Origin of the sequence: Streptomyces sp. NPDC044571 (assembly GCF_040647115.1) — a bacterium.
Lineage (GTDB): Bacteria > Actinomycetota > Actinomycetes > Streptomycetales > Streptomycetaceae > Streptomyces.
The window spans coordinates 55,866-111,483 of sequence record NZ_JBEZBN010000018.1; the positions used below are offsets into that span (position 1 = coordinate 55,866).

The 55,618-nt window shown below is 68.6% G+C and carries 52 protein-coding genes and 1 pseudogene (1 of these 53 running past the window's edge); 30 read left to right on the forward strand and 23 right to left on the reverse strand.

Features of this window, described 5'->3' with window-relative positions; translation table 11 throughout:
• The 6 genes from AB0B01_RS12365 to AB0B01_RS12390 form a co-directional block, all read right to left on the reverse strand.
• Nucleotides 1–901, reverse strand: partial view of a DUF2637 domain-containing protein gene (locus AB0B01_RS12365; RefSeq protein ID WP_361716404.1) — the 5' portion only. The gene continues 497 nt to the left of window position 1, outside the view; 901 of the gene's 1,398 nt are visible here — the first part of the coding sequence; the start codon lies at nt 899–901; its stop codon lies off the left edge, out of view.
• 180 nt (nt 902–1,081) lie between these two features.
• A complete protein-coding gene (locus AB0B01_RS12370) occupies nt 1,082–3,208 on the reverse strand; it encodes a hypothetical protein (protein ID WP_361716407.1) in 2,127 nt (708 codons plus the stop codon).
• Nucleotides 3,208–3,660: a hypothetical protein gene (locus tag AB0B01_RS12375; protein WP_361716410.1), complete on the reverse strand. Its 453-nt coding sequence runs from the start codon at nt 3,658–3,660 to the stop codon at nt 3,208–3,210. Before AB0B01_RS12375 ends, AB0B01_RS12370 begins: the two co-directional genes overlap by 1 nt.
• 105 nt (nt 3,661–3,765) lie before the next feature.
• A complete protein-coding gene (locus AB0B01_RS12380) occupies nt 3,766–3,978 on the reverse strand; it encodes a hypothetical protein (RefSeq protein ID WP_361716413.1) in 213 nt (70 codons plus the stop codon).
• A 245-nt stretch (nt 3,979–4,223) separates the two neighbouring features.
• Nucleotides 4,224–4,478, reverse strand: a complete 255-nt coding sequence (locus AB0B01_RS12385) for a WhiB family transcriptional regulator (RefSeq protein WP_361716416.1) — start codon at nt 4,476–4,478, stop codon at nt 4,224–4,226.
• Between the two features lie 748 nt (nt 4,479–5,226).
• Nucleotides 5,227–5,610, reverse strand: a complete 384-nt coding sequence (locus AB0B01_RS12390) for a hypothetical protein (RefSeq protein ID WP_361716419.1) — start codon at nt 5,608–5,610, stop codon at nt 5,227–5,229.
• Between the two features lie 230 nt (nt 5,611–5,840).
• Between AB0B01_RS12390 and AB0B01_RS12395 the strand changes: the two genes are divergently transcribed.
• From AB0B01_RS12395 to AB0B01_RS12410, 4 genes are all read left to right on the forward strand, one after another.
• A complete protein-coding gene (locus AB0B01_RS12395) occupies nt 5,841–6,386 on the forward strand; it encodes a UTRA domain-containing protein (RefSeq protein ID WP_361716422.1) in 546 nt (181 codons plus the stop codon).
• Nucleotides 6,387–6,389: 3 nt separating this feature from the next.
• Complete coding sequence (locus tag AB0B01_RS12400) at nt 6,390–7,154, forward strand: GntR family transcriptional regulator (RefSeq protein WP_361716425.1); 765 nt, start codon at nt 6,390–6,392, stop codon at nt 7,152–7,154.
• Nucleotides 7,155–7,418: 264 nt separating this feature from the next.
• Nucleotides 7,419–8,456 (forward strand): AAA family ATPase, encoded by a 1,038-nt coding sequence (locus tag AB0B01_RS12405; RefSeq protein WP_361716427.1) that lies wholly within the window; start codon nt 7,419–7,421, stop codon nt 8,454–8,456.
• The gene (locus AB0B01_RS12410) at nt 8,453–9,022 is read left to right on the forward strand and encodes a guanylate kinase (RefSeq protein ID WP_361716430.1); all 570 of its coding nucleotides are present in this window, start codon (nt 8,453–8,455) and stop codon (nt 9,020–9,022) included. Before AB0B01_RS12405 ends, AB0B01_RS12410 begins: the two co-directional genes overlap by 4 nt.
• A 7-nt stretch (nt 9,023–9,029) precedes the next feature.
• Here the strand turns inward: AB0B01_RS12410 and AB0B01_RS12415 are convergent, their stop codons facing one another.
• Both AB0B01_RS12415 and AB0B01_RS12420 read right to left on the reverse strand, forming a co-directional pair.
• Nucleotides 9,030–9,869 carry a DUF1932 domain-containing protein gene (locus AB0B01_RS12415; protein ID WP_361716433.1) on the reverse strand — a complete coding sequence of 280 codons (840 nt, stop codon included), beginning with the start codon at nt 9,867–9,869 and terminating at the stop codon, nt 9,030–9,032.
• A gap of 4 nt (nt 9,870–9,873) precedes the next feature.
• Complete coding sequence (locus tag AB0B01_RS12420; RefSeq protein ID WP_361716437.1) at nt 9,874–10,524, reverse strand: HAD family hydrolase; 651 nt, start codon at nt 10,522–10,524, stop codon at nt 9,874–9,876.
• A gap of 114 nt (nt 10,525–10,638) precedes the next feature.
• Here AB0B01_RS12420 and AB0B01_RS12425 point away from each other — a divergent pair, with 114 nt between their 5' ends.
• From AB0B01_RS12425 to AB0B01_RS12450, 6 genes are all read left to right on the forward strand, one after another.
• Nucleotides 10,639–10,944, forward strand: coding sequence for a helix-turn-helix transcriptional regulator (locus AB0B01_RS12425; protein ID WP_361716440.1), 306 nt, complete (start codon nt 10,639–10,641; stop codon nt 10,942–10,944).
• Nucleotides 10,945–11,653: 709 nt separating this feature from the next.
• Nucleotides 11,654–13,135, forward strand: coding sequence for a transcriptional regulator (locus tag AB0B01_RS12430; protein WP_361716443.1), 1,482 nt, complete (start codon nt 11,654–11,656; stop codon nt 13,133–13,135).
• A gap of 9 nt (nt 13,136–13,144) precedes the next feature.
• Nucleotides 13,145–14,041, forward strand: coding sequence for a DciA family protein (locus tag AB0B01_RS12435; protein ID WP_361716446.1), 897 nt, complete (start codon nt 13,145–13,147; stop codon nt 14,039–14,041).
• Nucleotides 14,042–14,132: 91 nt separating this feature from the next.
• Nucleotides 14,133–15,656, forward strand: coding sequence for an RNA-guided endonuclease TnpB family protein (locus AB0B01_RS12440; RefSeq protein ID WP_361716448.1), 1,524 nt, complete (start codon nt 14,133–14,135; stop codon nt 15,654–15,656).
• A 1,065-nt stretch (nt 15,657–16,721) separates the two neighbouring features.
• Nucleotides 16,722–17,411, forward strand: a complete 690-nt coding sequence (locus AB0B01_RS12445; RefSeq protein WP_361716451.1) for a hypothetical protein — start codon at nt 16,722–16,724, stop codon at nt 17,409–17,411.
• Between the two features lie 295 nt (nt 17,412–17,706).
• Complete coding sequence (locus AB0B01_RS12450; protein ID WP_361716454.1) at nt 17,707–20,511, forward strand: double-stranded RNA binding motif domain-containing protein; 2,805 nt, start codon at nt 17,707–17,709, stop codon at nt 20,509–20,511.
• Between the two features lie 310 nt (nt 20,512–20,821).
• Here AB0B01_RS12450 and AB0B01_RS12455 read toward each other — a convergent pair whose 3' ends face one another.
• The 4 genes from AB0B01_RS12455 to AB0B01_RS12470 all read right to left on the reverse strand — a co-directional run bounded on the left by AB0B01_RS12455 (nt 20,822) and on the right by AB0B01_RS12470 (nt 23,483).
• Nucleotides 20,822–21,250 carry a hypothetical protein gene (locus AB0B01_RS12455; RefSeq protein WP_361716457.1) on the reverse strand — a complete coding sequence of 143 codons (429 nt, stop codon included), beginning with the start codon at nt 21,248–21,250 and terminating at the stop codon, nt 20,822–20,824.
• Nucleotides 21,251–21,413: 163 nt separating this feature from the next.
• Nucleotides 21,414–21,824, reverse strand: a complete 411-nt coding sequence (locus AB0B01_RS12460; protein WP_361716460.1) for a hypothetical protein — start codon at nt 21,822–21,824, stop codon at nt 21,414–21,416.
• Nucleotides 21,821–22,570, reverse strand: a complete 750-nt coding sequence (locus AB0B01_RS12465) for a hypothetical protein (protein WP_361716463.1) — start codon at nt 22,568–22,570, stop codon at nt 21,821–21,823. Before AB0B01_RS12465 ends, AB0B01_RS12460 begins: the two co-directional genes overlap by 4 nt.
• Before the next feature lie 193 nt (nt 22,571–22,763).
• Entirely contained in the window at nt 22,764–23,483 is a 720-nt protein-coding gene (locus AB0B01_RS12470) for an HNH endonuclease family protein (protein ID WP_361716466.1), read from the reverse strand.
• 326 nt (nt 23,484–23,809) lie between these two features.
• Here AB0B01_RS12470 and AB0B01_RS12475 point away from each other — a divergent pair, with 326 nt between their 5' ends.
• Genes AB0B01_RS12475 through AB0B01_RS12485 form a run of 3 tightly spaced genes read left to right on the forward strand, consistent with a single transcriptional unit; the run spans nt 23,810 to nt 26,288 of the window.
• Entirely contained in the window at nt 23,810–24,040 is a 231-nt protein-coding gene (locus AB0B01_RS12475; protein ID WP_361716469.1) for a hypothetical protein, read from the forward strand.
• Nucleotides 24,037–24,618 (forward strand): sigma-70 family RNA polymerase sigma factor, encoded by a 582-nt coding sequence (locus tag AB0B01_RS12480; RefSeq protein WP_361716472.1) that lies wholly within the window; start codon nt 24,037–24,039, stop codon nt 24,616–24,618. Before AB0B01_RS12475 ends, AB0B01_RS12480 begins: the two co-directional genes overlap by 4 nt.
• On the forward strand, nt 24,615–26,288 hold the full coding sequence (locus tag AB0B01_RS12485; RefSeq protein WP_361716475.1) for an IclR family transcriptional regulator C-terminal domain-containing protein: 1,674 nt from the start codon (nt 24,615–24,617) through the stop codon (nt 26,286–26,288). The genes AB0B01_RS12480 and AB0B01_RS12485 overlap by 4 nt, the downstream gene beginning before the upstream one ends.
• An 81-nt stretch (nt 26,289–26,369) precedes the next feature.
• Here AB0B01_RS12485 and AB0B01_RS12490 read toward each other — a convergent pair whose 3' ends face one another.
• On the reverse strand, nt 26,370–27,380 hold the full coding sequence (locus AB0B01_RS12490; protein ID WP_361716478.1) for an ATP-dependent DNA ligase: 1,011 nt from the start codon (nt 27,378–27,380) through the stop codon (nt 26,370–26,372).
• 18 nt (nt 27,381–27,398) lie between these two features.
• A complete protein-coding gene (locus AB0B01_RS12495) occupies nt 27,399–28,415 on the reverse strand; it encodes a Ku protein (RefSeq protein WP_361716481.1) in 1,017 nt (338 codons plus the stop codon).
• A gap of 121 nt (nt 28,416–28,536) precedes the next feature.
• Here AB0B01_RS12495 and AB0B01_RS12500 point away from each other — a divergent pair, with 121 nt between their 5' ends.
• The 4 genes from AB0B01_RS12500 (at nt 28,537) to AB0B01_RS12515 (ending at nt 30,754) form a co-directional block, all read left to right on the forward strand.
• The gene (locus AB0B01_RS12500) at nt 28,537–28,896 is read left to right on the forward strand and encodes a hypothetical protein (protein ID WP_361716484.1); all 360 of its coding nucleotides are present in this window, start codon (nt 28,537–28,539) and stop codon (nt 28,894–28,896) included.
• Between the two features lie 39 nt (nt 28,897–28,935).
• On the forward strand, nt 28,936–29,253 hold the full coding sequence (locus AB0B01_RS12505; protein ID WP_361716487.1) for a DUF6233 domain-containing protein: 318 nt from the start codon (nt 28,936–28,938) through the stop codon (nt 29,251–29,253).
• A gap of 186 nt (nt 29,254–29,439) precedes the next feature.
• Nucleotides 29,440–30,372, forward strand: a complete 933-nt coding sequence (locus AB0B01_RS12510) for a hypothetical protein (protein WP_361716490.1) — start codon at nt 29,440–29,442, stop codon at nt 30,370–30,372.
• Between the two features lie 181 nt (nt 30,373–30,553).
• Nucleotides 30,554–30,754 carry a hypothetical protein gene (locus tag AB0B01_RS12515; RefSeq protein ID WP_361716493.1) on the forward strand — a complete coding sequence of 67 codons (201 nt, stop codon included), beginning with the start codon at nt 30,554–30,556 and terminating at the stop codon, nt 30,752–30,754.
• 486 nt (nt 30,755–31,240) lie between these two features.
• Here AB0B01_RS12515 and AB0B01_RS12520 read toward each other — a convergent pair whose 3' ends face one another.
• The 5 genes from AB0B01_RS12520 to AB0B01_RS12540 all read right to left on the reverse strand — a co-directional run bounded on the left by AB0B01_RS12520 (nt 31,241) and on the right by AB0B01_RS12540 (nt 37,010).
• Complete coding sequence (locus tag AB0B01_RS12520) at nt 31,241–31,495, reverse strand: hypothetical protein (protein WP_361716495.1); 255 nt, start codon at nt 31,493–31,495, stop codon at nt 31,241–31,243.
• A gap of 361 nt (nt 31,496–31,856) precedes the next feature.
• The gene (locus tag AB0B01_RS12525; RefSeq protein ID WP_361716497.1) at nt 31,857–32,933 is read right to left on the reverse strand and encodes a response regulator; all 1,077 of its coding nucleotides are present in this window, start codon (nt 32,931–32,933) and stop codon (nt 31,857–31,859) included.
• Nucleotides 32,926–33,186 (reverse strand): hypothetical protein, encoded by a 261-nt coding sequence (locus AB0B01_RS12530; RefSeq protein WP_361716556.1) that lies wholly within the window; start codon nt 33,184–33,186, stop codon nt 32,926–32,928. Before AB0B01_RS12530 ends, AB0B01_RS12525 begins: the two co-directional genes overlap by 8 nt.
• 351 nt (nt 33,187–33,537) lie before the next feature.
• Nucleotides 33,538–34,338, reverse strand: coding sequence for an excalibur calcium-binding domain-containing protein (locus AB0B01_RS12535; protein ID WP_361716498.1), 801 nt, complete (start codon nt 34,336–34,338; stop codon nt 33,538–33,540).
• The gene (locus tag AB0B01_RS12540; protein WP_361716500.1) at nt 34,335–37,010 is read right to left on the reverse strand and encodes an ATP/GTP-binding protein; all 2,676 of its coding nucleotides are present in this window, start codon (nt 37,008–37,010) and stop codon (nt 34,335–34,337) included. Before AB0B01_RS12540 ends, AB0B01_RS12535 begins: the two co-directional genes overlap by 4 nt.
• Nucleotides 37,011–37,587: 577 nt before the next feature.
• Between AB0B01_RS12540 and AB0B01_RS12545 the strand changes: the two genes are divergently transcribed.
• Nucleotides 37,588–37,872, forward strand: coding sequence for a hypothetical protein (locus AB0B01_RS12545; RefSeq protein WP_361716503.1), 285 nt, complete (start codon nt 37,588–37,590; stop codon nt 37,870–37,872).
• Here AB0B01_RS12545 and AB0B01_RS12550 read toward each other — a convergent pair.
• Nucleotides 37,836–39,668, reverse strand: a complete 1,833-nt coding sequence (locus tag AB0B01_RS12550; protein ID WP_361716506.1) for a zeta toxin family protein — start codon at nt 39,666–39,668, stop codon at nt 37,836–37,838. The two genes, AB0B01_RS12545 and AB0B01_RS12550, sit on opposite strands and share 37 nt — an antisense overlap.
• A gap of 103 nt (nt 39,669–39,771) precedes the next feature.
• On the opposite strand from AB0B01_RS12550, the gene AB0B01_RS12555 reads away from it, so the two are divergent.
• The 5 genes from AB0B01_RS12555 to AB0B01_RS12575 all read left to right on the forward strand — a co-directional run bounded on the left by AB0B01_RS12555 (nt 39,772) and on the right by AB0B01_RS12575 (nt 46,660).
• Entirely contained in the window at nt 39,772–41,922 is a 2,151-nt protein-coding gene (locus AB0B01_RS12555; RefSeq protein WP_361716509.1) for a helix-turn-helix domain-containing protein, read from the forward strand.
• 6 nt (nt 41,923–41,928) lie between these two features.
• A complete protein-coding gene (locus AB0B01_RS12560) occupies nt 41,929–42,483 on the forward strand; it encodes an XRE family transcriptional regulator (protein WP_361716512.1) in 555 nt (184 codons plus the stop codon).
• Nucleotides 42,484–42,664: 181 nt separating this feature from the next.
• Complete coding sequence (locus AB0B01_RS12565; protein ID WP_361716515.1) at nt 42,665–43,411, forward strand: phage Gp37/Gp68 family protein; 747 nt, start codon at nt 42,665–42,667, stop codon at nt 43,409–43,411.
• Nucleotides 43,412–43,501: 90 nt separating this feature from the next.
• Complete coding sequence (tcmP, locus tag AB0B01_RS12570) at nt 43,502–44,716, forward strand: three-Cys-motif partner protein TcmP (RefSeq protein ID WP_361716518.1); 1,215 nt, start codon at nt 43,502–43,504, stop codon at nt 44,714–44,716.
• 360 nt (nt 44,717–45,076) lie between these two features.
• Nucleotides 45,077–46,660: a hypothetical protein gene (locus tag AB0B01_RS12575; protein ID WP_361716521.1), complete on the forward strand. Its 1,584-nt coding sequence runs from the start codon at nt 45,077–45,079 to the stop codon at nt 46,658–46,660.
• 274 nt (nt 46,661–46,934) lie between these two features.
• Here AB0B01_RS12575 and AB0B01_RS12580 read toward each other — a convergent pair whose 3' ends face one another.
• Entirely contained in the window at nt 46,935–47,330 is a 396-nt protein-coding gene (locus tag AB0B01_RS12580) for an STAS domain-containing protein (RefSeq protein WP_361716524.1), read from the reverse strand.
• A gap of 176 nt (nt 47,331–47,506) precedes the next feature.
• Here AB0B01_RS12580 and AB0B01_RS12585 point away from each other — a divergent pair, with 176 nt between their 5' ends.
• The 7 genes and pseudogenes from AB0B01_RS12585 to AB0B01_RS12615 all read left to right on the forward strand — a co-directional run bounded on the left by AB0B01_RS12585 (nt 47,507) and on the right by AB0B01_RS12615 (nt 52,449).
• A complete protein-coding gene (locus AB0B01_RS12585) occupies nt 47,507–48,097 on the forward strand; it encodes a helix-turn-helix transcriptional regulator (RefSeq protein ID WP_361716527.1) in 591 nt (196 codons plus the stop codon).
• Nucleotides 48,098–48,198: 101 nt separating this feature from the next.
• Nucleotides 48,199–48,981, forward strand: coding sequence for a hypothetical protein (locus AB0B01_RS12590; RefSeq protein WP_361716530.1), 783 nt, complete (start codon nt 48,199–48,201; stop codon nt 48,979–48,981).
• Nucleotides 48,978–49,301, forward strand: coding sequence for a hypothetical protein (locus tag AB0B01_RS12595; RefSeq protein ID WP_361716533.1), 324 nt, complete (start codon nt 48,978–48,980; stop codon nt 49,299–49,301). The genes AB0B01_RS12590 and AB0B01_RS12595 overlap by 4 nt, the downstream gene beginning before the upstream one ends.
• A gap of 381 nt (nt 49,302–49,682) precedes the next feature.
• Nucleotides 49,683–50,099, forward strand: coding sequence for a hypothetical protein (locus AB0B01_RS12600; RefSeq protein WP_361716536.1), 417 nt, complete (start codon nt 49,683–49,685; stop codon nt 50,097–50,099).
• Nucleotides 50,100–50,342: 243 nt separating this feature from the next.
• Nucleotides 50,343–50,609, forward strand: a complete 267-nt coding sequence (locus tag AB0B01_RS12605) for a hypothetical protein (RefSeq protein WP_266449231.1) — start codon at nt 50,343–50,345, stop codon at nt 50,607–50,609.
• Nucleotides 50,609–51,007, forward strand: coding sequence for a hypothetical protein (locus AB0B01_RS12610; protein WP_361716539.1), 399 nt, complete (start codon nt 50,609–50,611; stop codon nt 51,005–51,007). Before AB0B01_RS12605 ends, AB0B01_RS12610 begins: the two co-directional genes overlap by 1 nt.
• A gap of 453 nt (nt 51,008–51,460) precedes the next feature.
• Nucleotides 51,461–52,449 (forward strand): annotated as a pseudogene (locus AB0B01_RS12615) (ornithine cyclodeaminase family protein).
• 981 nt (nt 52,450–53,430) lie between these two features.
• On the opposite strand, the gene AB0B01_RS12620 reads toward AB0B01_RS12615, so the two are convergent.
• Together AB0B01_RS12620 and AB0B01_RS12625 are read right to left on the reverse strand one after the other, a co-directional pair.
• On the reverse strand, nt 53,431–53,904 hold the full coding sequence (locus AB0B01_RS12620; RefSeq protein ID WP_361716542.1) for a helix-turn-helix domain-containing protein: 474 nt from the start codon (nt 53,902–53,904) through the stop codon (nt 53,431–53,433).
• The gene (locus tag AB0B01_RS12625; RefSeq protein WP_361716545.1) at nt 53,901–54,662 is read right to left on the reverse strand and encodes a hypothetical protein; all 762 of its coding nucleotides are present in this window, start codon (nt 54,660–54,662) and stop codon (nt 53,901–53,903) included. Before AB0B01_RS12625 ends, AB0B01_RS12620 begins: the two co-directional genes overlap by 4 nt.
• Nucleotides 54,663–55,618: the final 956 nt, after the last annotated feature.

Consider the following 55,618-nt stretch of genomic DNA (forward strand, 5'->3'; position numbering starts at 1 on the left):
CCTCGCTGGTGAGGGGGCCGGGCAGTGCTGCGGTCCCCGCCGGGGCGGGGACCGGCTGAGCCGGGGCGGGGGCCAGGGCGGGGACCATGGTCCCCGGCGCGGGGGCCAGTTCGGGGGCCATCGCGCCGGAAGCGGGGACCGCCGGGGTCAGGGCGGGGGCCGGAAGCGCCGGGTGGTCCCCTGCGGTGGCGGGTGTGGTCCCCGCCGGGGTCCCGGTGAGCTCCAGAGCGAGGTCCAGCATCCCGCCACGCAGAGGCCACAGCTTCTCTTCGGGGGCCTTGCGGCGCCAGCCTCGCCCGAACTCCTTGCGGAGGTCCCCGATGGTCTTGCGGCGGTGCCTCTCCAGGACCAGGCCGGTCCGGTAGGAGCGGACCTCCCACAGGACCATCCGGCGCCAGATCCCGAAGGTGCCGATGGGGTCCAGGAACCAGCGGCTGAGCCGGATGCCGTCCATACGCCGGTTGGAGACCATGCCGGTACGGCGCCGCACCGCGTGCCTGACGCCCTCCATGAAGGCGATGAACAGCAGGGGCATCGCGGCGTGCATGCCCTGTCCGGTCACCCGGTCCTGCCAGGGCAGATCGGCGTCAACGGCCGCCATGTTGAACCAGATTGTTGCGGCTGTGAACGCCCAGGCGAGCCATCGCAAAGGGGCGAGGGGCATGTCGAGCTGCTCCAGGACCAGGTCGACCACCAGAAGGGCGAGAATGCCCAGGTCAACGCCGGTGGGGACGATCCAGGAGTGGGTGCCGAAGCCGTAGTCCTTGGCGACGGCGTCGACGGCGGCGAAGGAGCCATATCCGCCGAGGGCGGCGAGGCCGGCGAAGAAGACTCCGGCGACGCCGATGGCCCACTTCTGGGCCTTGGTGAAGGGCGGCGGCGCCTCGGTGCGGTCTGCCATATCGGTTACCTTCCGTAAGGTGCGCGGGGGTGCGGCGCGCACCGTGCGCGTAGGACAAATGGGTACGCATCAGACGGTGCGCGGTGAAGGTGCGCGGTCCCTACCTGGGGCGGGGACGGGTGCGCACGGTGCGCGGAGCCGCGCACCGTGCGAACTCCTCCTTGGTCACTCTCAGTTGATTCAGGAGAGAGGCGAGCGGAGGATGTCGTACTTGCCGAAGCCCTCGTCGGACTCGTCCTCGGAGATCACTCCGGCCTCGATGAGGGCATCGCGCTGGCGGTAGAACCAGCGCTTGGTGTCGCTGAGGTTGACCTTGATGACGATGTCGGTGACCTCGCGTGGAGCGAAGGAGTTTTTGCCCTCGCGAACCCACTGGTCGAGCCGCTCGTACAGAGCCTGGCGACCCTGGTCGCTGGTCAGCTTCTCGCTCTCCACGCCGCCCAGTTCGAAGACCGGGGCGTCGTCGGCGGGGGGCTCGGGCTCGTCCTCGATGCGCAGGTGGTCGTACTCGCCGGGCTCAGGGTCCTCGTCCAGCACGTTCTGCAGCATCTCGTTGAGCTCCTCGACCTCGCGCGCCATGGTCTCCTCGTCCACGTCGTCCATCTCCTCGTCCGGCGGGCCGGAGTAGGCCGGCGCCGCCGGGGCGGCCGGGGCGGCCGCCGTGACGGTGGAGGCCGGGGCCGCCTGCTGCGGGGTGTTCTCCTCTCCCTCCTCCTTGGGCAGCAGGGGGGCGTCGTACGTGGTGCGGTTGACGTACAGGTCGCCGAACGCCTCAGCGGTGATCGTGTCCAGCGGGGTGCGGATCGCGGCCCCGGCCGTGATGGCGTCGGCCTGGTCACGCTTGCTGGCCAGCTCGGTGCGGGCGGTGATGTGCCACCGGTCCTCCGGGATGCCCAGGCCCGCCGCATAGTGGTAACCCGGCTTGCGGTTGCCCCACTGCGGCCACGCACCGGCGTCGATCGCCTCATCCGGCAGGCAGTACTGCGCGTCGGCGCCGTCGCGGAGACCGAAGCACAGACCGGCCGGGCTGTTCGCGCGGGAGTCGGTGTCCATGTTGTTGTGCGTGGCGCGCTGGATGGAGGTCAGGATCCAGATGCCGGCGGCGCGCGCCGTGCGCAGGATCTTCTGGTAGTGCTCGTTATCGGCGGCGAAGTCCGCGGCCTCTTCACCGATGATCACCAGGAAGTTCAGGCCGCAGCCCGGCTCCCACTTGCTCATCCCCTTGGCGGCGAGGAAGTCGGTACGCTTCTCGATCGCGTTGGGCAGGAGCTTGAAGAACCGCCTCGCGGCGTCCTTCTTGTCGATCGGCCACTCGATGCCGTGCCGGACGTGTCCGAAGTCCTGCTGGAACTTCGAGCAGTCGATGGCGATCACACTGACCTCGGTGCGGGTGCAGCACTCGGTGATGATGAGCTGGTTGCCCTGGGTCTTGCCCGCGCCGTTCACGCCCATCGCGATGGCGTGTTCGACGTTGCCGTTGGACAGCGGGCCCGGGTCGCGGAGCATCCCGGTGAGGTTGAGCAAGACGTCTTCGCCGTCCTCGTAGCGGCCGGTGCGGATCGGGACGTCGCCGATGGACGCGCCGAACGCGGACGGGCCGCGCCAGGGGAAGCCCTCCTTGAGGAGGTCGGCGACCTGGACGCGCATGCTGATCAGGGAGGAGTCGTCATCGTCCACGGTGTGGGTGATGCGCCCCTTGCCGATCTTCAGGGCGGAGGCCAGGGCGGGGATCCTGCGGACCAGGTCGTCCGCGGTCGCCCCGTCCTTGGCCTCCACCTGCGCGATCACCGTGCCCTTGCCGTTGGACTTGGGCTCCTTGATCTCGTGCTTGGCCAGGCCGATCTCGGCCTCGAGCTTCTCCCACTTGCTGGCACCCTTCTCGGATCCCTTCTTGTGGAAGCTGGACCAGAGGTTGTTCGCCAAGGAGAGGCCAATGCCGCCCAGCGCCCAGGCGCCGGCGGTCGCGGCCGTGTCGACGCCGGTGATGGTGCCGAGGGTCGCGGCCGCGGTGACCGCGATGGTGTTGACCTGGTGCAGCCGGACGGTGTCCTTGTCCCGCTTGGCCTTGCTGTCCAGGTGACCGAGGAACTTGCACAGGCCGGCGCCGGTGCCCGCCATACCCAGGGTGGCCAAGGCGAGCGCGGCCGGGTTCCCGGCGACGGCCAGGTGGCCGCCCTCCACGAGGACGGGCCCCAGGGCGGTGATCGCCCAGGGCCCGATGATGCGGATCCGCCGGGAGCGATCCTGCTGCTGCTCGTCCTCGCTGCGGGTGTCGATGGACTTGGACTTCGAGAAGCGGCGTGCCATCAGGCGGCCCTCCCACCTTCGCCGGGCTTCCCGGCACCGTCGGACGGCTTGTCGCCGATGGAGAACCCGGGCTTCGACTTGCCCTTGCCCTTGCGGGCCTCGGCCTCGGCCTCCTGCTCGGGCTTGATGAAATGCTTGACGAAGGAGGCGTACATCTTCACGCCGGACAGCCCGAGCACCTTCGCGGCGGCGGCGCCGGCCTTGAGGTGGCCGCCGACCAGCTTGCCCCTGATCTTGCTCTGGAGGCCGAAGGTGTACCACTTGCCCTTGTACTGGGACAGGATCGCGCTGATCATGTCGGCGTCCATCCCCACGCGCATGTACAGCTCGAAGCCGATGGCGCGCAGGATCTTGGCGTAGTTGTAGAGGTCGCGGTCGGTCTTGAACTCGATGGCGTCCAGCTGCTTGATGAGCTGTCCGAGGTTCGAGCCGACCTTGTCGCCGTCACTCATGAACGGGTTGTCCTTCCTGTTGTGGTGGGGGGCTGTGCGGGCGGGGGCTCTGTCACCTCCCCGCGGGTCCCGGGCCGGGGCCCGGGGCCACGGGCAGGCGGCAGGTCACCGGCTGCTGCTGGCGGGCTGGTCGTTGCTGGCGTTCTGCACGGCCACGGAGATGCCGTTGCCGAGGCCGTCGATCGCGCCGGAGAGCGGCGAGGTGGCCAGGGCGTAGCCGCAGATGAGCGCGGAGAGCATGACGCCAGCGCGGATGTCGGCCCGCCAGAACAGCCAGGTCGCGCCGCCGGCGAGCAGGAACACGGGGATGCTGATCATGAGGTCCTCCAGGGAAGGGGGGTGGTGGTGCTCTCCAGCCGCGGGGGCCGAGCGAGCGGGGGAAGCCAGTGCTCCTGCGCTCACCACCGCCACCGGACCGTTCGGGCCGGTGGCGACTGGGCAACGCGGGACGCAGTGCGAAGTCAGCGGGCCAGAAGCACCGCGACGATGACGATGAGCGGGGTTGCCATGCCGAGCAGGTAGAGGAACTTCATGTCTCCTCCTTCCGGGAGCGGTTGAGGGGATCAGGCGGCGTTGCGGGCCCGGTTGCGGGCCGCCCGCCGCTTCATCGCGCGGCGCTCGTCCTCGGAGAGGCCGCCCCACACGCCGTCGTTCTGGCCGACCTCCAGCGCCCACTGGAGGCAGTGCTCCATGACCGGGCAGCGGCGGCAGACCGCCTTGGCCTCCTCGATCTGCAGGAGCGCCGGGCCGGTGTTGCCGATGGGGAAGAACAACTCGGGGTCCTCTTCGCGGCAGACCGCGTTGTGGCGCCAGTCCACCGAGGTCACTTCCCCTGCCGGACGCGGCGCAGGGCCTCGTCCATGTCCGTGTCGGAGTCGCCGTTGTTCCGTGCGATGCTGATCTGCATCAGGGCCTCCATACAGGTCCTGGACAGCCCCGGGGGCCTCATCCCTGGGGCTGTCGCGTTGGTAGAGCCGGTGTCCACCGCGCTCTCCACCGCCCACCGAACGACCCGAAGGCCGGGCGGCGGGCGACTGGGCAGCGCGAGGCTGCAATACAGGGGGCGCGGCCTCTGCCGCCGCGCTGCTCGCCTTGTGTGCTGAGAGGGAGGACGAGGTTCCCTCAGTCCCGACGCGGCTCCTCGCCTCGGCTGGGACCGGGTTCCGAGGGTCTGGGAGCGTGTCGCGTCGTTCTTTTACGTCGTGTGGATGTCAGCCCTCCGGGCTCTCCATCAGTAATGAGCACCTGGCAGGTGTTACCGCCACCAGGTCGCCAAACTGCAGCGCCTGACGGGTCATCGCACGTGCCGACTGCCATCACCAGCGGTAATGGCGCCACACGACGGGTTTCCACTCACCCCCGGCCGGTGTGGTCACGGCCAGGACTGCGGTGGTGGATCACGCTGTTGAGTTCTCAAAGACCGGCCGCTGCCTTTCCCTCCCGCTTTCGCGTTCAGGTCCGGGCGGATGGTGTCGGGGCCGCTTTCGGCTCCCATATCCGGCGCCGCCAGAGGGCGGTTCCGGGTGAAGGAGCCGGGTCCGAAGACCCGGCGTGGTGCGGGGAGGATCAGGCCGCGAGCGGCAGGTGCGCCGCAGCGGCCGGCCGCCGCGTAATGCGCAGCTGCGCGGCGTAGGGGAGGAGCACGTCGACCAGGCGCTCACAGACGAGCGCGGTGACGGTCGGGTCGGTGGCGGCGATGTCGCGGGCAGCGAGCATCCGGTTCTCGCGGGCCTCGATCGCGGCGATGGCGGCGGTGATGTCCAGGCCGTCCAGCCGCTCGTGGGGCAGGGGGCCGGCCTCGTACATCTCCAGCGGCGTGCCGAAGGCGACGTCCAGGTCCAGGTCAGCGAAGGCCGGGAGCGGCACCTCGACCGCCTCCAGGAGGGCGAGCGTCTCGGCGTCGAAGTGCTCGGTGGCGAGGCTGGCGGCGGGGCGGCGGGTGACGTTCATGGGGTGGAGCTCCTTTCGGTAGGGGTCCGCTAGATGACGGGACACATGTCGTTCAGGTGCGCGAAGGCACGCGGAACGAGCGCCTTCCGGCGGCCTGCCCCTTGCGGGTCGACCTGCATGAGACCATAAGGCCATAAGCCTTAAGGCGGCAAGCCTTACGGTGGCCGTACTGGTTCGAGCCGCAGGGCATTAGGGTTCTGAGACAGGCCAGCCGACGGAGAGGAATGAGCGTGAGCAGCGACGACTCGTGGATCGGGGACGGCAAGCCGTACCTCACGCCACGCCGGGACGGAGGAGGCGACGCCTGGAGTTCGGAGGCCGCCGCCCGAGGGCATCGAGGCACCCAGCGACTGCTCACGGTCGAAGAAGTTGATCCCCCCAGCGCCGTGCGCGACTTCTTCCAGATGACCCCGGAGGAGAAGGCCGTGGTCCGCCGCCGACTGATCCTGCTTGATGACGAGCCGGTCGAGCTCGCCGACTCCTACTACCCGGCGCGCTTCGCACGCGGAACGGAGCTCGCCAAACGCGGAAAGATCCGGGGTGGCACCATCACGCTTCTGGCGACCATGGGGCTCATCCCGGAGGACAGTCCGCTCGAGGATGCCGCCGCCGAGATCGCCTCCCCCAGCCAGTGCGAAGCGCTGGACTTGCGACCGGGCACTCCCGTCCTGATCTTGACGCGCTTCACCCGATCCACCAACGGAGAGCCCATGGAGGTGAGCGTCATGACGATGACGCGACACCTCCGCTACCGACAGAGGAAGGAGGCGAGCTAACGAATGGCGAGGCCGTTTACAGACCTGCGGTCGGCTCACCAAAAGATCGCGGCACGACTGCGGCGGCAGATCACACGGGGAGACCTGCGACCGGGAGACCAGCTGCCTTCGACGCCAGCCTTGATGGAGGAGTACAGCGTTGCCGGCACCACGGTGCAAAAGGCGCTGCAGATGCTCAAGGAAGAGCAGCTCCTGGTCGGACAGCCGGGCAAAGGCGTCTTCGTACAGGGCGGCACCCAGCGATCCATTGCCCCTGAGGTCTACATGCCTCCTGCGGGCGAAGGACAGCCGTACCGATGGATCAGCGAGGCCGAGAAGCGCTCCCAGCGAGGGTCGGTGAGTCTGCTGGAAGTCGAGACCATCACGCCGCCATACGAGGTCCGTCAAGCTCTCGGCCTCGACGACGACGGCCAGGCCCTGCTCCGCAAGCAGATCCTGCTCTTGGACGACGAGCCCACGGAACTGACTCACTCGTACTACCCGCTTGAGCTCGCGGAGGGGACGGCCATGATGGAGCGCCGGAAGATCAAGGGCGGCACACCGACCCTGCTCGCCAGCCTCGGCTACCCGCCCGTCTCGTTCATCGACGAGGTCTCCTCGGAGATTCCCACCGAGGAGGAAGTCGTCGCACTTGAGCTGCCGAAAGACATGCCGGTGATGATGACGTTCCGCGTCGTGCACTCGAACCACGAGCGCCCGATCGAGGTATCCCTGCTGGCCAAGGCCGCCCACCGGTACCGCATGCGATACACCGTCAAGGTGTCCTGACTGAGCACGGTCCTTCCCTCCGGGGCGGGACCCTTCACGCAAGACCTTAAGCGTGAGAGCCTTAAGGCGATAGCCTGATGTGAAGCTCGTCCGTTCCACCGTGCTGTGCCCCCTCAACGCATCGCTTTGTGGGGGCAATCACACCGGCGGCGGCCGAAACGGAACATCACAGCGGCTTGTCGAAACCCGTACGCACTGTCATTCACGGGTTTTCAACATCCGCGTACACACGGGATTTGGGGGCTGCGGCCTAGGCTCGCGGGCATGACGATGACGGAGGGGCAGAGGGTGAGGAAGCAGCGAGCAGGGTGGAGGCCGGACCGGCTGCTTGAGCAGCGGGAGGCGCACGGGCTCACCCTGGAGAAGGCCGGCGAACGGCTCCGGGAAGTCGCTGAGCAGGCCAACCTAAAGGGCATCCCCGCGGCGAATCCTCAGACCTTGTGGCAGCACGAGCAAGGCGAGGTCTACCCGGGACCGCACTACCGGCGCGCCTATTGCCTCCTCTACCGAGCCACCGAGCCCGACCTTGGCTTCAGGGCCGCCCTGCCCGGTGAGGAATCGTCCTTCAAGCTCACGCCCATGGATGACCGCCTCAACGGCGCGCACGTCCTGGCTGTCGAGCGAGCAATTCATCGGATCGCGCCGGGCAGCGACGAGGCCGATCACTTCAATCTGCAGCAGCGCATCATCGACGCCTGGAAGCGCAGGCACACCGGCGGCGATCCGCACCGCCCCGTCCTGATCCTGGTCGGCGGGTACGCTGGCAGCGGCAAGACCGAACTCGCAAGGTTCTTCGTCCAACTCACGGGCTGGCCGCTTCTCGACAAGGACCCGCTCACCCGCCCGCTGGTGGAGGGTCTCCTTGTCGCGCTGGGCGGAGACGCGAACGACCGGCACACCGACCTCTACCGCGAGAAGGTCCGGCCGGTGGAGTACGACTGCCTGATGCAGTCGGCCATGGCCAACATCAAGTGCGGCATCTCCACGGTGCTCACCGCGCCGTTCATTGCCGAGATGACCGACCCGGCCTGGATGCAGCGCCTGGCCAACCGGGCAGGCTCGATGGGAGTAGACGTCTTCCCCGTGTGGGTGCGCTGCGACGAAGAGTCGATGCGCGAGTACATCGGATTCCGTTCCGCGGCCCGGGACGCGTGGAAGCTCCAGCGGTGGGACGAGTACATGGCCACGATCGACCTCGACCTGCGCCCGGCCGTGCCGCACCTGGTCGTCGACAACCGGCTGGGGACCGCGGTGACGCTGGCGGACCAGGCCCGGCAGGCGATGGGGGCGATGTACGCGTGAACCCGAAGCAGGGCGTGATCCTGTACGGCCCGCCGGCGTCGGGCAAGGACACCGTCACCGCCGCGCTCACCGAGCTGAACTCGAAGTACTCACAGTTCGCACGGCTCAAGGTCGGGACGGGCAAGGCCGCCGGCTACCGGATGGGCACAGCGGAGCTGCTGCACGAGCTGGAGGCCGCAGGCGGCGTCATCTACGCGAACTCCCGGTACGGCAACACGTACGCGATCGACCGGCCCGGCGTCGACGCGGCGTTCGCGGCCGGGGTGCCCGTGGTGCACCTCGGGCAGGTCAACGGCATCCGCGCGCTGGTCGACGGCTACCGGGCCGACTGGTCAGTGGTGCTGCTGTGGTGCCCGCGCGAGGTGACCGAGCAGCGGTCGGCAGGACGCGGCGACAGCGACACCGCGGCGCGCCTGGCGGCGTGGGACGCAACCCTCGAGGATCTGGACACGCACCCGGGTACGACCTGGGACCTGACTGTCGACACCACTGCGGCGGCCCCGCAGGACGCAGCGCGGCTCATCGACCAGCTGCTGGCGCAGCGAGCGGGAGCGGCGACGGCATGAGCGCGGCCTACGGCTGGGCAAGTCGGTCCAGGGCGTCGGTGAGCCTGAGCTCGCTGTCGTCCTTGACGTCGTTCCACCGTGCCAGCGTGGACGCGGCCGCGCGCAGCATCTCCGGTGGAAGGCCGGCAGCCGCGAGCGCGTCGGCGGCTTCTTCCAACTCGGGGCCCCAGCGCCACGCGCGGGCTGCCGTCTTGGCGACGTACTGCGGCTCGGACAGGTACGAGTCGGTGCGCTTCGAGGCGACCTCGATGAGCTCCTGGTCGACGCCGTGCTCGCGCGCCATCCCGACCGCGAGCGCCACCAGCACCCGCGAGGTCTTCTGGAACGCGGCGTACGACAGCTTCAGCGCGGATGCCTTCCCCACCTCCGTGCCCAGCACTGCGGCCTGGATCGCGGTGCCCGCGAACAGCGCCTCGATGCGGGCGGTCGCGTCAGCGGGCCCGGACAGATACAGGGTCGGCGTCCTGCCGCCGACCGGCGGGGAGCCGACGACGCCGCCGTCCACAACGGTCGCGGCCGGTGCAAGCAGGGCGGCGATCCGCTGCGTCCGCACGGGGTTGATGGCGTTCGCCTCCACGTACACCCCGGCGAAGCGGTGCCCGGCGACATCGCGAGCCAGGTCTTCGGCAGCAGCCGGCGGGCAGAGGCTGATGACGATGTCGCTACGGTCCAACAGCTCGGCCATCGTGGCCACGGGCGTCAGCCCGAAGTGGGCTGCGCGCTCTATGGACGCGGTGCTGCGCCCGGTCTCGCACCACAGGACCGCGGCCGCGTTGGTCGCGGCACAGGCGGCGACGGCGGCGCCCATGCTGCCGGGGTGGAGGATGCCGGCGGTCGGCTGGTCCACGGTGCTACTCCCAGGTCTCGTTGAGCAGGATGGTGATGGCGTCGGTGACATCGTCGACGACGTGGTGCGCGGCGGGGGTCCCGTCGGGCCATGGCCGGCCGCGCAGCCAGATGGTGCGCAGGCCGGCCTGGTGTCCGCCGCCGATGTCTCCGGCCGGGTTGTCGCCGATCATCCAGCCGCCGTCCGCGAGGCTGACGCCGCACTGGGTGGCCGCGAGTTCGAAGAGGCGCCGGTCCGGCTTGCGGATCTCCAGGTCGCCCGAGGCGGCGACGCCGTCGACCAGGGAGGCAAGGCCGGTCCCGGCGAGTTTGGCGCGCTGGATGTCGCCAGCCCCATTGGTGATGATGCCGATCGTCCAGGCGGCCGCGCGCAGGCGGGCCAGACCCTCGAGGACCTCGGGGCGGCAGGTGACGGCGGCCGACATGAGGTCGACGTACTCCTGCCACAGGTCCGCGGCCGACGCCTCCAGGTCGAAGGCGTCCCGCAGCCGGGCGAAGTCGTTAACGGTCGCGCGGTCGGCCAGCTGGAGGCGCAGCCACTGTTCGACGTCCGGGGAGAGCGCGCGGGAGCGGCACAGGCATGTCAACGCGTCGCTGAGGGCCGACTGTCGGTCGGCCAGCGTGCCGTCCAGATCGAAAAGCGCGAGTCGGTGCACGGTCCCGGACCCTACCGGGCGTCGGGCGCAGCGCCGTTCACGGCAGCAGCGCACCCCCACCTGAGATCAAATGGTGTATGTTTCAGGGATCGATCGATCATGGGAGCCTGCGCTATGTCCGACCCGGACCGCCTGAAGCGGGTTGATGCCCTGCTGGACGGCCTGGACGACGTCCTGCCGCCGCCGCGCGTGCGCGCTCAACTGCGCCTCGCTGCGAACCTCACGCAGCAGGACGTCGCGGACGCAGTGGGCGTGAAGCGCCTCGCCGTAGTTCGTTGGGAGTTGGGAAAGAGCACTCCCCGGCGTCCGCAGCGCGATGTCTACATTCACCTGCTCAAGCGGCTCGCGGAGCGTTTCCCCGAGGCTGCCGAGCTGAATGAGGGCACGCCGACGCCGACCTCCGAAGGGGGGTCGGGATGACCTAGTGGCCATCGACCGCGCGCGCCAAGAAGCGGATTTACCACCCGCTGGCCTCGCGCGGCCCGTCTACCGACCGGATTAACCACCCGTGTCGGCTGCTCAAGTCCCGGTTGCAGCCGGTCCTGAGCTGCGGCTTATCAAGCCGCTCATCTGTATCCGGCCCCTCATCAGGGCCACTTGCACCACCGGCCACTCACCACGGCCACCACAGCCGCGTCAGCACCGGCTGCGCGCGCCTCACCGCACCGCCCCCACCACAGGGGCTCTGCGACTCAGCTCCACCGGGACGAGAGGAGAGACCTCCCCAGCCGTTCGGTGTCTACCCGCTCCTCCCGGAGGGGGCTGTCACCTACATCCACTCGCCGACCAGTCCGCTCGCGGACTGTGTCGGGTTGGCTATGGAAGTTGGTGTCCTCGTCATAGTGCACGATCTGGTGTCCCCTGAAAAGTCGACCAGTGCCCGTTTCGTCTTGTTTAGGGCGTTGTCAAGCGCCTGCTTGATCAGATTCACAGGACCTCGCGACGCGAGGCGAACCGGGTTCACGGTGGTCTCGCCCTCGGGGCGCATCCCGTCCGGCGGGACGTGCTTCAAGATTTCTGCCTGCCGGGCGGGAGCGAGCCGGGTCCTCGCCGCTTCCCGGACTCTGTCCACAGGCTGCCTGCGCAAGGCTGCCGAGATGATCTCCATCTCGTACCTTCGGGCGGGCCGGTGAGCGCCGTGGCGGCGCCGGCCGCCGTGATGCTGCCCGCTCCGCGCGGTGCCGTCGATGACGCCGACGCGGTCGCCGTGATGCCCGAGCTGTTCGTGGCCGCGGCGTCGCAGTGGCTGTCGACGTCGTCGGGCCGGATTGCGGGCGAGGGCTACAGCTGGATGCAGGCGGTCCACTGGGTCGCCGGGTCCGGGCTCTACAACCCGCGGCGGCACCGGTCGCACGGCCCGCGCTCTTTCGGGCAGACGACCGTGCGAGTCGCCCAGGAACTCGCCGCGCTGTCGCCGTGCCGTCCGGGCATCAAGTACCTAATGCGCCGCGTCGGCCTGTCCGAGCGGGCGGTCCAGGACCACCTGCGCATCCTGCGGGAGACCGGGCTGCTCGCCTGGATCGTCAAGGGCACGCGGGTAGCCGGCGACGGCGGCCAGGCGTCGGAGTTCGCTCGGATGGTCCCGGTGGAGTTCGACGTCGCGCTGGGGATCCGGACGGTGCAGCGGGACGAGGACGCTCCGGCGTACACGCGGGCGGTGTCTGGGATCGCGGAGTCCGGCCGGGAGCTGATCGCGAAGCTGGCGAAGAAGGCATCCCGGAAGGTGCGCAAGCCGCGGTCGAAGACGTCCTCGAGGACCCCGGCGAGGGCTGCTGGTGAGGGTGCTGATCGGGGCGTTGTGACGGCTGTTTCCGGTGAGGCCCGTTGCACCCCAATGCAGGTGGGTACCTCAGGTCTTCCCTCTGCCGGCACTACTTCGCTTCCCTCTGAGAGCAAGCTCACCAGTGGGGAAGCCCAGTTCTCCACCCCGAAGATGTCCAAGGGCAAGGTCGGCGGTCGCCGGGGCCTGAACGCGGTCGGCCGACGTTTCCAACTGGCTAGTGAGCTGGTCCGCCAGGTGCCGTGGATGGGCCGGGCCTCGGTGCCTCGGATCGCCTGGATTCTCAGCGAGGTCGCGGACGCCGGCTGGAGCGCCGACGAGGTCATCGCGTTCCTTGACCTGGGCGACGCCCCGGAGCGGGTGCACCGCCCGTCGGGCTTCCTCGCCGGGCGGCTGAAAGGTGCCGTAGCCCTGTGGCCGCACGCCGAGGGCCGAGCCCGCGCCGTCCAGGCGTACCGGGACTCCCGCCGCGCCGAGCAGACCCGCCACCAGGAGTGGGAGGGCCGCTGGCAGGCCCCGCGCAGCGAGTCGGTCCGCCGCCTGGTGGCCGCGGCATTCATCCCCCGTCAGGAGCAGCCGATGGACACCACGCAGGGCGAGGTCCTGCCCGCCGAGACCAGCATCGACGACCTCGCGGCGGAGGAGGTGGCGGAGCTGCGGGCGACGGCCTGGGGCGAGTTCATGCGCGGCGAGACCACGCTCATCACCTCCACGGTCGACGCGTTCGGGCGACTCGCCGCCGAGCGGCTCTACGGCGCTGACCTGGTGCAGCGCGCACTTCGCTTCACGAGCGGCAGCCGCAGCTCGCTGATGACCCTGGGACACCGGTAGGAGGCCACGATGACCGAGACGATCACCCACACCCAGCAGGACCAGGAGCAGCCCGTGGCGGCCGCCGGGAAGCTTTCCGGGGTCGACCTGGCCCGGGTCGCGCTGCACCAGGCCCGGGAGGCCGCCAAGGCCCGCGGCGCATCAAGCGGGGCCCGGAAGGCGAGGCGCAGTGTCCGCACCTCGGCCTCGCGGCGTGACGGGCGCGAGGTCACCGGTTTCGGAGCTGTGCTCCAGGGCCTGATGGCCGACCGGGCCTGGGACATCCCGACCGCCGGCGGCAGCATTCTGGACCGGTGGCCGGACATTGCGGCCGCCGTCTCCCCGCACCTGGCCGCGCACGTCACGGCGACGGCGTTCCACACGGAGACCGGGCAGCTGGACCTGCGCCCCGACTCTCCCGCGTACGCCACCCAGCTCCGCCTGCTCAACGCCCGGATCATCGCCGCAGCCAACGATGCGGCCGGCACGCAGGCGGTACGGACCATCCGGGTCCTGGCCGTCGGCCAGACCACGGTGCCGGAGCCCCGTCCGGCCGCTCCGGCATCCTCAGCAGCCGCCGTGCCCGCGGCTCCGGAGCGGACCCGGGACATGGCCGCCGCCGGCTTTCACCGGGCGCTCGCCGCGCACCAGGCCGTCCCGCGCACTCGAGGCGTGCCGCTGGACATCGCGGAGGCAGCCGCGCGGCAGGCCCGCGTGCTGCGCGAGTTCAGCCAGTGGGCGTTCCCCGACCCGGAGAAGCACGCCGACGACCAGCCGGCACCGATCAACGCCACGGTCCAGCAGCGGCGCCGCGAGTTTGCCGCCACGGAGACCGCGGCCCTGAACCGGGCCCGAGCCGAGCGCGCCCAGCGGTCCGGGGTGGCGGTCATGCTTCCACATGCGGCTCCGCTGCGGTCCTCCGCGTGATCCGGGTTGAGACGCGAGCCGCATTGTCAGTGGGGTGCCTTACATTCGGCTACGGCTCGTCATCCGTAGGTAATGGGGGGGGAGGTTCAGCGTGCAGGTGGAGGTTCTCCGGGCTTACCGGTTCGCGCTGGATCCCACTTCCGCCCAGGTGGAGGTGTTGCAGAGGCATGCGGGAGCGGCCCGGTGGGCGTTCAACCACGCGCTCGGGATGAAGAAGGCCGCGCATGAGCTGTGGCGGCATGAAGTCCAGCAGCTTGTCGCGACTGGCACCCCGGAGGATCAGGCCCGTAAGAAGGTGCGGATCCCGATCCCGTCGAAGCCTGCGATCCAGAAACACCTCAACCGGATTAAAGGCGACTCGCGGACCGGTGGGCTGCCGGAGAACGTGCACGGGCCGGAGCGGCCCTGCCCGTGGTGGCACGAGGTGAACACGTACGCTTTCCAGTCCGCGTTTACCGACGCCGACCGTGCCTGGACCAACTGGTTAGCATCGCTCACCGGAAAGCGAGCCAGCCGAAAGGTGGGCTACCCCCGATTCAAGAAGAAGGGCCGCAGCCGCGACGCTTTCCGCCTCCACCACGACGTGAAGAAGCCCGGCATCCGGCTGGCCACCCACCGGCGACTGCGCCTTCCGGCGATCGGCGAGGTCCGCCTGCACGAATCTGCGAAACGTCTGAGCCGCCTGATCGGCCGCCAACAAGCCGTCATCCAGTCCGTCACCGTCTCCCGAGGCGGCCACCGCTGGTACGCCTCCGTCCTGTGCAAAGTGACCACCACCCTCCCCACCCCCACCCGACGCCAGGCAGCGGCCGGGATCGTGGGAGTCGACCTCGGGGTCAAACACCTCGCCGTCCTCTCCGCACCGCTCAACACCGATAACCCCGGCAGCGCGTTCGTCGAGAACCCCCGCCACCTTCGGACCGCCGAAAAGCGGCTGCGCAAGGCGCAGCAAGCATTCGCCCGGACCCGGAAGGGATCTGCCCGCCGGGACAAGGCCGGACAGCGTGTGGGTCGCCTTCACCACGAAGTCGCCGAACGGCGCGCCACGGCCATCCACCGTGTGACGAAGCAGCTCGCGGCTGGCTTCGCCACCATCGCCGTTGAGGACCTGAGCGTGGTCGGCATGACGGCCAGTGCCCGCGGCACGGTCAAGGCCCCCGGTCGCAACGTGCGCCAGAAGGCCGGCCTCAACCGCTCCGTTCTCGACGCCGCCCCAAGCGAGTTCCGCCGACAGCTCGCCTACAAGACCCTCTGGTACGGCTCGGTCCTGGCGGTTCTGGACCGGTGGTACCCCTCCAGCAAGACCTGCTCGAACTGCGGATGGCAAAGCCCACGCCTGACGCTCGCCAACAGGACCTTCCGCTGTGACACCTGCAAGCTGGTGATCGACCGGGACCTCAACGCCGCCCGAAACATCGCGCAGCACGCCGTCCCAGCAGCACGACAACTCGCCCCCGGTACAGGGGAGAGTCAAAACGCCCGCCGAGCCCCGATAAGACCAGACGGCCATCAGGCCGCATGGCACGAGGCAAAGAAGCGGGAAGACACCAGGCCACCCAGCCCGGTGCCACCCCAGCGGAGCAACTCGCTGGCGTTCCCGACCGCACAGCACTAAGCCACACTCTTCTAGACCTCACTGGTCACGAAGGATGCGGTCCATGCGGGTACGGACGACCTCACGGCCACCACAGCTGACCGATGGCTACGGCCACATGATTACGAAGCTCCGCCAACGGTGGCCGCGGCCACCCCCGCCGTGCCGGTGGAGCGTCGGACGCCGCCGGAGGGCTACCGCCGTGCGATCGAGGCGCACCGCCAGGCCGCGCCCCGGCCCCGGGTGGACCCGGCCATCGCGCAGGCGGTGGAGAGGCAGACCACCGGGACGCGCGAACTTAGCCACAGCGCCTTCCCCAACGATGAGGTATCACCACAGGGGCGCTCGGCATGCCTGGGGGTGAACGAGGCGGGGCCGCCCACTCGTTGAGTGTTTGGGCCCCGGGGCCGTCATGGGCGCCTTCGGCGTCACCTCTCGACGCGCGCTGCGCACCCATGACCGCCCCCCACGGCCCTGTGCTCTATCGGGCAGGACCTTAGTTGCGGCGGCCCCGTCGCGAGAGCGTCCGGACACTGGCTAGTGGCGCTGCGCCCACCAGATAGCCCCCGCTACGACGGCGCTACCGGCAGCGGTGGCGAGACCGCGAACGAAGCTGTGGCCCGCCGTTCGCACGAGCCGCCGCCAGCCGCGCTGTCGGCGCGGTCGGCGACTGCCGCGGTCGGGGTAGCCCGTCGGACGTGAGCTGCGAGTCTTGGGTCGGCGGGGCCGACTCGACTGGGCGCGGTCAGGCGCCGTAGGGTCGGTAGAAGTGCTGATGGCTTTCTCCAGTCCATGACTTGCGCGGAGGCTGTTCGGGACTACGTGATGAGCGGCCCCCCGTTGGAGCGGGGGGCCGCACCCGTTTTCGCCTCCTGATGCATGCGGATGCTCGGAACTACGTGCGACGGCAACCTGTTGGAGCAGGGGTCTCCCAGAGTCGGCGAACAGGTCAACAACTCGCAGCGGGAGAGGCCGCTTTGCCGTCATGAAGAACCCTACGGAGAGCACGCGGGCCTCCTACAGTGGTGAGAGATGTCGCGAGACATCGTTGACAGGATGAACCTCTGGGAATGAGAGGCAGGTCACATGCCTGCGCGTTGGAGCCCGGTCGACCCCTCTCAGAGCGAACTGGAGGCCTTCGCGTCCGACCTGCGAAAACTCGGGAGGGGTAAGGCCTCCGTCGCGTACATCGCGGATTCGGAACCACGGGTCTCTCGGGCTGCCCTCTACGCAGCCCTGTCCGGACGGAGACTCCCCAAGCGGAAGACCGTCTCGACGCTGCTGCGGTGGTGGATTCCCACGCCGCCAGTCCGTACCGATGGAGGAGAACCTGACTGGGAGTGGATCTACGGCATAAAGGACTCCGAGACGGCAGCCGTCGCATCCAACTGGATGGAGCGGCATTCGGCTCTGCTCGACCAACGGCAAGCGTGGCCGGCGAACCGCAGAGCTCCCGTACTGATTGCCGTACCTCCGGAGCAACAGCGGTTCATCGAGAAACTGCGCGAGACGCTGGAGAAGTACAACCTGTTGGACGGCGTCTGGGACTGGGACGACTACGAGCAGGAGTTCGCCACCATCGTCAGCGCGCACAACGTCGAGCGGTACCTCACGGGCAGAGCCATACCGACGGACGACACCATCAGCCGCCGTCTCCTGTACTACGTTCCCGATGCGCAGATGGGAGGCGTGCTGTTCGACCTCGTGAGGTTGGCGCAGGACGCGCGCAGAGCCCGGGTCCGCAGTCGCCGCTTGGCACGGGGCACCGCGACCTGAGAACTGTGGTGCCAGGTGGGCAGCGGGTGCCACGCGCGGACATCGCCGACGACTCGATGTGCGGACGAAACTTGGCCGTCACCGTCACCGTCACCGTTACCGTCCCCGCGGCGTCGGCGTGGGCGCACGTGAAGTCGACCACGCCTCTGTGCGCCGGTCGAGCTGTCGCAACCGCCTGCCGGAGATCGTGTTGGAGATCTAACCTGGTCGGGGCCACGCGAGCCCGCCTCTGCCGATGGCAGCCAGCTGAGGGGACGGGGCCCCGGCATGGGCCGGTCTGGGGGGAAGGAACGGCATGAACGAATGGGTCGGGATCGTTGCGCTGCGCGAGACGGTACCGCCGACTCCTGTCCACAAGATCGCGTTGGCCATCGAGCTCGCGCGGACGCGCACGGCGTACAGCCTCGCTGGGGTGGCTGTTCCCTACCCGCGGATGCGGTCACTGCTGCGGCGGGTAGGGCAGCGGTACGCCCAGCGGGCGCAGTGGGACCGGTGGGCGTACTGCGTGGACCTGGCCGGGGCGTTCTTCAACGGTCTTGAGGCGCCGCAGACGCTCCCGCGCTGGTTGACCGTCGAGCTGCGCGACATCCTCGCTGTGCAAGGCCGGCGAGCTGCTGACCGGGCAGGATCCAGGCAAGGGCCGCTGCGCAACCAGGCATCGGCGGTTTCCCGGCCCAGTGCGGGAACAGGCACCCGTCAGCGCCCCGCCGACCATTCCTCCCGGGCTTTGCGGCCTCAACGAATGCTGACTCCGTGCGATGTGTCGTACCGGCCACTGCCCGCTCCCCCCGAGGAACTGGGGGCGGTGCCCGGTGCGACAGTGTGCGCGGAGATCCAACGGGCCGTACGGGGCTGGTACCCCGGACCCGGGGCAACCGCTTGGCTGGGATTGGCGGGTGAGCACCGCAGCCATCTCTACGAGCGCCGCCTGACCGAAGCCGTGACGCCGCAGGTACTCGGACTCCTCGACCGGCTAGGCGCCACCATGCTCGATGTCGCCCTGATCGACGGATACACGCGTCAGGTCCGCCCGGAGAAGGCCGGACAGCAGTCCGCGGCCCACTCTGTCCGCCGCCGGGCTGCCGAGGTTGCCCTTGGCCAGTGGGTTGCCAGCCGCCAGCTGGCACGTCTCGGCGCTGGCGAAGCCCTCTCTCCTGCGGCATCGGTGTTCGAGAGCGTCGGCCGGCAGATCCTGGGCGCCCTGAGTCTCCTGAACGAACACGAGACGGCCGTCCGTCTGGTCTCCGGGCTCTACCCAGCAGCCCAGCGTCCCTTGGACGGATCGTCCGATCCGGTGGCCGACCCCGTGTCGATCGCGGACTCCGTCTTCCGCAACGAGGGACTGACCTACGAATTCGAAGCCGAAGGTCCCGATCACCAGAAGGTGTTCCACGCCACCGCCCGGACGCGATCCGGCCGCACCGCCCACGGCACAGGAAACTCGAAGAAGACGGCCCGCCTGGCCGCAGCGCAGCTGCTTCTGGACGGGCTGCCGCAGCAACACCAGAGGCCACCCGCACCTCGCCGCGATCGCTCGCTACAGGACCCGCTGCCTTACCCGTACCCAGCCGCGGACCACCGAGATGCCGTCCAGGACCTGGCCGACATGTTCGAGCTTCCCCGGCAGGCGGACGGGCTCCTCGCCCAGGCCCTTACCCATGCCTCATGGGCCCACGAGAACCAGGCCGCCGTCGCCGCCTCGCATCAGCGTGACCATCAGCTCCTCGCCCACCACGGGTCGCTCGTCATCACGCACCTCGCCGCCCACGCGCGAGTCCACCACGTCCTTGCCCAAGGCCTTACTCCTGATGACGACGATGGTCGCTTTCATACCCCTTCGGATGACCAGACCGCCCTGCTCGGGACATCACTCGCCCTCAGCTCCGGACTCCTCGCCAGCCGGGGCCAAACTGCCAATAGCCGCACAGCCGTCTCCGATGCCGCGCAGGCCGTGGTCGCAGCTGCCTGGCGCACCTGGGGGCCTCGTCTTCTGGAACGTCGGCCTGAAGTCCTCGACACCTGGATCAATGCGCTGGAACACCAGCATGATCCGTCCACCGCACTCCATAAGACCCTGGTTCCCTACGGCGCAGCGTGCACGTACGAGTACCGCATCTCCGGCGAAGACCACCTCCGGGCGTACCAAGCCACCGCCGTCCTGCAGGACGCTGCAGGACGCGAATACCGGTGGACTGCAACCCCCGACCGTCGGCTGGGCAAGACCGACGCCGCCAAGGCCACCGCCCAGGAGATCCTCGACGTGTTCGCCGCACCTGGCGATGTAGAGCAGTTCGAGGAGCTCACTCCGGAGCAGCACGGACTGCTCCGCTACTTGCTCCAGGCGCAGCTCGACGGGCCTGGACCCAGCACGGAGCGACAGGTCACCCAGATCACGGCGCGTGGGGACTTGGGCGCCGATTTGCTCATCACAGGCGACATCGACGCGTTCCGGTTGTGGGCGGAGCGCGCCCAGGCCGTGCTCGGAACAGGAAATGTAGGGGAGCAGGACGCGGCAGCCAGCCTGTATCGGCGGGTACTGAAGATTTCCCGGACGGGGCCGCGGTCGCTTCTGAGCCGTATGGCGGCCGGCCAAGGTGACGACGCGAGCTTGCCTGCCGTCCGCCAGCACGCGGCCGCCGTCGTACGACGGGTACTGACCGCCGAGACGCGGACATCTTCGGTCCGCGAGACGCTTCAAGACTGGTGGACGGAAGCCGCCGACCATCTCAGCATTTCGGTCCATGACGGACTGCGTGCCGGTCCCTTTGTCCCGGCTCCAGTACAGCTCGCCGTCCTGAGCGAAGCGCTGCGCTGGTGCTCAGGCGCGGCCAGCGCAGCCCAGACCTCGGTCGAGGTTGAACTGACCGCGCAGGACGACACCCTGCATCTCTGGATTGGGATGCCTGGCGTGGAAGTCAGGTCGGCCTGCGACGGCTTCGCCCGGCTGGTGACCCGCACCCTGCCGTACGTCGACTGCCTGACCGCAGACGACCACATGCTCCTCCGGCTCTACCCTTGGCCAAAGCTCCAGAACGTCACTGGACTGGCGGCAGCGGGACTCCATGCATATCTGCAATGTTGCGGAGTCGGAGAGCGGTAGCTCATCTCAGGGATGTTGTATGGCGATGCCCGTTCCGAAAGCTGTGCCGCTGATGGGTCCGCGGTGCCGGAACAGGCGGGGCGAGATGGACGCGAACCAGTGGCTGACCGGAGTTCCAGCGGGCAGGCGGCCACAGCTGACTGCTGCTAAGGGCTGTCCCGTAATCCCCGGTGGATCAGCGCGCGGCGTCGGATGCGGTGCATCGCAAGGCGGAGGAGCGTCCTCATACTGGGCGTATCCGGGCGTTCCGACAACGCGGCGAGGTGCCGTAGCCGGCGTCGTGCGCCCGCCGGGGATTACGGGACAGCCCTTAGGTGCAGGATGCAGAGGGCGGCATGACATCAATCGCCGCATGCCAATCCCGTAGGACATCCTGTGGCAACTCTCCGGGCGAGAACAGGCGGGCGGCCTCGGGGTTGGTCGCCACAGATCGGTCAGGGAAGCGTTGCAGGTAACCACGCGCAGCAAGCCGCGCAGCGAGATTTTCGAGTCCGTCCGGCGAGCGGTCGGGCACGCTGGCCAGCGCCATGAGAATCGCGATGTTGGTGGTGTGATCAAGTAGCTTCGCGTCCTCCTGCCCGATTGCCACTTCGTAGAGGGCGCCGAGCTCTTCAGGGTGGCGGAAGAGGGCGGAGGCCACTGCTCGGCGAACGCCCAGGATGAGCCCGGCCAGGTCGCCATCACGCAGCGGTTGGTATAGCCACCGGTCGTCTGCGGGGATGTCGTGCCGGTTCGGCATTGGGCCGTGAAGGCGGTTGTACTGCTGTTGTGCATCGTGCTTGCGGGTTCGGTGCGTGGTGCGGGTCGCCCCTACGCGAGGCCCCGTCACGTAGGTGCACGGCTGCCCCGTGCAGCTGTGGCACGTGGGGCAGACGACAGTAATTGGCTGGCTGGCTTGCACTTCACTCCAAGAGGTTGGTTTCAAAGAACGCACTTTGCGTCCAGTCGGAAGCGGGCTGGCCGTCGAAGGCAGCCTCTACCCGGTAGGGCCTCAGGAACGAGGCGTCATGCGTGATGTCGAACCGGCGGAGCTCGGCTGCGTCGTGGTCACGGACGTCCGATGCGTCGTGGACGGAGCAGTGCTGGGCGAGCCAGCGGTCGGCAGCCTCGAACGGGCCGTAGTAGCCGTATGCGTTGACGTATCCGGCGGAGCCGAGCTGGAATTCGCGTACGCCGAGTACTTGCCCGTTCTCGATCGGGTTCCGGCAGCGGTCGCCCTTCGTGGTGCGAGCGACACACTGCAGCGCGTGGGCGTCACCCTTGGGGTTCACCCAGAGACGGTCGTGGAGGACGACAAGCTGATTTCCGTTCACCTTGTCTCGTTCACCCGGGTGCAGAGGTGTGCGGAGGGGCAGGTGCCGCACCCCTTCTCTTGAGCCAGTTCAGCGACGGCTTCAAAAAGCTGGCGGGCGCGTCCGACCGATTCGATGCCCTCGTGCTTCGCGAACTCTTCAGGGAGCGGTTCGGTACCCCGGGACATGTGCGTTCTGATGAACGCCAATGCTGCGAACTCGTCGGTGGGTAGATCGCCCGGGCGGGCGGGGATGCAGGTCGACGGCACGAGTACGTCCTCGGCGGTTCCGTGGAGGATCCACGGGTCTCCGGGCCGCTGCGGCGGCTGGCTGACGATGCGGACCAGCGGAACGCCGTCAGCGGCTTCCTCCACCAGGAACGCGCCGACGGAGTGCAGTCGGTGCAGGCTCTCTCGGACGCCATCGCCGCTGGAGTCGGCGCCCATCAGGGCAGCGATCTCCTCCATGGGGATGAGCGCGGCATGCTCGTCGTCGCCTTTGCTGATCGGGATGACGCCCTCGTCGAGAGCCATGTCGAGCTGCACCGCTTGCATGGGAATCAGCCCGCGGTAGAGAGGCCGCAAGCGCGCAAAGCGTCTCATCAGGTCGACCGCGTCCTTGTCGAGGCGCGAGTCGACAGCGGCTGCGTCGGCCGTAAAGTCGGATCCGATGTTGAGCCACTCGTCGTAGCCGGGGGGCTGCAACTGCTGCAGCGTGTACGTCTGACTCCGCTCGCGTCGCGGCTTGCCAGGCTTCCTTCTGCCCATGGGTGATTCTCCTGATCTAGGTGAATGGGCCGGCGCTGACCGGGGCAGCACGCGCGCATGGGACTCGCGCCGGCTCAAGAGGTGATCGTCTCGGAAGGTGTTAACGCGGCGGCCAGCGTCGATCGGGGAGCCACGAGGCCGCATAGTCACAGAGCCGGAGCGTGGCGGCCTGCACAGCGCACCTACGGCCGGGTCAGGGGGCGGTCCCGTAGACAACGGTGGTGTTGGGGCAGTCTTCGGCGAGGCCGAGGAGGGCCTGGCGCTCGGCGTCGTCGGCCGCGAGGTTCCAGCGGAGCTTGGTGCCGACCCAGGTGGCGGCGTAGGTGCAGTGGTACGAGCCGTCCGACGGCAGCCACTGCGCCGGATCCTTGTCGCTTTTGCTCCTGTTGGAGGCAGCGGAGACCGCGATCAGGGTGTCCGGGGACGCCTGGTCGTTCGCATACGCCTCGCGGCGCGCCGCGTCCCAGGCGTAGCCACCGGAGTCGTGTACTTCGGCCAGAGGTACGAAATGATCAACGTCCAACCGGGCGGCGTCGGTGACGACGAGGTTGTCGTAGGGGCTGCGCCAGGATCCGCCGGTCAGCTTGCACCCGGCTGCTACCTGGGGCGCGACCACCGCTTCGTTCAGGATGACCTCTTTGCGGGTGTCGCAGCCGTCTGAGCTGTTCAGCCCGCGGTTCCAGTGCTTGTAAAGGTCCCGCTTGTAGCCGGCGCGCTGTTCGTCGGCGAGGGGGATCTGGTCGATCGCATCGAAGAGCGGGATGGGGGCGCGGAGCCCGGCGGTGCCCGGTGCGGCCGCCGCGGCGGCTGTGCGGGACGGTTCGGCATGGGCTCCGGGCGTGCCGGCGGTAAGGAGGGGAAGTGCGGCGAGGGTGAGCGCGGGCAGGCCACGGAGCATCAGGTTCTTGATCACGCTCGGGTTGTAGCGACCGCGGAAATCCGTGCCCAGCCCGAGAGCTGCTGTTTCACCCGGCTGGGGGGCCGGATTCACCGCGGAAACGATCTCTCAAGTGGGCGCGGTGTCATATCACCGCTGAGGGGCGTGCGCGGGCGCGTGGGGGGCGCGCAGGGAAGCGGATGCGCCCGCTCCAGAAGTTTTGCCGGAGATGCCCTGAACGTTCGCCAGGTCGGTCCGCTTGTCTGATGAGTAGGAGCTGCTTCGGGTGGCTCCTCGGCTGCCGACTGGGGAGGCACGCCTGGATCACCGCCTGTAGACCGTCTGGAAGGACTTCCTGCTCCGTGGACATCACCGAACCGCTCGCTCTGGCGCTGATAGGGGCAACTGCCGTGCGTGTGTTCGCCCCTGACGTGGCGCGAGGTCTTCGTCGCCTGCTGGGGGCGGGGGTGCGGGTGGGCGCCGCCGAACTCACTGCGGGCCGCAGCCTGGCGGCCGGTCACCTGGACCGGCCGCGTGACATGCCGAGTGCCGGCCTGAACGGGGCCGGGGAGCAGCCGTGGGGGAGTTCATGACCGACACCGAGGACGACCCGTTCGGTGAGCAGGCCGTCGACGTCGAGCTTGCCGGGGTCATGCCGGTGGAGTTTGTTGCGTTCCACTCGCAGAACCACCTGGCCTTTTTGCACTACGCGCAGTGGGAGCTTGGCGACGGCAAGGTCGCCGCGGCTGTCGTCGAGGATGTGTTCACGTTCCTGCTGCAGGTATGGCCGGAGGCGCTCCAGGAAGCGAGTCTCCCGGGGTTCGCCTGGTCGCAGCTGCGGGAGCATGTCGCACGTTACAAAGCTGCCGAAGTTGTTCCGGTCGCGCTGGTGAAGACCGCCCAGTTCGCGGCGCTGCGGCGTGCTTCCCGCCGCCGGCTGAAGGCGCAGCAGGTGTCCACGCTCGGTCTGTACGAGGCGATCGCCGAGCTGCCCGAGCGGCACTACGACGTCGTGCTGCTGACGTTCGTCCTGGAGCTGGAGCGGAGGCAGGTCGCACAGCTGATGGGTATCTCCCCGACCACAGTGCGCTCGCACATCTACACCGCCCGCCGCACGCTTGCCGAAAAGATCAATTTGGACTGGACTCCCGGAGAGGAGAAGGACCTGTGAACGACACAACCGGCAATCCCGCCGGATCGCCGAGTGAAGTTGACGACGAGGCTCTCCTGGCCGCCGACGTCTTCACCGGCGACTACGCCTCCTACGACGAGACGGAGGCGCGCCGCCGTATCGCCCTGCGCGTCGTCGGTCACCGCAAGGGCGCGGCGGCGCGGCGCCCCGCCGGTGGTGCCCTGACGTACGGCGTTGCCGCGGCTGGTTCCCGAGTTCCGCCGAGCCGGGCGGAACGTCAGTTGGTGCTGGACGCGGCTTGCCACGTGCGGGCCGCTCGCGCCCTCGACCAGCTCGCCCGTGACCTGGTCGACAGCTCGGAGTTCACGCGGGTCGCCCTGGACGCGGAGGCCTGGCCATACAGCCGGCCCTCGGCCCTTTTGTTCGCGAGCCTGCTGCATCTGTCTGGCCGGATGGAGGGCGCCCAGTTCTGGTTCCAGTACGCCGCCGGCGCCGGCTCGGCCACCGCTGCCCGGGCCCTTTACCTCCTGCACCTGTCCCGCGCCGAGGTCACCATCGCCCACCACTGGCAAGAGCAGACCACCAGCCCCACCAACGACGTCGAGACGGGCCTGCCGGCGCTGCCGCCGATCCCCGAGGACCTGGAATCCCCCCTGGGCGCCTCCGTCATCTGGTCCTCGCCACCCATCTCCACCACCGACCTGGCCGCTCACCCGCCCACCGACACCAAGGCCCTGCGTCAGTTCCCGCCGCCGCTGCACCGTGCGATGACCGCCCTCGTCCCCCGTGAGGACATCGCCCTCGGCGAGGTCTACAGGACCACCAGCCAACTCGCCTCCGCCCTGGCCCGCTGCGCCCGTCTGGCCCCGGCCGGGCTGACCGCCGACGCCAAGCAGGGAGCGCGGATCGCCCGCCGGGCTCCCCGGCGGCCGACCTGCTCCAGCCTGGACGCAGCCCACCGGGCCCTGCGTGTCCTCGAAGTCGTCCACCGCCACATCGGCGGTGTCCGCCTCACCCAGATCACGCGGGAGACCGGCTTGGGCCAGCTCCACCTCAACCAGGCCCTGCAGCAACTCGTCCGAGCCCAGCTCGCCACCCCCATCACCCCCGGTGTGTACGCCGCCGGCTCCGCCCTGCAGCTCGCGGCCACCGACCGCGACCGCATGGGGGAGCTCCGCGACACCCTCGGATACCTGCGCGACGCAGTCGGAGCGGCCGTCTACGTCGCCAGCTACACCGAAGGCGACGTCTCTATCACCCAGTACGCCGACGGCCCGCGTACCCCGGCCGTGCACGAGTGGGTCGACTTCCGCGAAGCCGCCCACGCCTCCGCCGTTGGCAAGGCCCTTCTTGCCCAACTCGGCCCGGACGAGCGCCTCGACCACCTCAAGCGATACCGCATGGAGCAATTCACCCCCCACACCATTACCAACCGAGAGATCCTCTTCGACGAACTCGACGACCGCGGCCCCGGACAGCCCCTCCTCGACCTGCAGGAGTACACCCTCGGCACCGTCTGCGCGGCTGTCCCCATCGGCACCGGCACCGAACCCCAATGCGTGGCGCTGTCCCTGCCTACCCCGGACCCGGACCGCCTCCAGCAAGCAGCCCGCGTCCTGCGCAACGAAGCCGTCGCCGTCGTCCTCGCCCTCCTGGTCGCCGGCGAGGATCTCCGCACATCAGCCGGACCGGCCGCAGGCCGCCGCTGAACTCAAACGCCGCCGCCCCGCGGGGCGCGCTACTTGTAAGGGCGCCCCCGCCGACCCATCACTTTGCTCACTGTGATCGGCTCACCTTGCGGCCCCATCTGTCCATGTCCCGAAGGTGGGCGCTTCCTGGGTCGTCATGTCCAGTCGGAGTCGGCGCAGCCTTACCGCGTGGCGATAGACACCGCCGCGGTCGACGGCCGTGTCGGCACTGATCTCCGCAACGAGCTCAGGACGAACGAGGGTCACCTCCAGCAAGTCCCGGCTGCCCCAGGCCGCGGTGAACCGCATGCCCGTCCAGGGATGTTCCGGGCCGGCTTCGGCCAGGCTGCCAGCGACGAGGCGCGCCGCGTCGGGACGTAGGGGCACGGTTCGTCCGACGGGGTGGAGATGTCCAGCCTCGTCGTTGCGGCCCAGCAGGAGAAGGTGCGGTCGGATCAGCGTGCCTGTGATGGCACCGATGATCGCCTCGGTCGTGTCGCGGCGCCGGAGTTTGTACCAACCTCTGTAGCCTGGCCGGTAGGGAGGGTGCATGGGCTTGACCACGATGCCTTCCAATCCTGAAACCTCGGTCCAGGACTCCAGCCACTGCTGTGCCTTCACCAGGTCGGTGGTCATCGGACACAGCGTCCATGGCGCGGCGAGCCGGTGCATGGTGAAGAGGTTCTCCAGTCGCAGGCGACGCTGCCGGTAGGGCTGGCGAAGCAGTTCGGTCCCGTCCAGCTGCAGAATGTCGAAGGCGATGAAGAAGGCGGGCAGGGACGTCGCGAGCGCGGCGGCGGTGCGGCCGCGGGAGCCGGCACGGCGTTGCAGGCCGTCGAAGGACAAGCGGCCGGCTGCGGTGTCCCAGGCGACGACCTCCCCATCGAGGACCAGGCCGTCGGGCAGCTGCTCGGCGGCGGCCCGAAGGTCGGGAAACCGGTCCTGGATGTACTTGCCCTGGCGGGTCTGAAGGACCAGGCCGCTGTCTGTGAATGCCAGAGCCCGGTAGCCGTCAAACTTCTGCTCGAACGCGAGCTCGCCCAGCGAGCCTGGGCCAGGCACCGACTCCACGGCCTGCGCCAGCATCGGCTCCACCGGTGGGCGCAGCACCATCTTGGCCTCCAACGACGGTTATGTCCGGGACGAGGCCAGAGCCTTCAGGAGGTCGTTGCGGGACATCTGCGAGCGGCCGGGGAGGTTGGCTGCGGCGGCCTTCTTGTAGAGGTCGGCCTTCGACAGCTCGCTCAGGTCCTCCTTGGGTGCGGAGCGGATCCGCTTCTTCGGGGGAGGGTTCTTGGCGGCCGCTTTCGAGGACGTGGCCTTGCCGCCGGTGCCCTTCGGGCTGCCTGCGCGTTCGACGCTTGCGCGCAGGGCCTCCATCAGGTCGACCACCCCGGTCGGCTGCGCGGCGGGTTCGGCCTTCTCCACGGTCTCGCCGGCCTTCTTCGCCTCGATGAGGGCGGCGACCTTCTCCTGGAACGTGTCGTGGAACTCTTCGGGGTCCCAGGTCATGCTCATCGCGCCGATGAGTTGCTCAGCCATCTTCAGTTCCTTCTCGGACGCCTTCGCCTTCCCGGGGAGGGTGTCGATCTCCGCTTGCGGGTCCCGGATCTCGTCCGCCCAGTGCAGGGTGTGCAGGGTGAGGAGGCCGTTCTCGGCCTTGAGGGCGACGAGGTACTCGTGCTGGCGCATCACGAATGTGGCGATGCCAGCCTTGCCGGTCTTGGCCAGGGCCTGCTCCAGCAGGCTGTAGACCTTCCCGTACTCGGAGCTGCGCGGGCCGAGGTAGTAGGTCTTGTCGAAGAAGATCGGGTCCACCTCCGCCAAGTGGACGAACCCGGCGATCTCCAGCGAGCGGGAGCGGCCCGGGGCGATGTCGTCCAGCTCCTTCGGCTCGACCAGGACGTACTCGTCGCCGGTGTCGTAGCCCTTCACGATGTCGTCGAGCTGTACCTCGTCGCCGGTTCTCTCATTGACGCGGCGGTTGCGGATGCGGTCGGAGGTGCCGCGCTGGAGCTGATGGAAGTGAATCGTGTGGCTGTCGGTAGCCGTGTAGAGGCCCACGGGCAGGCTGACCAGCCCGAATGACAGGTTTCCGGCCCAGACGGGACGCGCCACGGCCATCACCTCCTCCAGTCGCCCCCTCATCCAGTGCACGGCGCCTACCCGGGCAGCACCATCCGAGCTGTCAGCCTCCCGGTCTGCCGAACGGGTCACGAACCGGAGCGCCGACTTCCCTTCCATATTCGAACAGACTTACGATTCAAGGGTGAACGACGAGACCGCCTTCCCCCACGACCTTCTCCAGCTCCAGGAACGCCTCCACCGCGCCCATGCCGAGCACCGCGCCTACCTGGCCGCACTGCCCTGGAGCGTGGAACCCATGAAGGGGTGGGCGCGTGGCGAGCGGTACTCCCATCGCGGGGACGTGCCCGACAGCCCCGGCTGGAGCGACGAGCAGAAGGAGACGGTCGACCGGATGTGGGCGGAGATCCGACAGCTGTCCATCGACGTCGTCGACCACCCCCACTGGAAGAGCGTCCCCACCGACATCCTGGTGAAGAGCCGCATGCAGCTGAAGCGGCAGGCCCGCCCAGCCGAAGCCCCTGAAGCAGCCGAGGCGGCGTAGCCGCCATGCCGGAACCTCTCCTGCCCCTGCCGCCAGCCCTTGACCAGCTCCTGGTCATACGCCGCTGGGCTGGAGCTCACCCTTGCCCGCGTCGACGAGAAGATCGGCGTCGTCCGGGCCGCCGACGAGGAACGGACTCGCCGCCGACCGCCGCCGGAGCCACCCCGTTGGTGGATCGAGTACGGCATCGGTGCCACGCGCCGCCCCGAACGCGTCCACACCGGAGCCTGCCAGGTCACCAGCCGGGGCCGGGCGGCCACTCGCGAGTCGGTCCTGGAGGTGCTGCGGACCGTGCCGTCGGTCATCGCGTGCCCTCTGTGCCGCCCCGACAGCGAATTGGGCCTGCTCGAAAGTTGACCCGGTGCCAACAGCAGATACCCGATGGGAGTCCCGGCCGATCGGTGACTACATAGGGTTCGTCCAAGAAGCACTGACAGGCGGAGGGGTGGGCAGACCATGGACGGTCACAAGGTTGCCGACAATCAGGCAGAGATCGACTTCTGGGTCCGCCTTCGCGACGGAGCCGAGCCTCACAACCACCGCATGCCGATATGGCGACCTGCGGAGACACCGGGCGCCGACCTGAAGTTCCCGCCCGTCGACAACGGCCTGGACTACCTCGTCAGCGTCGTGGATTTCCTGGCACCGGATGAGGAACGCCAGGCGCCGAGTGCACGCGCCCTGAAGTACGCGGTCCTGCACCTTCAGGCCGCAGCCGAAGTCCTTCTCAAGGCACGCCTGGAAGCAGCGCACTGGACTCTGGTGGCCGAGGACATCACCCGCCGGAAGGTCACGAGGGCCAAGTTCGAGCAAGGGGACTTCAACAGCATCGCCCCCGACGAGGCCGTACGGCGACTTCGCGACATCGTGGGCGTCGAGATCCCCACCGAAGCCGCCACCAACCTTGACGCGCTCCACAAGAAGCGCAACGCGCTCCAGCACTACGGGCTGAACGCCACCCAGGAAGACATCGAGCCCGTCGCCGCCAAGGTGCTGGACTTCCTCATCGCCTTCCTGGACGAGGCCCTGCTCCCCGTTCTCGACCCCGCAGTGCGCGCCCGGGCCGAGAACGACATGACCTACGTACGCCGCGGCCTTCACCTCATCCAGAGTTTCGTAGCCGCCCGCTTGGAACGCCTCGCCCCCGAGCTCGCCGGGGTCGAAGACCGCACCGTGCAGTGCACTCGCTGCTTCCAGGACACGCTCGTCGCCGGCGACGGGGAGGCTCCCGAAACCGCTCGTTGCCGTTTCTGCCATGTGGCCTTCGCACCGGAGGTCATCGCCGCCGAGTACGTCGGCGTCCACAACGCCGGCATGTTCGCGAGCGGCGCGACCGAGGTCTGCACCAAGTGCGGCGGCACCGAAGCCGTCGTCCGCCACGTTATCCGCGTCTGCGACCTGCGCCCCGACGGGGCGTACGGCATTCACGACAGCGTCACCTTCTGCTTCGCCTGCGCCGCCCCTGCCGGCAAGTAGCAGTGGGCGGGGGTACGTACTCGTACCCGCAGGCCGCCCGACTTGGCCTCCAGGCCGGCTCGGCGGTGCACCGAGTGACCTCTGACCGCGAAGTTGGGACGTTCGCCATCGGAGTTGGGACAACGTCATTTCCTGACAGCGAACACAGCTAGAGCTTGCAACGACAACGAGGAGAACTCGAATGGCTCGCACCATCTACACGACTGGCGGGCTCACGGACGAGCAGATCGACGGCCTGTACGCGCTCGCGGAGGAGTTTGGAGTCGGGATCTGCCTCTGGGGTAACACGCCAGGGCCCAATCGCGAGTCCTTCACCTGGGCGGTTACGGGCGGCTTCCTCCAGGTGCGCCGGTTCATGCCGAACTTGAAGGCGTTGAAATGACAGTGCCGCTCCCGCTGGCACAGGTCACGAGCACCATGCCGCGGAGGGCCGGACGTGGTGCAACGCGGGTGCAACGCCCCGGTGCATCAGTCCCCGTGTTGCGGCCTTGACCTGCGACAAGAGCTTCTCGCGTAGCTACGCGCAGTCGTGTTGCAACGCACCTGAAGCCGCCGGTGCGGCGAGTCACCGGTGCACGCTGATCAGGCTCTGCCGTCCCTGCAGGAGCTGGCGCCACCGGGTTCGAACGGCGTCCGGGCCGTCCAGCCAGGTGGTGGGGGAGGGGGCGGGCCCAGTTCGAGCCGGTGGTCTCGGGCCAGGGCGAGGCCCTGGCGCAGGCAGCCAACCAGCAGGCGCCGGTCCGGCCCGCTGCTGGTCTGCCACTGCGCGCCGAGCGCGGCCAGCGCGCGGGCGGCGGCGCGCCGCCAGTCGGTGTCGGTCCAGCGATTTCGCGCCTTCGAGCAGACGCCGCCTCGCGGCGCGAGCCAGTCAGCGGGCAGCGGAACGGACGGCCAAGGCACGCCCTGTGACGATGTCCTCAACGATGGGGTCGAGGGCGTTGTGGTCGGTGGTGTAGTGGTCCAGGTGGCGTGTGCGCCGCACGGCGATCCGCCAGGCCTGGCTGGTGGGCAGGAGCCCGTCATACCAGAGGGCTCCGTCGGGCTGGCGCACGCTGAACCGCTCGGCCTGAAGCTCGGCATCCCATCTGCGGCAGGGCGCCGGTGAGTCGCTGGTCTCGGACATCGGGTCCAGCCCAGCTCCCGCAGGCGAGTGAGCAGCATGTTGGCATCGACCACCGCCCCGGCATGGTCGGTATGGGTGACCGTTAGCGACGGAACGTAGATGACGGCCGCTCCGCCGTCTCCAGCGACCACCGCGTAAATCCGCCCTATATTCCAGCGCTGTACGTCAACGATGGCATCACGGGGGCGACGTGTGAGCACGATCGCCCTCGCGGGTGTACTGGCGGGTTCCGAGGGGTCGAGCCGGGAGTATCCGCCCCCGGGCCACGGCTACCCGCATCCATGAATGCGACCCGGATCTCCGCCCCGTCAGTCCCCTCTCGGGTTCCGGAGCGCCGGCTGAGGCTTGGTGCCCTCGCCGCCTACTGGTTGTGCCGCTCCAAGTAGATGGAGGTGAACACGGTGACTTTGGCGCGCAGGGCCCAGGGGTCGAAGGGCTTGCTGATGTAGTCGACGGCGCCGGCCGCGTATCCCCGGGCGGAGTGTTCGGGGTCCACGCCCATCGCGGTCAGGAAGATGATGGGGATGTCTCGGTTCTTGGGGCGACGCTTGATGTGAGCGCAGGTCTCATAGCCGTCCATCTCTGGCATCTGTACATCCATGATGATGACCGCGAAGTCATCGTGGTCCAGGAGCGCCTTGAGTGCTTCTCGACCAGACAGAACGGTGACGAGCTCTTGGTCGAGTGTGGCCAGGACTGCGGTCATCGCGAGTAGATTGTTCGGCTGGTCGTCAACGATGAGGATCTTGGGCATGGCTTGGATTGCTGCGGATGGTGCTGTTGTCGTGACCGTTTCGACGGCATCCAGCTGACGTTCAAGCAAGGTGCAGCGGTCTTCTGCGGCCACGCGCTGGGCTTGTGCCTCCCTGAGGTCGGCTCCGAGCCGCTCGACTTCCCTTTGCAGTGCGTTGCGCTCCTGGAGTAGGCCGGGGATGTCTGGGTGTGCCGCCGCGAGGGCGTCCGCCCGCCTCTGCTCAGCGATGCGGTCGGCCTCAAGCTGGTTGAGCCGCGTCTCCAGGTCAGCGATGCGTTCCGCTCGATCCAGCAGCGCATCGCCCAGTACGTCGCCACGGACGCTGGACCGTCGGGAGATTCGGTCGGCGGCGGCGAGCTGTTCCTCGAGGATCTCCACGGCGTGCTTAGGGGAGGAGGACGCGTCCACCGCCGATCCGTACAAGCCCCGTACGAACTCGATGGCCTCGGTGGTAACCGCGGTTCCACGATGCTCGGCGACATCTGTGAAGAGGTCACTGATCACCTGCCACGGAGGTAACCGGGTGCCATTCAGGTAGCGCGAGAACGTGCCCGGGTCACGCTGACGCCGCGCAGCGTAACGACGGACGGATACCTGCAGGCCCTCGAACAACTCGCGCAGCGCCTCGGCCAAGGCCCGGGAAGCATCGTTGAGGTCGTTTCCTAGAGGCCGCAACTCACCCATTGTTCTCCTCCACAGCCTTGCTTCCGGTGCCTGCCGGGGCAGACGGCTCAAGAGCGCTGACCTCGGTGTCGATGAGGCGGTTGAAGAAAGGCACCCCTAGGCCGACAGCGGCGAAGCCCGCGAGCAGGCTGCGCGCGGCGCCCTCCCCGGTGACAGCAGTTAGCCCACCAGCGGCCGCGCCGGTGAGTAGAGCCAGCAGGAACACCAGGGCCGACCTCAACGACAGGAGCGGACGATCCATCGAATTCACCATTTCATCCAACCCGTCGAGGGTTGACGGGAGTTAGTGGCCACCCGGCGGGACTCCGGGAGGAGAACCAGAATGGATGACCCCACGGATGTTGCGGTACGTGATCGGAGACAACCGCTCCGGCTGCGCCAGCCGGAGCGCTTGTTGCCAGAGGAATCGTGCTGGTCAAGAGCCGAGCGCTGCTGGTCGTTGCCAGAGTGTTGCTCTGCAACACTGTTCGGTCTTCAGCAACACTGCGCGGGCCTTTCAGCTCGGCTGAGCCCTCCCACTGCCACCACGTCTGCGCCACGGCAAGCACTACGGCCTCGAACCAAGCGTTGGTTCGAGGCCGCTGCTGCTGCGGGCAGGCGGCAATCATTCGCAGGCGACGCCGTCTCGGTCAGCGTCGAGGTGGCGTCCGTACCCGTCCTGCCCCTGGTAGATGGGTGCGACGCCGGCTGCACGGGCGGCGGCACAGTTTTCGTATTTGTGTTCCGCGTCGTACCTGGCTCCGAAACTGAGTCCGATTTCAACGGTGAACCGCACTCTGCGTAGCTCGGGCTTGTTGCGGAGCTTGATCGTGTAGTCGACGGTGTCGAACCCTTGAAAGCCGGTGGCCGGTGTGTACAGCCCGGTGCCGTCCTGGATCGTGAGGGTGCCGTGCTGTGGACCGTGCTGGATGGTCAGCTCGACATCGTTTGAACTGAGGCCCTTGTAGTCGTCCAGTTCGTCGACGCGTGTGCTGCGGGTGTCTTCCGCGGACTCGTGCTGCAGCAGCGAAAGCCCGGCCGTCTCCTGCATGTCGGTCCACAGCGTCGTCGTCTTCTTGTCGACCTCATCACCGGCGTGTGACAGGCGCCAGTCGGGCGCCGGCAATCGCGGCGCCGGGACGTCTGCCTGCTCACGTGCGGCTCTTGCCGCCGCCGCGTCGGCCTGCCACCAGGAAGCCACGCTCGACAGACCCCACCACGCGCCACCGACGATGAGACCGACCACCGCGAGGGCGCCTACGCCGGTCACGCAGGATGCCCGGGCCTCATCCCTCTGACGCTTTCGCTTCTGTGCCACCCACTCAGCCTGCTCGCGCTTCCGCTCCTCTAGATGAGCCTTGCGCCGGGCCTCCATGCCCTCCTCGAAACGACGGCGGAACTCCTGAGCCGCGTCCTGGTTACTCATTCGCTGTGCCCTATCCGGGCGCGGCGGCTCTCTACAAGGTGGTGCCAGCGAGCGCGAACGGCGTCCGGGCCGTCGAGCCAGACAGTGGGCGAGCGATCCGGCAGGGGAAGGCCGGCCATGAAGTGGGCAAGGTCGCTGGAGTAGGCGTAGTCGCCGGTCTGTGCGAGTTCGCGCATCCGGTCGATGACTGCGCGGACCTTGTCATGGTCGCCTTGGACAGCGTGGTGGAAGGCGAGGGCGAGTTCGAGGGCGACTTCGGCGGCGGTGATCCCGGTGCCACGGATCTCGGCGCGCAGGGCGCGGGCAGCTTCGAGGTCAGGGATGGCACCTGCGTCGCGGACGAGCGCGGCGATCCGCACCGTAAGGCCGGTGGCCCGGAGATCAAGGCCGCTAAGGAGCTGTTCGGCGAGGTGCAGTTCGTCGTCGGCGTCATCGGGATCGGTGAAGGCGAGTACGAAAGCGCGCTGGGCCTGGCTGGTGGCCCGTTCGCCCGCAACGCCGTGCTGCTCGGCCTGGTCACGTGCGACGGCGTAGGCGGCGGCTGCGCGGGTCATGTCGCCGTGCGGCCAAAGGATGTCGCCCTCGATGCGGTGCTGGCGGCCGTCCCAGCCGAGGGTCTGTGCCACGTCGTGCGCGGTGGGGAAGTCGCCGGCGACGCGGGCGAGGTGAGCCAGGCCGCGCCGAGCTGCGGGAGCCAGGCGGCCTTGGCCGTTTGCGACGAGCTGCATCCCGGCACGGGAGCCGGCGGAGTCGCCGAGGTCGCGCTGAGCCTTGGCGAGGTAGTAGACGGCCATTTCGTGCAGGTCGGTGGGCAGCAGGCGGGTGCGCGTGACGGCGGCGAGGCGGGAGGCGGTGATTGAGCGGTGCTCGTGCTGGCGGCGGGCGAGGGTGGCCAGGAGCTCGACAAGGGCGTCGGCCGCCGTCGTCATGTCGCCGTCGCCTTCGTTGCGCACGGGTGGGGCGAGCGGCTCCCACACCGAGTCGCTGACGTACGCCCAGGCGGCTTCGGCGAGCCAGCCCAGGTCGAGGCGGAAGTCGCGGGCCAGGGCGAGGCCTTGGCGCAGGCAGCTGACGAGCAGCATCCGGTCCCGGCCGGTGTGCGCGCTCCACTGGTCGCCCAGGGCGGTCAGCGCACGCTGGGCTGCCTGCTCCCAGTCGCGCGCCGACCAGCGGTCGTCGGCCTGGTCGTCGGCGCCGCGGACGGTGGAGCGGATCAGCCCGTGCAGGTGGTACGGCCAGAGCCCGAAGAGGTTCTCGCGGACGAAGGGCCGCTCGATCAGCCGCAGGGCCGGCGCTTCGTGGGGCAGTCCGGCGGCCGCGGTGGCCAGGGTCAGGTCGAAGGCGTCCAGCAGGGCCACGGAGCGCAGGACGTGTCGCTCGTCTGCGGTGAGGTCGGACAGGGTGCGGGCGATCAGCGCCGGGAAGTCGTGGTCGAAGTCGGCGGGCTGCGGGGTGCGGCCTGTGCGGCGGATCTCCAGGAAGCGCATCACCGACAGGTCGAGGTAGAGCGGCAGTCCGTGGGAGCGGTCGGTGATGACCTGGCGGATGTCCTCGCTGATGAGGGGTGCTCCGTCGCGGGTGAGCCGGCGGGCGAGGTGGTCGTCGCAGTCCTCGGGGGAGAAGTCGCCGACGAGGACCTGCCGCCCGCGGCTTTGGGACGGCCGCGCTGTGCGGGCGGCCGGGACGGCTGCGGGCAGGGCCAGGCCCGGCCACGCGGTGGGCCCGGTGTAGTCGAGCTGTCCTTGGAGGGCGGCATCGGCCCATTGCAGGCGGGAGCGGCCGGTGACGACGAAGAAGCAATTCGGCATCAGCCACACCACCCGCTGGATCAGGCGCTCCAGGTCGCGGTGCGTACGGTCGCCGACGTCCTCGAAGGTGTCCAGCAAGATCACCGGCACGACGCGCTTGTCCGCCGGCAGTTGGGCGAGCTCCCAGGCCAGCAGGTGCGGGTAGAAGGACAGCGTCTCCAGGTCCGGTTCGGCCTCCAGCAGGTCCGCCAGCCGGGCGCACCCGGCGAGCGCCCGCACGGTCTGCCGCCGCTCGCGCAGTGCGCGGGTGAGGGAGCCGACCAGCGCACCGGCCGCCGTGCCGATCGTGCCCGGTAGGAGGAGCGCCTGGGCGACGTCTGAGAGAGCGGACTGCATCTGCTGCGGCATCGCCTTGCCGAACCGGCCCGCGAGGCCGCCGCGCCGCAGGTACTCCTCCAGGCTTTCGCCGGGGTGCTGGGTCTCCCAGTAGCGGCGCAGGGTGATGTCGAAGGCGGGCAGAGGACGGCCCAGTTCGGTCAGCGCGGCCCGGATCGTGAGGACGACGTCCTCGAAGGACGTGCCGGCGGAGCGTGCAAGGTCAATGCGCATCGGCAGGATCCGCTCCCCGGCCCAGGTGGGCTCGCCCCATTGGACGGGGCGTTGGTCGGCGCCGACGAGTACGGCCTCCAGCTTGCGGGACAGGGTCGTCTTGCCGATCCCGCCGACCCCGTGGAAAACGAGGACGTTGTTCCGCGGCCCCTCCAGGTCCTCGACGTCGAAGCCAGGATCCGCAACGTGGCGCAGGTGCTCGTCCAGCGCGGCCGCGACCAGCTCCCACTGCGCCTGCCGGTTCGTGAATGCCTCCACGGCCTCCAAGCCCCGGTCGTTCGTGCTGAACAGTGCTCGCAGATCCCTGCCTGCCACAACATCCCCCGACCTCGTTGATCAATAAGCCCAACCTATGCGGACTGGCTGGCCTTGGAGGAAGGATCTCCCGGATCCGGCCGGTCCGGCGAGTGGCCCGGTACGGCGGTCGGACGACACTCCACCGCGTTGAACTGCCATAACGGGGGAATTGGAAGGCGAACCGCTTGTCCGACGTGTGGAGTGTGAGGGCCGACCCCGCCGCGCCCCCTGTGTAAGGAGATCTCCGTGAGTGCCGCCCCAGCGCTGATACCGGGTTCCGTATTCGATGCCGCCTTGGACGCCGCGTACGAGACACACCGCCAGTTCCGGCATGGTGCCTTCGCCGAAGCATGTCCGACCTGCCACGTTCCCGCCGGCGAGCTCTGCCTGGCCCGGCGCAGTGTGCACGCTGCGCGTCGCCAAGCCCATCGTGCCCGCTCAGAGCGCACCCGGTTTCCGCTGCTGGCAGCTCTGGTCCGTTGAATGCGCTCGCCGTTGAACCCAGACGTGGGCCCTGAGTCACCCGTTGGTCGTATGCCGCACTGGTTCGGCGCGAGGAGAATGACACCTTCCCCATCAAGATCAACAAGGAAGGGTGGTCCTCTTGTCCGACCCCGATATCCCCGACTTCTCGGAGCTGTACGGCGGCGATGAGCAGGATGCTGCAGACGCCGTCCGGGACGTGGTGACCTGGTACAGCACCCAGATCGCTGCCGAACGCCGGGCCCCGGTACCCGACGAGCAGCGGATCGAGGAGCTGAAGGCTGGCCGTCAGGCCGCGCTCGCCGACCAGGCGCAGCTGGCGACCGCCGACCCGGAGGAGGCCGAGCGGATCGCCGCTGTCTACGCGGCCCGGCTGAAGGAGCTCAAGGAGTCGTAGCCCGAAAGCGGGCGCCGTACGGGCAGCGGCCAGACGGACGGGTGGGGCCGGCCGATACGGGCCGGCTGGACCCGCGCGGGCATCAGCGGTCGGGCGAGCGCGGCAATCTCGTCCAGTTCCCGCCGGTGCTGGGGAAGTGCCCGGCGCAGCGCTTGGTGGAGGAGCAGGAACGCGGCGGCTTCCTGTTCGGTGTACGGCCGCATCCGTTCCGCGGCCAGCACCCAGCCCGCCTGCCGGCCCCCGGCGTGCTCCTGCCGCAGCAGGGCCTGGCCGTCGCGCCGGATCACGGTCACAGCTGTGATCGCCGGATGCCGCTGTGCGGCATCGACGACGTCGGCCAGCGCACGGAAGCACACGTCATGGCCCGCTCGTGACGTGAAGCGCGGGTAGCCGCCCCGCTGCAGGGAGCGGGCGTACCGAAGTGCCGTGGACAGCAGGCTGTCCGCCTCTCGCACGGCCAGGACCACGAGCTCGACCGGATAGCCAACGGAGCCGAACGGCAGCGCGCTGGCGAGGAGCTCTTCCACGCTGCCCGGCGCGCCCTCGATCAGCACGTCTCCGCGATGCCGGCGCACATACGCTTCGGCCTCGGCGAACCAGGCGCGGTAGTCCGCCCGGATCGCGGCCCCGGCATTGCGTGGGTCCTCCTCCAGCAGGCGCAGGTAGTCCGGGTGCTGTGCTTTGAAGTCGTCGCCGACCAGGTGCGTCGTCCCCGGCCGCATGGCACGCTTGACCATCCGGGTCGCCAGCAGCTTCCCCGCGCCTGGCTGGCCCAGTACGTAGACCGCGCGCGGATCGTCCCGGGGGATGATGCCGCTGAGGTACGACGGCGCGATCAGCTCGTCGAAGATCCACTTGTGTTCCTCGGCCGAGAGCCGGTGGTAGTCCACGCCCGGTGCCCGCCGTCGCGGCTGGGCGATACGTCGCACGGGCTCCGCAAGTGCGGCGACGCGCTCGGCGTCCCGCTGGACGGCCAGGCGCCGGTCCTCGCAGTGCAGGTCGCGGTGGAGTCTCTGATCGGTCCGCGCGAGGTCTCGGCGGAAGACGGCGGTCTCCTGCGCGGTCCAGGGCCGGGAGCGCTCGTATGCCACTGCCCGCTCGGCCGCTGGCCGACGCCGCCAGCTGCCGTCGACGAGCTCGTTGTCGTACAGCACGGTGCCGTCGCGCCGTACGACGGTGACGCGGTCGGCGAGCCGCTCGGCCTCGATCACCGTCAGCGTCGCCAGCAGCTGTCCGGTGCAGGTGTCGTGGTTCTCCCACGACACGTACCGGCCTCCGCCCTCGATCGCCTCGGACAGGAACCGGTCCAGAATTCCCAGCTGGCTCCGTGCCTCCGCCGTCGCGAGCGCGACCACCTCGATGCGGTGAGCGGCCTGCCGGTATGCGGCCGCGGACGTCCGGAACTCCTCGATGTCGGCGAGGGCGGATTCGACCACCGCGTCGAACCTGTGCACGCGGACGTGTTCTTCGACCGCAGCCTGCCAGCGGCGGGTGTCTGGCCGGACCTTCACCCCGGCGGTGCGGACGTCGGCGGCCAGGAGCTCGGCGTACTGGTGGTGCGCCGTCTTGTAGAGGTCGCTGCAGATCCGTACTGCTCCGCCCCGCCGGTCTAGTGCGGCCTGAATGAGATCGGCGATCTGAGTCTTCCCCGCGCCGGGCTGGCCAGCAACGACAACGACGACCGGCCTGCCCTGCGGAACGGCCCCAGAGGTCCACTGCGGCAGCAGGGCGCCGGTCAGTATGTGACCGATCTCCGTCTCGGCCAGCCCCCTCGGAACCGCGTGCTGCTCGGCCACCTCGCCCCTTCCTCAGTTAGGTTAAAACCGAGGTTAAATCCAAAGCTAATCATACGGCAAATCGAAGGCTAAAGAATGGTAGGATGGGGGTGGAGGTACACGTATGCCCACCGAAGAAGAGCTGTTCAACGCCGTGGACGCGCTGCTTGCGGGCGAGCCTGAGATGCCGCCGCCGGCGGAGCGAGCCCGTCTGCGTGAAGCGGCCGGGATCACCCAGGCCCGACTCGCGCAGGCCCTGCAGACCACCACACAGTCCGTCAAGAACTGGGAGGCGGGCCGCAGCGAACCGCGGCCACCCCGCCGCCAGGCTTACCTGCGCCTGCTGGACGGCTGGAGCGCCCAATTCGGCACTGCGCCCCAGGCCGCCGCACCGGCGACGCCCGAAACGTTCACCGGCACCCCTGCCGGTTCCTCGCCTCCGGAGCCAGCCCCGCGCACCAAGCCCCCGGCGCCCTCGGCCACTGAGCGCCCGGCCTCGTCTTCGCGGCGCCCGGCCGCGAAGAAGGCTGCCAAAAATCTCGCCACTCCTGCACCGGCCGCTGCCGACCCGCGCTATGAGAACGGTCCCCTCGCCGTCCTCGACGTCGACGGCGACCAGGTCGTGGCGTACTGCGTCGGCGGCCTGGTCCTCGACGTCCCCGCCAAGTCCCTGCCGTCGCTGGTGGACTGGACCCTCACCCACTCCAAGCTCGGCGCGCCCCGCCTGCACCCGCTCGGCAAGGACAGTGATCCGCTGATCGTCCTGACTGCGGCGGCCGCCGTCCGGTACGGGCTGCCCGAGAAGCTCAGCAACGAGGAGCGCCGGGCGGGCCGGCTGCCGGAGGGCCACAAGGTCCTCAAGCAGCTGGCGAAGGCCGAATGGCAGCTCACCCAGCGCGGATTCGGCCCCTGGGCGCGGATCTACCGCCCCGCCGAGGGCGGGCAGCGGCGCTGCGTCCAGCTGTGCGTCGTCTCCTGGGACGCGCTCGACGTCCGGGACTGGGGCGACAAGGACAAGGGCCTACTGCCCGCCACGCTCCCACCGGCGGAGCTCGCACGAGTCCTCGGCACGTTCGCGACCCGGGTCCTGACTCCCCGTGGCACGACCGCCGTGACGGGCCTGGAGCTGATGACCGCCCTGCGGCCGCCGTCCCGGCGCGCGCGGGACGAAGAGAGTGGCGAGTGGCGTACCGACGCCGACGGGCAGTTCGTCCGCGAGCGGATCCCCGGCTCACTCCCCGAGCGCATCCTGGACGCGGTGCCGTGCGAGGTCCCCGACGGCCACCCCCTCCTCGCCGACCTGCCCCGGTACTACCAGCGAGGCCCGGCCGAGATGCTGATGGAGGAGACCTACGACTGGGGCCGGCCCCTGACCGACGAGGAATGCCTCAAGAGCCACGTCGTCGGCATCGACGTGAACATGGCCTTCGCCGCCGCCTCCAACGGCACCGTCGTCGGCCTCGGCGCCCCCGTCCACGTGAAGAACCCGGCCTTCGACCCGAAGGTGCCCGGCTCGTGGCTCGTCGACCTCTCCCACGTCGAACTCGACCCCCGCCTGCCCAGCCCGTTCACCCGCACCGGCGAACGGCCCGAGGGCCCGGCCTGGTACGCGACGCCGTCCGTCGCCTACGCCGTCAAGCTCGGCTTCCCGGTCGCGCCGATCGAGGCGTACCTGCGCCCGGACAGCGGCCGCTACCTCGACCCCTGGTACACCCGCCTGAAGGACGCCTACCTGGCCACCATGGCCGACCTCGGTGTCACCCCCGACATGGAAGGCCAGGTGTTCCTCGACGCGATGGCCGCCTCCAAGACGGCGGACCCGGAAATGCTGATGGTGCTGCGGGCGATCAAGGCGACCGCCAAGGGCGGTATCGGCAAGCTCCGCGAGCGCCCGCGCGACACCCCGCTCGGGCAGCCGTGGCCGGCGCTGTCGCGGCCCACCTGGCGCCCCGACATCCGCGCCGCCGTGCTCTCCACCAGCCGGATCATCATGCACCGCAAGATCATGAAGATGGCCGCGCACGGCCTGTACCCGGTAGCCATCAACTCGGACTGCATCGTCTACCCCTCCGACGGCCCCAGCCCGCTCGACTTCCTGCCCGCCACCCCCGGACCCGGCGAGTTCCGGCTCGGCGTCACCCCCGGCCTGGTCAAACACGAGGGCAGCCAGACCACCCTGTGGGCCGAAGCCCAGTACGAACAGGACGGCCCCCACACCAACATCGCCCGCATCATCAAGAGCGGCGGCCACCCCGCCACCGACGACGGGGAGTAGACCGCGATGGGCAAGCTCGGGGACAGCCTCGACCAGGCGGTGGCAAAGGCGTTCACACGCCCCGCCCCCAAGTCGGCACAGGCCCAGATGAAGTACCTCGTCAAACAGCTCAAGGGAACCAAGGCCGCAGCAGAAGCCCTGGGCGTCTCCCAGCGCACCGTGGAGCGGTACATCACCGGCCAGATCAAGCGGCCCCGAAAGGACCTCGCAGCCCGCCTCGAGAGCGAAGTGCGCAAGCGCTGGCAGCCGCAGATCCGTGCCAAGGCGAAGAAGGCCGCCGCAACCACCGGCGGACTGGTCATCGAGACCCGGGCCCGCTTCGGCTACACCGCTGCCGCCGGCACCACGGACGATGGCCGCATGCGCCACCTCACCCAGGCCCTGCCCCCTGCGTACGCGGCGCGTCTCTTCGAAGCCCAGGAGCAGGGCGCCACCGAGGATCAGCTTCTGGCCATCGCCGCCGAGGGGTTCCAGGAGATCTACTTCAAGGACCGCGGCCGCCGCGCCAATGGCCTCCTGGTCGAGTTCACGGACGTCGACCACATCGACGTCCAGCTGTGAATCAGTCGCCCGACCAGCCCTGAACTGCAGGTCGGGCGGTCCTCCGTTCGCTGCTCCACTCCAGAAAGGAACTTCTGCCAAGAACCAGGGGCACAAGGGTGGTTGGATGGCGGATACCACGTTCCGACGACGCTTCATTGACCCGCCGACGTCCGGGGTGCGGCCAGACAGGAGGCAACCGGTGAGTGACCGGAGTTCGATCGAGTGGACCGAGGCGACCTGGAACCCGACGACGGGCTGCGACCGCGTCTCCTCGGGCTGCGACAACTGCTACGCACTGACGCTGGCGAAGCGGTTGAAGGCCATGGGAGCGGCTAAGTACCAGAACGACGGTGATCCGCGGACCTCAGGCCCCGGCTTCGACCTCACGGTTCATCCCGATGCCCTGGACGTTCCCTACGGCTGGAAGAGCCCCCGCACGGTGTTCGTGAACTCCATGTCGGACCTCTTCCACGCCCGGGTGCCGCTGGACTTCGTACGCCGTGTCTTCGAGGTCATGGCGGACACTCCCCAGCACACCTACCAGGTCCTCACCAAGCGGGCCCGCCGACTGCGGCAGGTCGCGGACCGCCTGGAGTGGCCAGCCAACGTGTGGATGGGCGTCTCGGTGGAAACCGCAAAGGAACTCCCGCGAGTCGACGACCTGCGCCATGTGCCGGCCGCGGTCCGGTTCCTCTCCTGTGAGCCCCTGCTTGGCCCGCTCGACGGCTTGAAGCTCGACGGCATCCACTGGGTGATCGCTGGCGGTGAGTCAGGGCCGCGCCACCGGTCGATGGACCCCGCCTGGGCCGCCCAGATCCGCGACCTGTGCGTTGACGAGCACGTCGCGTTCTTCTTCAAGCAGTGGGGCGGCCACACGCCCAAGGCTGGCGGACGAACCCTGGACGGACGGACCTGGGACCAGATGCCGATCCCCGCCGCCGTCTGAGCCGTCCGATCCGGTTTCGGCAATACCGATACACACCGGGTTCACCCACCGCAAACTTGTCCCAGACATTCTGAGATGAGGGGCGGAATCTTGGAAGAACCCGATGAAGCAGTGCTCGACAGCGCCGTACTCGACCTGAGCGGTGAGACCGCCGGCGAACGCGCCACCGACGTCGCCAGCCCGTTCTTCGTCAGCAAGAAGGCCGCGGCCGTCCTGAAGCACGCGATCCTCGACAAGTACGTGGTCCCCTTCGCAAGCAAAGTCGGCAAGTACGCCCCGGACGGACGGGTCGTCTACCTGGACGGCTATGCCGGCCCCGGCCGGTACGACGACGGCACCCCTGGCTCCCCGGCCCTCATCCTTGAGTCCGCTGCCGCCATCTCCGGCTTCCGCAAGCTCGACTGCTACTTCGTCGAAAAGGACCGCAAGAACTACCAGTCCCTGTCAGCGCTTGTCGCAGAAGCCCACGAGCAAGGGCTTTCAGCACACGCTCTGCACGGCCGCGTCGAAAGGCACCTAGACCACGTCCTGGAAGCAGCCCAAGGGTCACCGCTGTTCGCGTTCCTCGACCCCTTCGGTCTTGGCATCACCTTCGAAGCCCTCACCCAGCGGATCTTCGGGAGCCGCCGCGCTGGAGGTCAGCCCACCGAGGTCCTCCTGAACTTCAACGCCAACGCCGTCCGCCGCATCGGTGGCCTGCTCACCAGCGATAAGGACAACCCTAGGAAGCCAGCAACCCTCAAGGCGCTGGACGACGCCTGCGGCGGCGACTGGTGGCAGCAAGAGTTCCTGGATTCCGCGAACAACCCCGAAGCCGTCGACCGCATCACGGACGAGTTCGCCAAGCGGGTCGGCAAAGCTGTGGGCGCGGGCTCCTGGACGGTTGAAGTACGCAACCGTGCCGATCTTCAGGTCGCCTACCACCTGGTCCACTTCAGCCGGCACAAGGACGGCCTCTGGCTCTTCGGCGAAGCAGCCAGCCTCGCCCAGGTGGAGTGGCGCCGAGCCTGTCTCCCTCCGAGCAGCCCCGACATGCTCTTCAACCCGGCTGACGCCTTCGCTGAAGAGGAAGAGGTCCGCCGCCTCGGATGGATTAAGACGATCCGCGCGAACCTGGAGGACCTCCTCCACAGGCACGGCAGCTTTGTCGTGGGTGACCACCAGAGCGAGGTCCTGGCCGGGGTACTCGGCGAAGCCCGGGAGATGCACGTCCGCGCGGCCATCAAGGAGCTCTACAAGGAGGGCAAAACCAGCTGTACCGGAGTCGGCGACGTGCGCAAGCTACGAGTGACCGGAGCGCGCTGAGCTGCGGACATCACCCTCTTACCTACCACGCATCAGGGCCCCGGCCGCCAACGCGGTCTGGGGCCCTGATGCATGCCACACTGCTCAGCCAGCTGCGTCCCGCTCGTCGGCCAGCGGCTTCCGGGTCTGCAGCAACTGCTCGTGCGTCACCGCGCGCACGTCTTCGCCGGGCTAGCTCCCTGTCGAAGTCGACACGGTTCGTCGCCCGGCCTGTGCCGCTTCCCCCTCGGGCGGGCGGCCAGCCTTCCACGCGGGCCTGGAGGCTTTAGTCGACCCTGCGCGGCCATACGGACTAGTCCGAGTGGCACCCCACAGCGTCCTCGGCCATGGTCCATGTGTATACCGCACTGAGGGGATCATATGACCAGGGAAATCAACCCAGAAGATTACATCGGAATGAAGATTGTTTCCCCTGGCGGTCAATACGTCGGAGAGATCGGAAGCGTCTTCGCGTCCGCCGGAGAGGAGCAAAGCGAGAAGCTGATTGCGGCGGTCTCGCCCCATCGGCAGCTCGGAGAAAAGCTGACGCTTTGGCGCACCGTTCCCCTAGAGGGCGCGCACATGCACACAGGGGGAGAACTCACAGTCCCCTATCGGGTAGAGCAGGTGCATACATCTCCGGCGTTCTCTTATACTCCAGAGACTCTAGACGTGAGCGTCTCCAGAAAAATCTTGGCCCACTATGGGAGGGATCCGAGTGAGGCCCCTGACCTAGCAGAGAACGCCTTGATTTCTCCTCCGGGAGCTCTCAAACATGACACCGCGGAAGAGGAGCAATGCATTCCCGGCATCATGGCGTGGCAAGTGTCGACCGAAGAAGCGGGCTGGGCTCAGGCTGCTCAACTCGTCGGGCTTGGCATGCAGCTCAGCGGCCACCACGCTCTACTGAAAGAATGGGAGGCCGACGCCAAAGCACTTCTCTTGCCCCGATTTGACGCACTGGGTGAAACTCGCATCGAGGACGCCGCGGGTAAGGCAATCGCAGAGTTGGGACTCCCCCTTGATATCGATGGATTGAATCCGAGCACTGAAATCAATCCGGAAGAAAGAGCAGCGCACCAACAAGCACTTTGGTGGGAGTGTCAGTTCAATAACTATGGGGCAGCTAGGGGTGCCGCGCTTGTCCTGCTCCTGCTGGGGTTGTCGGCTCCCCACCAGGTGGTGCGGGTGACCTCGGCTTCTGAGCTTCTCCGACTTACCGAAAAAAGGCATGCTCTGGTAGACCTACTCCGGTCTGGCTGTATGAGCGACTCCCAGACAGTGCGCGAGATCTCGGTTAACGCACTGGCCCGCTTCGAGGAAGAGCATGAATCCCTAAGCAAATTCCAGAAGACCGAACACCAGCCGGGGTCAGATGACCCCTCCCATAGCAGTATCACCATCCACGGGACCTGGGCCGCGTTTAATTCATGGTGGCAGCCGAACAGTGATCTTTCGACCCATATCAGAGCTGCATGCAGCCCCGACCTATGGAACGCTCCAAATCCGTTCACCTGGGCAGGCGGCTACAATAATGCTGCCCGCCAACGTGCGGCAAGCAGACTCCGTACATGGACTGCAAACAATCTAATCCGTGAACTGAAATGCGTCTACGCTCACAGCCATGGCGCCAACGTCGCCCTGGAATCCGCTCTTGAAGGCGTACAGATCCGCCTTCTCGTTCTATTGCACCCCGCTATCGTCCGTCGCTCCGTAATCGAAACAGACCGCATCCTCAGAAGAGTAGGCCGAATTCTGGCTTTCTGTACACGCTGGGACATCGTCATCCTCTCAGACAGGGCCATTCGGCTCTTCCCTTCCCTAGACCCTAGAATTGAAGTGGTATACCGCGGGTGGTTCGATCACAGTAGATATACCAGTAAAGACGTATGGGAGAAACTCGGAATCGCCGATAAAGTGGGCGCAGAAATGCAAATGGTGGACCCGAATTTTCCCGTACCTTGAGCTGCCAACAGTCATTCGCTAAACATGCCCGAGAGTCTATTTGTTCCGAAACTCAAAGGGCGTCTACCCGCCCGACTCGCAGGGGGGCGACGGGTCCGCTACGACGGCGTCGCCATCAGGGTCGCCCACCGCCCGTCCGACATCCGCGTCATCCTTGCCCAGGCGGGGCTCGAGAACGCCGAGGACGTGGACCTCACCGATCCCGACTTCGTGGAGTGGCGAGGCGCCGGCCCGAGGAGTGGGAACCGTCCATGTGAGAAACGGACCGGACTCGCTACAGCCATCCGGCCTTGAAATCCGAGAGGTCCCGTGAGCGCTGCGCCCGCTCCTCGATCAGCCGGCGAAAGCCCGCCACCGCGTACCGCTCGCCCGTGGCCGAGCCACGCCCGCGGATGCCCGCGACATCCGCCATGAACTGCTGGGGCTGGGGCTGCCAGCCGACGACCAGAACGCGCAGACCTAGGCTCTCCGCCCGCCGGTGCAGTGCCAGGAGGTGGAGCAGGCCGTCGGCGTCCATGGACATCGCGCCGTGCAGGTCGACCATGAGGTCCCGCTCGTCGGCGGTGACGTCGTCCAGTGCCCGCTGGAGCGCCGCGCCGGCGTCCTCGTCGAGTGCCCCGGTGACGATGACCAGGACCGTGCCGTTGCGCTGGACGTTTGTGGTGATCAATGCGCTCTCCTTCCGCCCGGGGCGCCGGAGCCCTCGGGGCTCCTCATCCTGGCGCGGCGTTCCCCCGGACGGATGCGAGGCTCGCTGACGCTCCCACACCAACCTGGACACTGCGCACCTCCCCCTGAGCGGCGACACATCCCCTATCCACAGGGGCGGTACTGGAGGCTCCAGGGATGATCAACGACCACACCGCAGGGCGAGCCCTGCTACGCGACAAGCTCATCGACGGCCTGCGCCGCGCGGAGCGCACCCTGTTCACCCGTCCCGCGCCGAAATCCGCGCACGCCCGGATGAAATTCCTTCGCACGCACGAGGGCGGCTCCTCCAAGTCCCTGGCGGAGCGCTTGGGCGTCTCCCGCAAGACGGTGGACCGCTACCTCTCCGGAGCCACGAAGAAGCCGCAGAAGCGGCTCCAGGCCGCCCTGGAGCAGGAGACCGAGGCCGAATGGCAACCGCAGGTCAGAGCACAGGCGAGGGCGCGCGCAGCTACCTTGGCAGGGCTTGGCATCTCGATCACCGCCTACTTCGCTCTCGGCCCTGCGGGCACCTCGGACGCGGGTCGGAAACGGGACATCAGCGTCGCCGTCACCCCGTCCCACGCCGCCGCGATCCTCGCCGCCAAGGACAGAGGAGCGACGGAGACAGAGCTGCACGACCTCGTCGCCGAGGCCATAGCGGACGCCTATTTCCGCGTCGGAGGAGGTGGACGCGCGGGCCTGAAGGTGCAAATCGTGGACGTCGAGCGGCTCGATATCGCGTTTTAGACACACGGAATTCCACCCTGCTATAAACCTGGATGGACAGCCCGCCGTCGCATACTCCGACGGCGGGCCCCTTTCCCGTTTCCGTGGTGAAAGCGAGAGCCATGATGACGACCGATGGCTGGCGGCGGCCGCGCCGCGTCCCCGACGCACGCACCCGCGGTCCACGCACGCCGATCGACCCGGCGAAGCTCGGCCGGTCCTCGGTCCGGCGCCGCGCCCGGGGCATGACGCACGGCGAAGCCGTCCAGGCCCTCGCCGACGCCGAGCTCGATGCGCACCTGGACCGCCGGTACGAAGCGGCGGCCGACCACAGCAGCCGCCGCGAGGCCGAGCTCGCCGAGTGGCGGCGCATCGGGCAGCTCCTCGCGGTGACCGGCAGCTCGTACGACCCGGACGATGACGCCGTCGTCCAGGAGGAGCTCGCCGCCGAAGCCGAGGCCGCCAAAGCCCGCGAGGCCGAGCAGCGGGCGGCGGCCCGAGTCGCCGCCCGCGCCGACCAGCTCCAGGCGCTGCGCGAGCGAGGCACCCTCGAGCAAACCGAACCCCGCGAAGGCGACGAAGCCGCCCGCGACGAGCTCACCCGCCGCGCAAGGTCGTACGCGCAACCGGACATCGATGCCTGGCTCGCCCGCGCCCTCGCCGCGCACCGCGGCCACTACGCCGACCCGGCCGCCCGCGAAACCGCCGCCGGCCTGCTGCACCCGCCGGTCCTCGCCCACGCCGCGCTGCTCGCCACCCTCACTCAGCTCGTCCCCGGCACCGACGTCGACCAGCTGCCGTTCGCGGCCCGGCTCGCCGCCGCCGATGCCGATGCCGATGCCGATGCCGTCGACGATCTCGCCGCGTTCCTCACCCGCGCCGTCACTGCGGGGAGCCCGGCATGAACCATGGCCAGGAGCAGGAGATCGTCGCCGTCTGGGAGGAGCACAGCGCCATCGGCCACCACTACGAAGAACTGCGCGCCGACGGGACGGTCGACGCCTGGACGGAGCCTCCATTCGGTGAGACCCGGTACCCCGGCGAGGACGACCCCGACCACAACCCGATCTGCTCCTGCCCCGGGCAATGGCCGCTCGCCTTCTGTCTGGAGTGCGCCGGCTGCGACAACTGCGGGCAGTGCCCGTGCCGCCGCCCCCGCCTGCTGGTGAGAGCCACCCGGAGCGGCAACAACACCCCTCACAGCCCGCCTCACACCCGGCTGTGAGGTCAGGGCAAAGTGCCCCCGTATGCCCTGTTGACCTATGTGGTGTCAGCCTGTTTTCCCAGGTGGCCAGGATCGCGAAGGGTGTTGTGAGCCGGGTGGCCACAGAACATGTTCACGCTCACCCAGCGTCACGCCGGGAGGTGTCACGCCCGCCTGTCACGCTCGCCGGGTGACGGCAGGAAGCACACCGCCGAATGTCCGAATTGGATCTTTTGGGATGCTGGAGCGGGCCCGAACCCCCGCTCCAGGGCTCTTCCGGCGTGACACCCGACGGCGTGACACCCCGCCCGGCAGCCCGCGCCGTCCATCACGTTCCGCTTCCATCGTGACCGGCACGGCCGCACGGCCGCACGCCCGGTCGGGGGGGAGCACTCTGGAAGGGTGCGCACGAAGGACGTACGGGTCGGCCAGACCTACCGCTGCGAGGTGCCGTACTCGCTGCCACTCGACCGGTACCGGCCGGAGACGATGGGCCCCTCGTGGTGGACCCTGAGCTTGCTACGCGGCACCTACTTCCCGCTGACGGTCATGGACATCGACCCACAGGCCCGGACAGCGGAAGGACTGCGGGTGGCCTCCTCCACCCGCGTCACGGCCGACCTCACCGACGAACAGGTCCAGGCCGTCGGCCTGCCGCCCGGCCGCGGCTACCAGGTCGCGGGCATGCTCCTCGACGTCCAAGGCGAGCCGGTGGAGCTCCCCCGAGCCGTCTCCCTCACCGTCCCGATCCGCTGGCTGCGCCCCACGGACACGCCCGCCTCCTCCAGCCACCACGACGCCTCTGTCCGCGGCGGCTAACTGCCGACACATCCCGGGGCGGGTGCGTTGCACCGGTGTAGCGCCCGACAGCCGGGAACGCAACAGATCCTCGCAACGCATCCGTGCAAAGCTCTCTGTTGCAGCCTCTACCTGGGACTTTGCCAGTCATCCGGAGAGGGTGCCGCGTGTTGCACGGGAGCGTTGCACCCCTGACCGCAACCGGTCCAACGGGATGAGCCGGATCCCTCCCGGCGTTCCTCTACCGGCGGTAGAGTCGAGGTTATGGCAGACGAAACGAGCATCAAGGTCAGTGCTGCGACACGTGACCGCCTGGCCCTGCTGGCAGCCGAGAACAACACCACGATCCGCAATCTGGTCGAGGCCCTTGCCGAGAGCCGGCCCACCCAGTCCGAGTTCGAGGAGCGCGCCGCCCAGGCCCGTGCCGAGCTCGCCTCCATCCTGGGCACGGCGCCCAGCGCGGAAGCCGAGGCGAAGGCCCGCGGCCTCCTCGAGCGCCTGGGCGCCAGCCAGGACTCGGCGGCCGCGTAGTGGCGGCCATCGCCGTCGTCCTCGACCACACGGCCGCCACCGCCCTGCACGACCCCAAGGACCCGTTCAACGAAACCGTCGCCGCCTTCTACGTCCAAGCCTCCGGCGGACTCGGCACGCTCTACGCCCCGGTGCTCTCGCTCACCGCCAGCGACACCGAGCGCCCCGGCCTGCTGGCCTACATCCACGGACTCCGGTTCATCGAGATCGAACCGTTCGACACCCCGGCCGCGCTCGCCGCCACCGAACTGCTGCGCACCGGGCACTCCTGGGCAGCCGTCCACGCCATCCACGCCGCCCGGCCTTCCGCGGACTTCCCCGCCGGCCGGTACCTGCTGACCTTGACCCCCGAGGCGTACGAGAACACCGGCGTCCAGGCGGTCCACCCCGACCGGTGACCCGCCGCCCCGCTGCCGGAGACCGCCTTGCACCCCAATGTAGGTAGTACCTGTAGTGGTTATGTGCGGGTAGATCTCTCCCCCCTCTCTGAGAGCAGAGCTCGCCAGCGGGCACCACGTTCCGCCACCCGCTCGGAGCCGATCCGCACCCCACCTGGCCATCCGATGATCCACCAGGGCCCTGTGCGGCCCTCTGGGCGCGTTTCACGCCGTCCAGGCTCCCCGTGACCATCCGGGCCTGTGAGGCGCCCAGAGGGCCGCACAGCACCGTCTGCGGGGCTCAACGGGCCGATGCCCCCCGGATGTCGGCGTACACGCTGATGTGCTCAGGCGCGTACGGATGAACGTGCTCACGAGCGACGGCGTGTCGCAGCCGGGGCAATGGGGGACTGCCGTTGACGCTTTGGCTGTGCGGTCGCCGGCCGGACGACCGGCATCAGGAGGTTGAGGTGCATGCTTGTTCTGGGCCGCTCGCAGGTCGAGGCCCTGCTTGACGTGGACTCGCTGATCGATGCCCTGGCCTCGGCGATGGCAGACCTCAGTGCGGGCCGCGCCTCGGTACCCGACCGCGTCGCCGCCCTGGTGCCCGAATGTGATGGATTCTTGGCGGCCATGCCGGGCTTCCTGCCGTCGGCCGGGGTGCTGATGACCAAGCTGGTGTCACTCTTCCCGCACAACGACGGGGCACGGTTGCCTACACATCAGGCGCTGATCGTGTCGTTCGATCCGGCCACCGGCGAGCCCGCTGCGCTGCTGGACGGTACGGCCATCACCGCAGCGCGCACCGGTGCCTGCTCCGCGTTGTCGGCGCGACTGCTGGCCCCGAGGATGCGACCGTGCTGGCAGTGCTGGGCACCGGCGTGCAGGCCCGGTCCCACGCCCGCGCGATCTGTCGGGTCCGCCCGATCCAGCAGATCCGCGTCGCGGGCCGGGATCCGGCGAAAGCCGCTGTCCTGGCCGCGGAACTCTCAGCCGTACTGGAGGGTGAAGTCCAGGCGGTGTCCAGCTACGCCGAGGCGCTCGACGGCGCGGACATCGCCGCTGCGACGACGCACGCCGTCGAACCCGTGATCCGCCGTTCCTGGCTGACACCCGGGGTGCACATCACGTCCGTGGGGTACAACCCGGCCGGCCGCGAGATCGACGACGCCACAGTCACCGAGGCGCTGGTGTGCGTCGAATCGCGCCAGGCCGTGCTTGCCCCGCTTCCTGCGGGCAGCAATGACCTGCTCATGCCGATCCGCGACGGCCTCATCACAGCCGATCACGTGCACGCCGAACTGGGCGAACTCATCGCCGGCAGCAGACCGGGGCGCACCACACCGGACCAGATCACCCTCTACAAGTCGGTCGGCGTGGCAGTGCAGGACGCCGCGGCCACGGCGCTGGTCGTCGCCTCCGCCCGGGAGCAGTCAATCGGCGAGGAGATCACGCTGCGGTGATGCCGCTAGCAGCACGCCATCACGGCGGCTGGATCGGCAACGCACGGTCCACCGGTTGAGCACATTCGCCCCACGCCGACACCGGATGGTGTTCGTACGGCACACCGCGAATGTGCTCAACCGTGTAAGCGCCCGAAACGGCTCGTCCTGGTGGGGGTCCGGATGCTTCCCGCAGGCGAGCTCCGCTCTCAGGAGGGAGAGATATCTACCCGCACATAACCACTACAGGTACTACCTACATTGGGGTGCAAGGCCCATGTCCGAGGGGCGACCGCTGACGGCTCCCGGGCAGAGCGCCGGCCTCCGCCGATGACGTTCTCGGGCTGGAGGAAGACGCCTCTCGCTGCACCGTGCAGCGCCTTGCACCCTTCGCGGCCGGGCCGGTGCAGCAAGGTGTGCTGCACCGGCTGCTGCTCCTGGTGGTGAAGGTGCAAGGCCCTGCTGCTGTGCGGCTGCTCGGGATGCCGGAGAGCGATGACACTTCAGCGCCCGCTCCAGGTGCGCACGGGTGCTGCTCGGGTAGCAGGTGGTGCTGCAGAAGGCAGCAGGACGTGTAGCAAGCGGTCGTTTGGTTGCCGCATTTCCACCCGCTTGACCTGCGCGTTCCCGCCCGCGGGAACCGTGTGCACGGACTGACATACCCGTCCCGCGCGCCGGATCAGGCGCCGTCGATGACGGCGACGGCAGCAGCGCGTTTGTCCAAGCTGGGAGGGACCTTTGTCCCTGTCCGCGTGGACCTTGTGTGTCGACGCCGACACCATCAGAAGCCGGGCTTCACGCCGCGCGACGGGAGCACTGTCGGAACCGTTCTGTTTCAGGGTGCTGAAACAAAGAGGTCGGCGCTCCCCACGAAGGCAAAGCGGCGATGCCCCCGGAACGAATCCCGGGGGCATCGCCGCAGATCAGCTCGGACGATCGGTCAGGCAACGGAGGGATGCAGCGCCTCTTCGTATCGCTCAGCCGGCCGGGCGGGCGGCCGGGTCAGCCGACGGCGTGCAGCGAGCCGCGGCGCTTGTCCGTGGCGGCCTTCTTGGCCGCGGCTAGAGCGGCCCGCTTCTTGCGCTGTTCGGCGAGCTGGTCCTGGTAAGCGGCGACGGCCTTGTGGTAGCTCGCCAGGTACCCCTTGCTGTCCAGACGGTCCGCCGTCGGCATGGCCCTGACGGCGTCCTCGGCGTCTTCGGGGGAGGTGTAGCCGGCCAGCATCGGGTTGATCTGGTAGACGCCGTTGCGAACCTTCTTGACGAGCTTGGCCAGCTCCAGCTCCCGCAGTGCGGCGTTCACGCTGGGGCGGCTCAGCCCGAGCAGTTCACCGAGGGTGGCCTGGTCCATCGCGATGCGGCCCCCTGGCTCGCTGCGCCCGCGCAGCTTGAGCAGCGCCCTGTAGGCGGCGGGCGGCAGGTCCAGGTCGGCGAGAAGGCCGTCGGCGTTGGTCGCCGACCACTTCAAGGTACTCACTGGGCTGATCCCTCCTCCTGGCGCTGCGCACGGGCCAGTCTGCGCGCAGCGCGTTCTTCGGCCCGCTTCTTGCGCAGTTCCTCGATCGCCTCGCGCATGTGCTCCAGCGACGGGAACCGCACCAGGTCCGGCAGGCTCTCATCCGTGCGGATCTTCGCGATCGTCTTGTCTTGGTCGACCTGCACGTACTCGGCTTCGACCAGCTCCGTGCCCGGGATGAACTCAGCTACACGGTACGAGTAGGGCGGGTTGAACTGGTAGACGCCGCGGCGCACCTTGAAGACGATGCCATGGCTCATGACTTCCTGCAGCGCCTCGTTGATCTTCGCGCGGGCCACGTCCAGGACGGTCGCCATCTCCTCCTGCGTCAGCCGGATCTGCCCGCCGGCCTTCTGGCACGCGATCATCAGCAGGATCAGCCGCAGCGGCAGGGCCTCGCGGAAGTACTGCGCGATCAGAAAGAAGAACTCGAGCGAGTCCATGGAGAACGCCTTGGGGCGCTCCGGGGTGTCGTAGAACTCCATCGGCTTGCGCTCGCTGCTGAGCGAGAGCTTCCGGCGGGGGTAGCGGCGAGCAACCGAGTCGAGGTCCTCAACCGGCTGAACCGGCTTGGACCACGCCTGGATCTCATCATCAACAAGGGGCAGCTCCGGGCGGCGCGGCGCGCGCTTCGGTGCGGGACGGCGGCGCTGTGGCTCGGGTGACACGAGGCTGCTCTCCACTTCGCTGATCTTGGACGGCAGAAGTATGTCAGCCACGCCGACATATATGTCGGTCTCGCTGACATTCCGGCGTGTTGTGTCCCCCCAGGGGGGACAGATCTCCTCCCCTACGCGCTCCGGCGGACCGTCCAGCGGAACGGCTGGGGAATGTCGGCCTCGCTGACGTTTTGGGCCGGAACCTGTCGGCCTGGCTGACATTTGGCCCTCGATGTGTCTCCTCAGCCGGTACATAGCGATGGCGATGTGTACCGGCTGAGGGGACAGATCGTCAGAAGTGCATGCCTCTGACCAGCGGTTCTTGGGTATTCGTAAGTATTAGGTGGCTGAGGTCCGCGCGGACAGCTCCGCAGTCACCCGTGGCCGGGGTCGGGCGACGTACGTCCGTCGGCTCCACAGGCCCCACCACCGACGGACGGCCGTCGCGGCACCCCGAGGCTCGACCGCTGACGAGAGCGAACCCGTCAGGCGACGCCCAGCTCTGGCCTCGAACCCACCCGCGAAGGCGCCCCAGCGCCTCCGGAACCCTTCGCTGAAGCCCTCACGGTGGTGCTCGCCTCCTACGAAGCCTTTATCCCGTCCATTTTCCACCGTTACCATAGTCGTTATACGGAGCTTCCATACATCTAATCGCGCGCCTTTCCACCTTCATTCCATGCCGCACCATCAAAACATTCCGCGAACACCTTTCCTCTGCTCGAAGGTGGTGCAACACCATTCCAGTCTTAATCTAGCTCGTATTTTGACGCAGAGGCCCGATTACCTCACCCTCCCCCTCTCTGACCTCTCTTCGACCCGTCACTCACCCAACTACCCGTCACCCTCTCTCCTGTTGCTGCCGCTTGTGCCTCATCCCCGTCCGGCCTGATGCTGGTCTACTGCCTGCCTGGTCTGTGCCCGTGCGGAGCGCGGGCAGTGGCTGGAGCGGAGCGGAGGCCACGGGTCGGCCGGAGGCCGACCCCCGGGGCGCCGAAGGCGCCCCGGCCCGACTGCAG

What these genes read in the sequence shown, in the direction of transcription:
- AB0B01_RS12390 (WP_361716419.1), bottom strand. Translation starts at nt 5,610, where the DNA reads ATGAACGTCACCCGCCGCCCCGCCGCCAGCCTCGCCACCGAGCACTTC.
- AB0B01_RS12450 (WP_361716454.1), top strand. Translation starts at nt 17,707, where the DNA reads ATGAACGAATGGGTCGGGATCGTTGCGCTGCGCGAGACGGTACCGCCG.
- AB0B01_RS12560 (WP_361716512.1), top strand. Translation starts at nt 41,929, where the DNA reads ATGGGCAAGCTCGGGGACAGCCTCGACCAGGCGGTGGCAAAGGCGTTC.
- AB0B01_RS12400 (WP_361716425.1), top strand. Translation starts at nt 6,390, where the DNA reads ATGGCGAGGCCGTTTACAGACCTGCGGTCGGCTCACCAAAAGATCGCG.
- AB0B01_RS12495 (WP_361716481.1), bottom strand. Translation starts at nt 28,415, where the DNA reads ATGAGGGGGCGACTGGAGGAGGTGATGGCCGTGGCGCGTCCCGTCTGG.
- AB0B01_RS12585 (WP_361716527.1), top strand. Translation starts at nt 47,507, where the DNA reads ATGATCAACGACCACACCGCAGGGCGAGCCCTGCTACGCGACAAGCTC.
- AB0B01_RS12575 (WP_361716521.1), top strand. Translation starts at nt 45,077, where the DNA reads ATGACCAGGGAAATCAACCCAGAAGATTACATCGGAATGAAGATTGTT.
- AB0B01_RS12490 (WP_361716478.1), bottom strand. Translation starts at nt 27,380, where the DNA reads ATGGTGCTGCGCCCACCGGTGGAGCCGATGCTGGCGCAGGCCGTGGAG.
- AB0B01_RS12465 (WP_361716463.1), bottom strand. Translation starts at nt 22,570, where the DNA reads ATGGGCAGAAGGAAGCCTGGCAAGCCGCGACGCGAGCGGAGTCAGACG.
- AB0B01_RS12525 (WP_361716497.1), bottom strand. Translation starts at nt 32,933, where the DNA reads ATGGGTGAGTTGCGGCCTCTAGGAAACGACCTCAACGATGCTTCCCGG.
- AB0B01_RS12595 (WP_361716533.1), top strand. Translation starts at nt 48,978, where the DNA reads ATGAACCATGGCCAGGAGCAGGAGATCGTCGCCGTCTGGGAGGAGCAC.
- AB0B01_RS12405 (WP_361716427.1), top strand. Translation starts at nt 7,419, where the DNA reads ATGACGATGACGGAGGGGCAGAGGGTGAGGAAGCAGCGAGCAGGGTGG.
- AB0B01_RS12605 (WP_266449231.1), top strand. Translation starts at nt 50,343, where the DNA reads ATGGCAGACGAAACGAGCATCAAGGTCAGTGCTGCGACACGTGACCGC.
- AB0B01_RS12455 (WP_361716457.1), bottom strand. Translation starts at nt 21,250, where the DNA reads ATGCCGAACCGGCACGACATCCCCGCAGACGACCGGTGGCTATACCAA.
- AB0B01_RS12510 (WP_361716490.1), top strand. Translation starts at nt 29,440, where the DNA reads ATGCCGATATGGCGACCTGCGGAGACACCGGGCGCCGACCTGAAGTTC.
- AB0B01_RS12445 (WP_361716451.1), top strand. Translation starts at nt 16,722, where the DNA reads ATGCCTGCGCGTTGGAGCCCGGTCGACCCCTCTCAGAGCGAACTGGAG.
- AB0B01_RS12590 (WP_361716530.1), top strand. Translation starts at nt 48,199, where the DNA reads ATGATGACGACCGATGGCTGGCGGCGGCCGCGCCGCGTCCCCGACGCA.
- AB0B01_RS12380 (WP_361716413.1), bottom strand. Translation starts at nt 3,978, where the DNA reads ATGATCAGCATCCCCGTGTTCCTGCTCGCCGGCGGCGCGACCTGGCTG.
- AB0B01_RS12370 (WP_361716407.1), bottom strand. Translation starts at nt 3,208, where the DNA reads ATGGCACGCCGCTTCTCGAAGTCCAAGTCCATCGACACCCGCAGCGAG.
- AB0B01_RS12480 (WP_361716472.1), top strand. Translation starts at nt 24,037, where the DNA reads ATGACCGACACCGAGGACGACCCGTTCGGTGAGCAGGCCGTCGACGTC.
- AB0B01_RS12375 (WP_361716410.1), bottom strand. Translation starts at nt 3,660, where the DNA reads ATGAGTGACGGCGACAAGGTCGGCTCGAACCTCGGACAGCTCATCAAG.
- AB0B01_RS12535 (WP_361716498.1), bottom strand. Translation starts at nt 34,338, where the DNA reads ATGAGTAACCAGGACGCGGCTCAGGAGTTCCGCCGTCGTTTCGAGGAG.
- AB0B01_RS12435 (WP_361716446.1), top strand. Translation starts at nt 13,145, where the DNA reads ATGACCGAGACGATCACCCACACCCAGCAGGACCAGGAGCAGCCCGTG.
- AB0B01_RS12520 (WP_361716495.1), bottom strand. Translation starts at nt 31,495, where the DNA reads ATGTCCGAGACCAGCGACTCACCGGCGCCCTGCCGCAGATGGGATGCC.
- AB0B01_RS12530 (WP_361716556.1), bottom strand. Translation starts at nt 33,186, where the DNA reads ATGGTGAATTCGATGGATCGTCCGCTCCTGTCGTTGAGGTCGGCCCTG.
- AB0B01_RS12425 (WP_361716440.1), top strand. Translation starts at nt 10,639, where the DNA reads ATGTCCGACCCGGACCGCCTGAAGCGGGTTGATGCCCTGCTGGACGGC.
- AB0B01_RS12555 (WP_361716509.1), top strand. Translation starts at nt 39,772, where the DNA reads ATGCCCACCGAAGAAGAGCTGTTCAACGCCGTGGACGCGCTGCTTGCG.
- AB0B01_RS12515 (WP_361716493.1), top strand. Translation starts at nt 30,554, where the DNA reads ATGGCTCGCACCATCTACACGACTGGCGGGCTCACGGACGAGCAGATC.